Here is a 56476-nt window from a genome sequence, read left to right as displayed (position 1 = left end):
ATCCGCAGCCGCCTGCTGGCGGTGCAGGAGAAATCGGGTTTCATTCCGAACGTCTTTTTGACGTTCGCCTTTCGACCGGTCGAATTTCGCGCGTTCTTTGCCTATCACGATGCCCTGATGGAAAAAGACAGCGGCCTGACCAAGGCCGAGCGCGAAATGATCGTGGTGGCAACGTCCAGCGCCAATCAATGCCAATATTGCGTGATCGCGCATGGCGCGATTTTGCGAATTCGGGCCAAGAATCCGCACATCGCCGATCAGATTGCCGTCAACTATCGAAAGGCGGATATCACGCCGCGCCAACACGCCATGCTCGACTTCGCCATGATGGTGAGCCGGGACGCGCACCTGGTTTCAGAAGCCGATTTCACCGAACTGGCCGCCCACGGCTTCAGTCAGGACGATATCTGGGACATCGCTGCGATCTCGGCATTCTTCGCGCTGTCGAACCGGATGGCCAATGTCAGTGCGATGCGGCCCAACGACGACTTTTATCTGATGGGGCGACTACCGAAGGCATCGACCGGCAGCTAACCGTCGGAGGCCGGTCCGCACCAGCCAGGCAAATAGACCGCGTCCTGGCTTTTTGCCAGCACCAGGCTCTTTTCGATCGCCTTTTCAAAGTTTTCATCGACGGCCTTGCTCGACATTTTCCGGCGCAGGAAATCGGCCCATAAAAATTCGCTGAATGGCGTGGTGTCCTTGGCAAAACCGCCGACGCGCCGCAATTCGCCGGCAAGGCTGCGGAAGGGATCGTCTTTCAGTTCGGTGATCGACTTCGGCAAATCCTTGAAGAGCCGGCGCTCGCCCTTGGCATCGTAGGGATAGACCCACCGCTTGTTGTCCATCACGCCCCAGAAGGCGTCCTTCTCGACCATGCTGAGATCGCCAATTACGGTGACGAGGATATCCGTGATGCCTTCCTCATGGAGCGCACGCGCCAGATGGTGATGATCGACTACATAGAATCGCTTGTCTGGCCCTTTGACGACCGGGATCATGTGCTTGCCGAGCGCTTCCGCCTGCTTCTTCTTTTTTTGCTCGCGCCAGCGCTTGCGCTTTTCCTTTACCTCCCTCATTCCGACCGTCATCTGGGTCGGACGAAGCGAAAGAATCGGGATCGGCTTAATGAGCGGTTCACGCACGTTCGACATGACTGGACATCCCCCTGCCGGATTGTGAAATATGCCGTTTTGTTCACTCGATTATGGCATGGGGAGAGATGCTGGAAAAGCTGAAGGAGCGGCTGTCGAAGTCGCGCGTCGTCCGGTTTGGCGATCGCGAAATCATCACCGAAGGGCTCGATCTCAGTTTTTGGGCCGATATCAGTCATCGCTCGATGACGGCTTCGTGGCCGTCGTTCATCGCAGGCGCAGTGCTTGTCTTTGTCGTCTTCAACGCGGGCTTCGGTCTGCTTTACTGGATCGGCGATCAGCCGATCTCCAACGTAGCGCGCAATGATTACCTCGACTATCTCTACTTCAGCATCGAAACGCTTTCGACCGCCGGTTACGGCGACATGCATCCGCAAACCCACTACGGCCATTTCATCGCCACGGTCGAGCTGTTCACGGGGATCTTTTCGATGTCACTGATGACCGGGCTGATCTTTTCCCGGTTTTCCCGGCCCCGCGCCCGGCTTCTATTCGTCAACAATCCAGTGATTGCAATGCAGGACGGAGAGCAGACGCTGATGGTTCGCGTTGCCAACGAGCGCCACAACGTCATCGGCAATGCGACCGCGCGGCTGTGGGTCCTCAAGAATACGATCAGCAAGGAGGGCCAGCCCATCCGGCGCTTTAGCGAACTTTCGCTGCTGAAGAACGAGCACCCGGCGCTGGCATTGAGCTGGACGCTTTATCACACGCTCGACGAAACAAGCCTGCTCCACGATCTCGATGCCGACGGTATGAAGGCCGTCGGCATAGCGCTCGCGGTCGTGGTGTCCGGATATGACGTTGTTGCGGCGCAAACCATCCACGCCCGCAAAACTTACGATCATACCGACATCCGTTTTGGTCAGCGCTATGCCGATATTCTTGAAAACCTCGACGATGGCCGGATTCGAATCGACTATGGCAAGTTCCACGACACCGTGGCCGAGTGAATTTTTCCCCCCTACTTTGGTATTTTTATTTTTATTTCGGGACGCAACGCGGGCGTGCTAAAGGGGGTCAGTTGCCCCGGAGCTGGCATCCGTGAAACCCCAGCGACCCATCGCATCGGCCCCGCCAGAAGACGAGCACCGCGTGCTCCAATTCCGGCCGCGCGCGGGGTCGCCCCTTGCGCAGCGCGGCAATGACCCTCCGTTCGTCCATCGGCTCGAAGTCGCCAACGATCTGTCACGCTACGAGCGGGAACGCGAAGACGCCACCGACTATCGACAGCGAATGCTGGCGAATGTGGCCGCTTTCGCCTTTACGGTTGCGCTGCTCGCGATCGGCATTTGGCTGACCATGAGCATTGCCCAGCTTCGGCGAACCCAGGATTGTGTCCTGATGGGACGTCACGATTGCGTCCAGATCGTCGTGCCACATAATTAGCCCTGTCTGGACTGACGAAACGTCCGTCCAGTCAGCAATACGAGCAAAACGGTGTTTTGGCCTTGGGCTGGGCCTTGGCGCTGGCCACTCCAGGCCTGCCTCTCTCCATTGAACTCGGGGCGGCGCTCCGATATACGGGCTTTCGACGTCGGGTGGTGGATGGGCCCACCTTTGGCCCTGCGGCCATCACCATCATCTTCGTGTGATTTACCCTCAATATATCAAAGGCTTAGTGATGTCTTCTACATTCGATCAGGTGGCAACGATTATCGCTGAAACCTGCGACATACCGCGTGACACGATCACGCCGGAAAGCCACGCGATCGACGATCTGGGGATCGACAGTCTCGATTTCCTCGACATCGCCTTTGCAATCGACAAGGCGTTCGGAATCAAGCTACCGCTGGAAAAGTGGACCCAGGAAGTCAACGACGGCAAGGCGACCACCGAGCAGTACTTCGTCCTCAAGAATCTGAGCGCCCGAATCGACGAATTGGTCGCGGCCAAGAGCGCCAGCGCCTAGCGCGGCGCACGACGATGCAACTCGAATACTTTCAAATGATCGATCGCATCGTCGACCTCAAGGTCGACGACAAGAAGATTGTCGTCGAAGCGCAGGTTCCAAAGGAAAGCACGATCTTCGAGGGACACTTTCCCGGCTATCCGTTGATGCCGGGCGTGTTGCTGATCGAGACCATGGCGCAGGCGTCCGGCTGGCTTCTGCTCGGTCTGCTCAAATTCGAACGCATGCCGATTCTTGCCGCGGTGAAGGAAGCCAAGGTGCGCGGCTCGGTTTTTCCGGAAGATCTCATCAGCATCGAGGCCAGTCTCGCCCATGAAGGCTCGGGTTACGCCATGACCGAAGCAAAGATCCGGGTCGGCGGCAAACTACGCGCAAACTCGACGCTGACCTTCACGCTGATCCCCTTCCCCAATGCGGATATGCGTGGGCACATGGAAGCGATGGCCAAGCGCATCGGATTTCCGCATCAGGCCATCATCCCATGACTCAAACGAAGCCTTCGACTGAAGTCTGGATCACCGGCATAGGTCTTGCGACTTCGCTCGGCGAGGGTCTCGACGCCCATTGGGACGCGCTCAATGCGCAACGCATCAATGTCGACGAGAAGGGCTTTGCGCCCTGCATCGTGCACCCTTTGGCTCAGCTCAACCTCGACGCCCAGATTCCAAAGAAAGGCGATCAACGCCAGATGGAAGCCTGGCAGCGGATCGGCACTTACGCGGCGGGACTGGCGTTGGAGTCGGCCGGCGTCAAGGGCAACGCCGAAATCCTGGCGCGCATGGACATGGTTGTCGCCGCCGGCGGCGGCGAGCGCGATCTGGCGGTCGATTCGAATATCCTGAACCTGGAAGCGAAGGGCAATTCGGCCCCCGGCTTTCTCAACGAACGGCTGATGAGCGATCTGCGCCCGACGCTTTTCCTCGCGCAGCTCTCCAATCTTCTGGCCGGAAATATCGCGATCGTGCACGGCGTCACCGGCTCCTCCCGTACCTTCATGGGGGAGGAAGCGGCCGGCGTTGATGCCGCAAGGATTACGCTCGCCCGCATCGCCGCCGGCCAAAGCGACATCGCATTGATCGGCGGCTCCCAGAACGGCGAACGCAAGGATTTGCTGGTTCTCTACGAATTTGGCGACTTCAATCTCAAGGACAAGTTTGCGTCCGTTTGGGAGCGCGGCGAACAGGGCGGCTTCGCGCTGGGATCGGGCGGCGCGTTCCTGGTCATCGAGTCGAGAGCCCACGCAGAAGCGCGCGGCGCCAAGCCGTTTGCACGCCTTGCCAACGTCGTCGCTGACATGTCGCGCCGCAAACACCCGGGCGACGTGACGGCCACGCTGGAGAAGCTGTGGGCCAAGCTCGGCAAGGTCGGCGACAAGGCCGCGATCATCACCGGCGCGACCGGCGTGGAGCCGGTCACTTCCGAAGAACACGCCTTCCTGAAGTCGCATGGAGTTCCGGTGCGTGCGAGCGGAACGATGTTCGGCCACACGATGGAATCTCAGTTTCCACTGGGATTGGCGCTGGCAGCCTTATCATTGTCGCGCGGCGCCTTGTTTCCGCCCGGTGGCAATTCGCCTGTCGAGGTTGAAATGTCGGGAAGCCCGTCCCAGATTGTGGTGATAGGGACAGGTCACTGGCGCGGCGAAGGCATGGCGCTGGTCGAAGCGATCAAGTGAATTCACGAGGGAAACATGGCAGCCACGCACGATAAATTCGGCAGGCCGATCGTGGTCGTCACTGGCATGGGCGTTGTCACCTCGCTCGGCGCGGGGAAAACCGACAACTGGAAAAAGCTCACGGCGGGCGAGTCCGGCATTCGCACCATCACCCGTTTTCCGACCGACGGACTTAAGACGACGATGGCCGGAACGATCGATTTTATCCCGGTCGAGCCGTTTTCATCCACCGATCTCTCGGAACGGCTCGGCGAACTGGCCACCGAAGAAGCGATCGCCCAGTCCGGCATTGGCACCAAGGGCGATTTTCCCGGGCCGTTGTTCCTCGCGGTCGCACCTGTCGAGGTCGAGTGGCCGCAACGCCAGGAACTCGGACGGGCGATCGGCTCCGCGACCGAGATCGACTATGACGCCATGCTGCGGGTCAGCGGCGGCGGCCGTTACACCGACTATCACCGGCGATTTTTGTTCGGCTCGGTCGCCGACCATTTGGCCGAGGCATTCGGCACCAAGGGCTCACCGATCTCGCTGTCCACGGCTTGCGCTTCGGGCGCCACCGCCATCCAGCTCGGCGTCGAGGCGATCCGGCGTGGTGAGGCCGATGCCACGCTTTGTGTCGCGACCGACGGCTCGGTCAATCCGGAGGCCCTGGTACGCTTTTCCCTGCTCTCGGCGCTCTCGACCCACAACGATCCGCCGCATGCCGCCGTCCGGCCGTTTTCGAAGAACCGCGACGGCTTCGTGATGGCTGAAGGCGCCGGCGCCCTGGTCCTGGAGAGCCTTGAGGCCGCCATCGCACGCGGCGCGACCATCCTCGGCATCGTGGCCGGCTGCGGCGAATTGGCCGACTCCTTCCATCGCACCCGCTCAAGTCCCGACGGCAAGCCGATCATCGGATGCGTTCGCAACGCCTTGGCCGATGCTGGGATTGCTTCCGAGAAGATCGACTACATCAACGCGCACGGCACCGGAACGCCCGAGAACGACAAGATGGAATATCTCGGCATATCGACGGTGTTCGGCGAGCGCACCAAGCAAATCCCGGTGTCGTCGAACAAGTCGATGGTCGGGCATACGCTGTCGGCGGCCGGCGCGGTCGAAGCCGTGTTCTCGCTTCTGACGCTGGAGCATCAGAGAATTCCGCCGACCATCAACTACGACATTCCGGACCCCGCGATTCCCTTCGATGTCGTTCCCAACAAAGCCCGCGATGCGCGCGTCAGCACTGTGATGTCGAACTCTTTCGGCTTTGGTGGTCAGAACGCCTCGCTGATTCTGACACGTGAACCGGCTTAGCCCGAGCTTAGCCTGAACCGCTTTCGTCCAGCACTGGACGCTACGGCCGGCAGCTTCCGGTCTGATCATCGTTGACCCCAATGCACCCTCTGCTGCTTCGCGCCAAAGCTCGAATTCGCGACGCGATCAGGTTGATCGTCGATGGCATGGTCGGAGCCACGACCATCGTCCTGCTGCGTACCGCGCGCTATTTCGATCCGATCAAGACCGCCAACTTTCTCGGCCGCGTCACCCGCCTGATCGGCCCCTTCACCCGCGAGCAGCGGATCGGCCGCGCCAATCTGACGGCGGCCTTCCCGGAAAAATCGCCGGAAGAGATCGAGACCATTTTGACCGGCGTCTGGGACAATCTCGGGCGGTTGGGAGCCGAGTTTGCCCATCTCGATCATATCTGGGAGCACGACCCGGCTTTTCCGGAAAAGAGCCGAATCGAAATCGGGCCGCGTACACATGAGCTGTTCGCCCAGCTTCGCCTGTCAGGTAAACCCGCGCTGATTTTCGCAGCCCATCTTGGCAACTGGGAATTACCGGCGGTGGCCGCGGTCGCACATGGGCTGGACGCCGCGATCCTGTTTCGGCGGCCAAACAGCGCCTCCGCCAATCGCATCATCGAAGAATTGCGCGCGGTGAAAATGGGAACGCTTATTCCCGCCGGCCGCGACGCGCCGTTAAAAATGGCGGAAGCGCTGCGCAGAGGCCAGCATGTTGCGATGCTGGTGGACCAGTATTTCACCAATGGCGTGGAAGTAACGTTCTTCGGCCGAAAGACCAAGGCCAACCCGACGCTGGCGCGTCTGTTGCGCCAAATCGACTGTCCGATCCACGGCACGCGCATCATCCGCCTGCCCAATGATCGCTTCCGCGCCGAACTTTCGGAGGAGATTGCGCCGGTACGCGATGCGTCGGGGCAAATCGACGTACCGCAGACCATGCAGGCCATCACTTCGGTGATCGAGGGATGGATTCGCGAATATCCGGATCAATGGCTGTGGCTGCACCGCCGCTGGCGGTAGCACAAAGTAGGCATTCCGGGATGGTCCGCAGGACCAGACCCGGAATCTCGCGATTCTCCTTTCGTGCAATTGCACATCGTAGTTCAATGCTGCGCATTGCCTCGGAATGACAAGTCTAACGGCCCGTCTTCACCTTGGTCCAGAGACGGTTGATGATGCGCTGTGTCGCCGGATCGCGCGCGGTGATCACAAAGAGCTTCGCCAGCATCGCATCGTCCGGATAGATGTTCTTGTCGCCGAGAATTTTCGGATCGAGCAGTTTTTGGCTGGCGAGATTTCCGTTCGCGTAAGACAGAAAGTTCGAATTCCTTGCGGCAACGTCGGGTCGGTAGAGGAAGTTGATCAACTCGTAGGCTTCGTTGACGTTCTTGGCGTCGGCGGGAATCGAAAGATTATCGAAGAACATTTGCGCGCCCTCTTTCGGGATCGCATAACCGACCGAAACTCCGTTCTTGGCTTCCGCCGCCCGGCTTCGGGCTTGCAAGATGTCGCCCGACCAGCCGACCACCAGACAGATTTCGCCAGTCGCGAGCGCACTCAGATATTCCGACGAATGAAACTTGCGAACATAGGGACGGATTTTTCCGACGAGATCGGCGGCCTTGTCCAAATCGGCCTGCTTCGTCGAATTCGGATCGAGCCCGAGATAGCTGAGCGCGGCAGGGAAAATATCGTCCGGCGAGTCCAGCATGTGGACGCCGCAATCCTTGAACCTCGAAAGGTTCTCCGGCTTGAAGATGATGTCCCAGCTATCTATCACAGCGCCGGGGCCGAGGATGGTCTCGACCATTTTGACGTTATAGCCAATACCGGTGGTGCCCCACATGTAATTGGCGGCGTATTGGTTGTCCGGATCGTAAGTCGACAGCCGCGCGGTCACGACGCCCCACGCATTGGCAAGGTTCGGTAGTTTCGACTTGTCGAGCTTCTGAAAGACGCTGGCCTTGATCTGGCGTTGCAGGAAATAGGCCGTCGGCACCACCACGTCATAGCCGGACTTGCCGGCCAGAAGCCGCGTTTCCAGCGTCTCATTGGCATCGAAGGTGTCGTAGACGACCTTGATGCCGGTCTCGTGGGTGAAGTCCTCCAGCACGCCCGGCGCCATATAGCTTGACCAATTGTAGAAATTGACCGTGCGGTCCGCAGCTTTTGCGCATGCCGGTAAAACCAGGAGCGCAACCACCATCGTCAACCGGATTTGGGACACGACGCGCAAATGAGACGGCATCGCTGTCTCCGCTATCGCCGATGCACCGCGTCGGACAATCGCTCCAGCGCGGTATCGAGCGTTGCGTCCCGCTTGGCAAAACAGAAGCGCACCACCGTCGTCACGGGGTCTTGTTCGTAGAAGGCCGACACCGGAATCGCCGCAACCTTGTAGTCGGTGACGATGCGCTTGCAGAACGCCTCATCAGTTTCGTTCAAACCCAGCGGCGACAGATCCACGGTGAGGAAGTATGTTCCCTGCGAGGGCAGCACCGGAAAGCCGAGGCTTTCCAACCCGCTGGTCAGCCGGTCGCGGCTACGCGCGAGATCCTTGCGCATCTGGTGAAAATACTCGTCCGGCTTGCCGAGACCGTAAGCGACCGCGACCTGTAGGTTCGGCGCGGTGGTGAAGGTGAGGAACTGGTGCACCTTGGCGGCGACGCGCAGCAGCGGCGGCGCGGCGCAGACGAAGCCGATCTTCCAGCCCGTCAGCGAAAATATCTTGCCCGCGGAGCCGACCTTGATCGTGCGATCGCGCATACCGGGAATGGTGATCAGCGGGATATGCGCCCGCTCGTCGAAGATCACGTGCTCCCAGACCTCGTCGCAGATCGCGACCGTGTCGAATTCCTGACAGAAGCGCGCCAGCAATTCGAGGTCTTCGCGCGGATAGACGACCGCCGCCGGGTTGAGCGGATTATTGAACAGAACCGCCTTGGTCTTGTGGGTGAAGACGCCGCGCAGCGCCTCCTCGCTCAACCGCCAATGCGGCGGTTCAAGCCGAACCAGACGCGCAATGCCACCGGCCTGGCGAATGATCGGCAGATAGGAATCATAGACCGGCTGGAAGACGACCACCTCGTCGCCGGGCTCGACCACCGCCAGGATGGCCGAGGTCAACGCCTCGGTGCCGCCTGACGTCACCATCACCTCGGTCATCGGATCGAGCTCGAGGTCGTGCCAGCGCCGATAATGGGCCGAGATCGCCTGCCGCAACTCCGGAATACCCATCATCGAGGGGTATTGGTTGTTGCCGTTCATGACAGCGTCAGCCGCCGCTTTTCGGATGTCCTCCGGACCGGGATCGTCCGGAAAGCCCTGACCGAGATTGATGGCGTTGTTGTCGCGGGCAAGCTGCGACATCGCCTCGAAGACGGTGACCGGCAGATCGCCAAAAACCTTGTTCAGGGAAATCATGGGAACGATCAGCCGCCCGAATTAGTCGGCAAACCTGCGCCCTTCCAGGCCAGCATCCCGCCCGCGAGATGCTTGTCGTAAGGAAGCCCGGCAGCCTGTGCCGCCAGCGACGCGGTCACCGATCGTTTGCCGGACCTGCAGGCAAACACCACCTGTTTGCCCTTCGGGTCGGGAATGACTTGCGGATCGAAGCTCGACAGCGGCACCACGACCGCGCCGGGATAGGCATCGAACGCTACTTCATTGGGCTCACGCACGTCGACCAGGAGATAGCGCCCCTCGGCCATGCCGCGCGATACGTCTTCGGCCGCCAAATCGTGAACCTGATGCCCTTGCTCCGTCACCCACTTCCTCCACTCGAACGCCTGCTACTCGGTCGTCAAATCCACCACATTAGCAAAAGGAAAATCAAGCACCCGGCAACACAAATTGCCGACGCCCCCGGCTCAAATGGTGACCTGCGTTCCCACTTCGACCACGCGACCGCTCGGAATCTGGAAGTAATCGGTCGCATCGTTGGCGGTGCGGCTCAGCGCGATGAAGAGATGATCCTGCCAGCGCGGCATTCCGGAATGCGCGGCGGGTTTGAGCGCGCGGCGGGACAGGAAGAAGGACGTCGACATGATGTCGAATTGCCAGCCGAGTTTACGCGCAATCGCCAGCGCCTTCGGCACATTCGGCGACTCCATGAAGCCGAACCGCAGCGTGACCTTGGTAAAGGTATTGCTCACCTGCTCCAGTCTGACGCGTTCCGATGGATCGACGCGCGGGGTTGGCGCGGCCTCGATGGTGAGAATGACGTTCTTCTCGTGCAGCACTTTGTAGTGTTTTAAACTATGCATCAGCGCGGTCGGCGCGCTGACAGGGTCGCTGGTGAGGAAAACGGCGGTGCCGGGAACGCGCTGCGGCGGCCGTTTCTCCAGCATCGCCACCAGGTCGGCCAGCGGGAATTCAAGCTTGCGAGATTTCTCGAACAACAGCCTGCTGCCGCGACGCCACGTATACATCAGCAGCATGACGATCGAGCCGAGCGCCAGCGGAACCCAGCCGCCTTCCAGCACCTTGAGAAGATTTGCGGCAAGGAACGTCAAATCGAGAAACAGAAACGGTGCAATCAGCGCGGCGGCGGCGATCGGCGACCACTTCCATACCTTCCACACCACGACGAATCCCATCATGCCGGTGACCACCATGGTGCCGGTCACCGAGATGCCGTAGGCCGAAGCAAGCGCGCTCGACGAGCGGAACATGACGACCAGCAGCACCACCGCGATAAAAAGCAGCATGTTGATGCGCGGAATGTAGATCTGTCCAAACTGCGATTCAGACGTGTGCCTGATTTCAAATCTCGGCAACAGCCCGAGTTGGATCGCCTGTTGCGTCAACGAATAGGCGCCGGTGATCACCGCCTGGCTTGCGATTACGGTGGCAATGGTGGCGAGCGCGACCATCGGGATCAACGCCCAATCCGGGAACATCAGGAAGAACGGATTTTCGATCGCCTTGGGATCGGCGATGACCAGCGCGCCCTGTCCCAGATAATTCAGCGCCAGCGACGGCAATACGATGGAAAGCCATGCCGTCTGGATCGGCCGCTTGCCGAAATGACCGAGATCGGCGTAGAGCGCTTCCGCCCCGGTAACCGCCAGAAACACCGCGCCCAGCGTCACAAAACCAATCAGGCCGTGATGAAGCATGAAGGAGACCGCCAGCACGGGATTGAGCGCCAGAAACACTTCCGGATGCTTCATCACCGGAATGATCGCCCCGATCGCGATAACGGCGAACCAGACGCACATGATCGGTCCGAAAAAGGCCGCGACATGGGCAGTGCCGCGCGACTGCGCGGCAAACAGCACCAGGAGGATCAGGACGGTGAGCGGCACCACGTATGGATCGAACGCCGACGTCACGAGCTTGATGCCTTCGATCGCCGACAGCACCGACAATGCCGGGGTGATCACCGCGTCACCGTAAAATAGAGCACCACTGATAATGCCGAGCAGGACGATGGTGGACGCGCCACGGCTGACCGCGCGCTGCGCGAGCGCCATCAAGGCCAGCGTACCGCCTTCGCCGTGGTTGTCGGCGCGAAGCAGGATGACGACATATTTCATCGTCACGACGACGATCAGGGCCCACAGGATCAGGGACACAACGCCGAGCACCGCCGCAGGATCGACAGTGCCCGAGGGCCCGCTGGCGGCAACCACCGCTTCGCGCAATGCATAAAGCGGGCTGGTGCCGATATCCCCGTAAACGACGCCGATGCTGCCGATCAGCAGGGCCTTCAGGCCGGCCGTTGAATGGACCTCGCCACGCCCGTTGGCCGCCGTCGTTTCCGGGGCGGGAGCTACAACATCACTGGTCATTAGGGTGGGAGCCTCAAACTGCTTCACTGCAATTGCTTCACCGCGCAATCGCAAAGCGAGGCGGCTTATAGCCCTGCGCTCGAAGCAGAGCCTAGCCTGATTTTAGACCCACGGCATGCAAATTTTGCAGTTGCCGGATCGGCCCGTTTAAGCGCGGATTCCGGTATCATGGTAGTTAAGTTTAGGGCGTCATTCCGGGCGGCACCGGCGGATTTTCGCGCATCAGCGTAATCGTTACCCGGCGGTTCGCCGACAGCGAGGGGTCGTCCGGAAACAGCGGCAGGGTATCGGCCTTGCCCGAGACGGCGAAGACGTGGGCGGGCGGCAGCCCTTCCCGTTCGAGGATCTGGCGCACGGCGTTGGCCCGGTCGGCCGAGAGATCAAAGGCGTCATAATCGCTTCGGGTCGGAATATAACCGGCCGACGTGTGACCGGCGATCGCCACCCGCAGAGGCGTCGCCTTCAACGGGGCGGCAAGCTTCTGAATCAGCCGGCGCGTCCGCTCGTAAGGCACCTTCGACCCCTCAGCGAACATCGAGCGGCCGTCCTGATCGACGATCTCGAGGTTGAGGCCCTCTTTGGTTTCCTCGAACATGATGTGCTTGGAGATTTCGGTCATCTCCGGCATGTCCTGCAATGCCTGCCGCAGCGACGCCGAGGCGAGCGCGAATTCGCGATCGATTTTCAGCTGGGCGCCGGCAATCTGTTTTCGATCCTGCTGATCCGGGGTCGGCGTGTTGGAAGATTCCTCAGGCGAGATATGGTCGACGTTCTTCAGCTTGGGGCGCGTCGGCAGGCCATCGGATTCGATGATGCCGGAGTAGCGCGCTTCGGTCTGCACGCCGAAAGCATCGCGCATCGAACCGGCTACGATCTTGAGCTTGTTGTTGTCCATGGTGGAAAACGCCACGAGCATCACGAAGAAGCTCATCATCAGACCCATCAGGTCCGCGAAGGTCACGAACCAACCGTGTCCTCCGCCATGTGCGTCGCCGCGTTTTTTCTTGGCCATGTTTGATTTTCCGCCAGCCGATCCGCGAGCCTAAGCGTGCGCCTCTTCGCCCTCGGTGTGGCGGTGCTTTTCCGGCAGGTAAGCCAGAAGCATTTCGCGCACCAACGTCGGCGACTTGGAATCCCGGATCATCAGAATGCCGTCAATGATCAGGGTACGGTTGGTCTCCTCGTCGAGCAGCTTGCCGTGAAGCTTGTCGGCGATCGGCAGACAGAACAGGTTCGCGACCAGCGCGCCGTAAAGGGTCGCGAGCAGCGCGGTCGCCATGAAGGGACCGAGCTTGGAGGGGTCGGTCATGTTCGCAAACATCTGCACCATGCCGATCAGCGTACCGATCATGCCGAACGCCGGGGCGCAGTCGCCGATGGCGCGGTAGATCTTGCTGCCCTCATCGAGGTGCATCAGGAAGTTGTCGCGGTCGCGCTCAAGGTTGTCGCGAATGAATTCCATGTCGTAGCCGTCGGCGATGTAACGGATTCCCTTGGCGAGGAACGGTTCGTCGGTCTCGACCTTTTCCAGACCGACCGGTCCCTGTTTGCGGGCGATTTCGGCAATACGGGCCAGTTCGTCCACGAGGTCGCGCGCCGCGAGCCGGCTCATCGTGAACGCGAATTTGGCGCCGAGCGGCAGGCCGTGCAGCATCACACCGAGGGGGAATCGAATCATGGTGGCAGCGATCGAGCCGCCGAAGATGATGATGACGGCATGTTCAGAGACGAACATGTGCAGATCGCCGCCCATGAACACCATCGTGGCGATGACAATAATGCCGAACAACAGTCCGGCGCCTGTCATAATATCCATGGGAGACTCCAACCCCTACGCGAACGACCGGCCGTCCTGGACGGTCGCGCGACCCCCTCCGAGCCACGCAACTCAAACCCTAAGGGCCGGCCATTAAAGACGCGTAAAGGATAGTCGTTTTGAGATAGCTGCTGTCGCAAACCGTAGAGATACGGTGGTTGTCCGTCGTCAGACTTCGGCAAGGCCGATACAGCTACCCTGACACGGCATCAACGTTCTGCTAACCATAACTGGCCGTTCATTTTTCCGATGCCGCACACCATGGCTTGCCGTATCATCACCCTGCCCGTCATTGCCTGCGTTTCGTTGCTGGCGGGCTGTGGCGGCGATCGCATGACGCTCGGTGGATCGGACAACCCGCCTGCCACCAATGCCGCTGGAGCAGGTCCTGCGGCCAAGCCGCCGCCGGTAAACCTGGCGGGTCGATGGACGCTTTCGGCCACAGGCTCGACGTCGTGCGCGATGACGTTCGGCGCCAGCAATCCGGACGCCACCGAGGGCACGATTGCCCCCGGCGGCGGTTGTCCGTTCAATTTCTTCACCAGCAGAAAGTGGAGCTATAGCCAGGCCGGATTAACGCTGCGCGATCACAACGCGCAGTCGCTCGCACAGTTTTCGCCTGCCGGTCCCAATCGCTTTGAAGGCAAGACCGCCGCCGGCCAGGACGTGGCGTTGTCGCGCTAATGGAGTGGATTTGACATTCGACCCAGCCAGCCGTGGCCTGGGAATGTCAAATCCCAAACTCCAGCGGCTCGCCGGTCAGTGAATTTCGGCCGAGCGCTTCAGCGCCTCTTTCAACTTCTCGAGGCTGAAATCTTTGCTTCGCGCGATTTCAAGGATCGGTGTCTCGCGGCGAGCGCACAGTTCGGCCGCCTCGGGGATTTTCGGCGCGATATCGGGCGGGATCACAATCGCGCCGTGCTGGTCGGCATGAATGAGATCATCTGAGCGCACCGTCATTCCGGCGACGCGGACTTCGCCGCCAAAATTTTCCGCATGAACCCACGCATGCGACGGGCCGACGGAGCCGGCCAGCGCCTGGAATCCCGGCGCCCATTGCGGGATGTCGCGGATCGAGCCGTCGGTGATGACACCGAGACAGCCGAGCGCCTTGTGCACATTGCTCTGCACCTCGCCCCAGAAGGCACCGTAGCCGACGTCGGGACCATCGATGTCCTGGATTACCGTGATGCGCGGCCCCCAACCGGTGCCCATATATTCGTAATACGCGATGCGGCGTTTCGACTGCTCGTCGGCCGGCAGCTGGGACTTGAGCACCGAGCGGATCGTCACGGTTCGCGCGTATCCAACCATCGGCGGCAGATCTGGAAACGGACAGACCAGCGGCTTGGTCGTGTAGCCGATCAGGCGGCGCTCGGGCGCGACCACTTCCATCGCATTGCAGATCGTCGGCGTATCGTAGCGCGCCAGGGCTTCAAGCAGGGCGGCGGGCAATGGGGTGGAATTCGTCACGGCGTTCTCCAGCTTTTTTCGCGATGTGTGCGTCCAGTCGTCTTGCCATATAGCCGACCCCCGCGCGATCGGCAAAAGCGCAATCGTCCGCTCACGGCCAATTAGGCCCGGCAACTTCACCTAATGAAAATCAGTTCAGACGGGTGGGCCTGTTATCCTGTGTGTCGGCAACCGTTGAAACAAACGGTGAAGGCGGATCAGAAACAACGACAGTCGGTGCGGATGGCGCAGTCTGCGCTTCCGCCTTGCGCTCGTGGTTGCGGTAGGATTTCCACCCGATCGGCAGGCTAAGAAGATACAGCAACGTGCATGCTGAAAGGATATGCCAGGGATACCCGATCAGAAGCGCGATAAAGAGCACCACCGAGACAAAGACCGGCAGCACCATCTCCGGCGGCACCCGCATGCGCACCATCTTGCCCGAGAATACCGGCAGCCGCGAGACCATCAGGAAACCGATGACGAGCGTATAGGCCGCGGTCAAAATCGCCGGCCATGCCGGCAGCCCAAGGAAGGCCAGATAGATCGGCAGCAAGACCGCGATAGCTCCCGCCGGCGCTGGAACGCCGGTGAAATAATTCGCCGCATAGGCCGGCTTGTTCGGATCATCCATCGTGGCGTTGAAACGCGCCAACCTCAATCCGCCGCTGATGGCAAAGATCATCGCCGCGATCCAGCCGCCATCTTTCAGTTCGTGCAACTGCCAGAAATAAAGGATGAGGCCAGGCGCCACGCCGAAATTGACGAAGTCGGCAAGACTGTCGAGTTCGGCGCCGAACTTCGACTGCCCCTTGATCATGCGCGCAACGCGGCCGTCGATGCCGTCGAGCAAGGCGGCAAACACGATCGCCGCCACCGCCAGTTCCATTCGCCCCTCCGTCGACAGACGGATCGCGGTCAGCCCGGCGCAAATCGCCAGCAGCGTGATGAAATTGGGGACCAGCATCCGCACCGGAATCGGGCGAAACCGGCGGCGGCGCTGCTCGATATATTTGGGGTCAATCGCCATAGCGTCTCACATATAGCAAGCCACGGCCAACTTCACCATGCGGCGGGCCACCCGCAAGCTTCGCCCGCCAACCCTCACCACGCGTTGGTTAATCGCCGCGGTAGGTCCGCCCGGGATCGCCGAGCCTGAAATCGGCCAGAATGGTCTCGCCGGCGATGGCGGTTTGGCCTTCCGCGACCAGCGGGCCCGTTCCCTCCGGCAGATAAACGTCGAGGCGCGAGCCAAAACGGATCAGCCCGAAGCGCTCGCCCGCGCCGATCGTCTGCCCTTCCCGCACGAACGACACGATGCGCCGTGCCACGAGGCCGGCGATCTGGGTCACCCCGATGCGTCCATTCGCGGTCGAGATGACCAGCGAATTGCGCTCGTTGTCTTCGCTCGCCTTGTCGAGTTCGGCGTTGATGAACTTGCCCGGGCGATACGCGATGCGATCGATTCTTCCCGCGACCGGGCTGCGGTTCACGTGGCAGTTGAACACGCTCATGAAGATGGAGATGCGTTGCAGCGGCCGGTCGCCAAGTCCGAGTTCGGCCGGCGGCAGGACGCGCGTGATCATCGAGATCCGTCCGTCGGCCGGCGCCACCACAATGCCTTCGCGCACCGGCGTCACCCGCACCGGATCACGGAAGAACAGCGCGCACCAGACCGTCAGTGCGGTGCCGATCCAGCCCAGCGGTGCCCATAGCCAGAACAGGACCAGGCTTGCGAGCGCAAAGCCGCCGATGAAGGGATAGCCCTCGGGGTGAATAGGCGGAATCTGGGCGCGAATGGAATTGACAATCGACATCAATGTTCACTAGGGCTGCGCCGTCTCCCTGGCAAGGGAGAAAGCATGGAGATCATTCCGCCGCGGCCGGCGTCACCAGCGTATCGTCGACCGGCGGCGGCGCACGGTTCGGCGCTTCGTTCTCGTCGCCGATGCGCGCGAGCTTCTCGCGGGCCTCCTGGGCCTCGCGCTGCCGGTTCCACATACTGGCATAAAGGCCGCCGGTAGCCAAAAGCTGGCCGTGCGTGCCGCGCTCGGCGATGCGGCCCTGATCGAGCACGATGATTTCGTCGGCCGTGACAATCGTGGAAAGCCGGTGGGCGATCACGAGCGAGGTGCGGTTGCGCGACACCCGCTCCAGCGCATCCTGAATTTCCCGCTCGGTATGGCTGTCGAGCGCCGATGTCGCTTCGTCCAGCACAAGAATCGGCGGGGCTTTGAGAACGGTACGCGCGATAGCAACGCGCTGCTTCTCGCCGCCCGACAATTTCAGGCCGCGCTCGCCGACCTGCGTCTCGTAGCCCTTCGGCGACATCCGGATGAAGCCGTCGATCTGCGCGAGCTGCGCCGCCTCCTCCACTTCCGCGTCGCTCGCTTCCCAGCGGCCGTAGCGAATGTTGTAGCGAATGGTGTCGTTGAACAGCACCGTATCCTGCGGCACCATGCCGATCGAGGCGCGCAATGATGCCTGCGTGACATCGCGAATATCCTGACCGTCGATCAGGATCCGGCCGCTCGAAACGTCGTAAAGGCGGAACAGCAAACGTGAAATCGTCGACTTGCCGGCGCCCGACGGGCCGACGATGGCGACCGTCTTGCCGGCTGGCACCTCGAAACTGAGACCTTTGAGGATCGGCCGGTCGGGCTCGTAGGAAAATTGCACGTTGTCGAAGCGCACGTTGCCTGAGGTCACGATCAGCGGCACTGCGCCCGGGATGTCCTTGATCTCGGGATTGCGCGACAGCACAGTGAACATCTTCTCGATATCGATGATGGCCTGCTTGATCTCGCGATACACCATGCCCATGAAATTGAGCGGCTGGTAGAGCTGGATCATCATGGCATTGACCATCACGAAATCACCGACCGTGTTGCGTCCGCTGCGTACACCGATCGCGCACATCACCATGGTTGCGGTGAGACCGGCCGTGAAAATGATCGCTTGGCCGGTGTTGAGCACGGCAAGCGACGTATAGGCTTTCACGCTGGCCTGCTCGTAACGCTCCATGGAACGGTCATAACGCGCCGCCTCGCGCTCTTCCGAGTTGAAATATTTCACGGTCTCGTAGTTGAGGAGCGAGTCGATGGCCTTGGTGTTCGCCTCGGTATCTGAATCGTTCATCTTGCGACGAATTCCGATCCGCCACTCGGTCGCGATATAAGTGTAGTACATATAGATCACGACCGTGATCAGGGTCGCCAGCACGTAGCGCCAGTCGAACTTCCACAGCAGCACCGCCATCAGGAGCGTCACCTCGACGATGGTCGGAACCAGTTGCAGGATCACCATTCGCACGATGGTTTCGATGCCGTTGCGGCCGCGCTCGAGCACCCGCGTCAATCCGCCGGTCTTGCGTTCCAGATGGAAACGCAACGACAATTCGTGCATGTGAACGAAAGTAAGATAAGCGAGTTTCCGCACCGCGTGCATGGCGACGCGCGCGAAAATGCCGTCGCGCCACTGGGTGAATATCCCCATCAGCACGCGCAAGCCGCCGTAGCCCAGCGTCATGACGATCGGCGAGGCAACGACCCACAGCGCCCAGTTCGAGGCTTGCACCGGCGCTGTGTCAGACCCGGTCAGGGCATCGGTCGCCCATTTGAAGGTGAAGGGAACCGCGAGCGTGGCAAGCTTGGCGACCAGCAGCAACACCACCGACCAGACCACCCGCATCTTCAGATCGGCCCGGTCACCCGGCCAGATGTAGGGCCATAGATGCGCAAGCGTCCCGGCCAAAGTGGCCTGTCCCAAGGATGGATCAGGAGATGTCGGCGGATGAGCTTCCGCGGCGGGTTCAGGATGCGCCATCGGGCCCCGCCTGGCGCGGCACGGCGTACCGATTCGGCACGCGCTCTTTCAGATTTTCTCGCATTCGGCAGTCATATAGAGCGTTTATGCCTCACGTACACCCTCGCGGAAGTTAAATTCTTCCGTCATGTTAGGGCCTTGCCGGAATTTTATTCGGCAGCCGAATCCTTTATGGTTTGACTGATTTACGCTGCAATGCCACATGAATGATATGAGCACGATCAAAACTGTCTGCGTTTATTGCGGCTCCGGCCCCGGCACCAACCCCCGATTCATGGAATCCGCCAAGGCACTAGGCAAGGCGCTGGCCGACGGCGGCATTCGCCTCGTGTACGGCGGTGGCTCCGTCGGCATGATGGGCGCGGTCGCCACTTCGGTGCTCGACCATGGCGGCATGGTGACGGGGATCATCCCCGGCTTTCTGACGGCAAAGGAAAACGCGCTCAAGCGCGTGCAGGAAATGATCGTCACGCCTGACATGCACGAGCGCAAACGGCTGATGTTCGAACATTCGGACGCCTTCGTCGCCCTGCCCGGCGGCATCGGTACGCTCGAGGAACTCGTGGAACAACTCACCTGGCAGCAGCTGGGGCGCCATTCGAAACCAGTGCTGCTCGCCAATATCGACGGATTCTGGGAGCCTCTGCTGGCGCTGCTCGCCCACATGCGCGCCACTCAGTTCATTCGGCCGACGCTTTCGATCGACATCCTCAAGGCCGAACGGGTTGAAGATATCCTGCCGCGGCTGCAAGCCGCTGCCGCGAATGCTCCTGACGGCACCGCGGCGATGCCCGCTGAGATCGCCCGGCGTCTGTAACGACGACATTATTCGGCGAGAAACGTCACGGCTTCGATCCGGTTGCCATCGGGATCCCGGATGAACGCTGCATAATATCGCACGCGATCGTGCGGGCGCAGACCCGGTGCGCCATCGGATTGGCCTCCGGCGCCGAGCGCCGCCTGATGAAACGAATCGACTTCCTGAGGCGATTTCACCCGAAGGCAAATATGGCAGCCGGTGTCTGACGCGACGGGCGTCATGCGAGGGCGCCAATTGATCCAGAATTCCGCATAGGCTCTGCCGAAGCCGACCGTGGCGGGCCGTGTCACGACCCTCGCCAGGCCGAGCGGCGCCAATGTCGCTTCATAAAAACGCGCCGAGCGTTCGAGGTCGCTGACGCCGATGGAGATATGATCGATCATGGCAGCCCCACGCTGTCATCGCGAGCGAAGCGAAGCAATCAAATTGAGTTACGGACCCTCACGCCGCAGCGCCCGATTTCACCAGCTTGTAGATGACCGAATCCATCAGCGCCTGGAACGAGGCATCGATGATATTGGGCGATACCCCGACCGTGGTCCACTTCTCGCCCTTTTCGTCGGCGCTTTCGATCAATACCCGCGTCACGGCCTCGGTGCCGCCATTGAGGATACGCACCCGGTAATCGATCAGCCTCAGGCCTTCGATGAACTTCTGGAACTTGCCGAGGTCTTTGCGCAGCGCCACGTCGAGCGCGTTGACGGGGCCGTTGCCCTCCGCCGCTGAGATCAATTTCTCGCCGTCGACATCGACCTTCACCACGGCCATCGCCACCGTGATGCGCTGACCGTTGACGTTGTAGCGCTGCTCGACATTGACGTCGAATTGCTCGACGCGGAAATAATCAGGAACGTGGCCGAGCGTTCGCCGCGCCAATAGTTCGAACGAGGCATTGGCCGATTCATAGGCGTAGCCCGCGGCCTCACGCTCCTTCAATTCCTCGACCAGACGCGCCAACTTCGGATCGTTTTTGTTATAAGGAATTCCGGCGCGGTCGAGTTCGGCGATGACGTTCGAGCGGCCGGCCTGATCGGAGACCAAAACTTTGCGGTGGTTCCCGACCGCCTCGGGCAAAACATGCTCGTAGGTCTGCGGATCTTTCAGCACGGCGGAAGCGTGAATGCCGGTCTTGGTGACAAATGCGCTCTCGCCCACATATGGCGCGTGGCGATTGGGCGCGCGATTGAGCATGTCGTCGAGCGTGCGCGACACCGTCATCAAGGTCGCCATCTTGCCGTCGGTCACGCCGATCTCGAAACGATCGGAAAATTCGTTCTTCAGGCGCAACGTCGGGATCAGCGAGCACAGGTTGGCATTGCCGCAGCGTTCGCCGAGACCGTTGAGCGTGCCCTGAATCTGCCGCGCGCCGGCGCGCACGGCGGCAAGCGAATTGGCCACCGCCTGCTCGGTATCGTTATGGGCGTGGATCCCGACGTGATCGCCGGGAATATGCTTGATGACCTCGCCGACGATCGCTTCGACCTCATGCGGCATTGTCCCGCCGTTGGTGTCGCACAGAACCACCCAACGCGCGCCGGAATCGTAGGCCGTTTTCGCACAAGCGAGCGCGAACGCGGCATCTTCCTTATAGCCGTCGAAAAAATGCTCGCAATCGAGCATCACTTCCCGCCTGGCTTTTTTGGCAGCCTTCACGCTGTCGCCGATCGAGGCGAGATTTTCCTCGTTGGTGGTCTCGAGCGCCACCCGCACCTGATAGGCGGAGGACTTCGCGACAAAGCAGATCGCATCCGCCTTCGCTTCCAGAAGCGCCGCAAGACCGGGATCGTTGGACGCCGAACGACCGGGGCGGCGTGTCATGCCGAAGGCAGTAAAGCGCGCATGGGCAAGCTTGGGTTTCTTTGCGAAAAATTCGGTGTCGGTCGGGTTGGCGCCAGGATAGCCGCCCTCGACATAGTCGAGGCCGAGTTCGTCGAGCATCTTGGCGATCAACTGCTTGTCATGCAGCGTGAAGTCGACGCCATTGGTTTGCGCGCCGTCACGCAGCGTGGTGTCGAACAGATAAAGCCGTTCGCGGGTCATTTCGGCCCTCCGGCATCACCAAGCGGTTTCTGCATGGTGGTGTTGGCGAGCCATTCTCCGTTGAGCGAAACTGTGTTGCGCTGCAGGGCCTCGTAACCTCGTTTGGCGAAGAACTCGGCGGCATTGTCGCTGGCATCGACGGTGAGATTTTTAGCGCCGCGGGCAGCGGCCAGCTTTTCGAGCGCGTCGCACAGCATGGCGGCGACGCCCTGCCCGACCGCGCCGGGATGCACATAGAGCAAATCGACGTGGTCCTTGCCCTTCAATGCCGCAAAGCCCACTGGAGAGCTGTCCAGTGTTGCCACCAGCGTCAACCCGGAAGCGAGCCGTTTGCCGAATTCATCCTCGTCGTCGGCCACGGCAGCCCACGCTTCCTGCTGCGCCTCGCCATAGTCGTCACCGGTCAGGCCTTCGATGCTGGCAACGAAGATCGCCGCGAGAACTGGCGTGTCGGCAGGCAGGAACGGTCGCAGCGCCGGCGCACTCATCGCGCGATCTCCCACGTCGTGCCGTCCTTGGAGTCCTTGATCAGGACGCCCATCGCCGCGAGCTCATCGCGAATGCGGTCGGATTCCTTGAAATCCTTGCGCGCGCGAGCGGCGGTGCGATCGGCAATGAGCGCATCGACGACAGCCTTGTTCACCGTGACAGCTTTGGGGTTGCTTTCAAGGTATTCCCGTTTCGTCTTGCCCAGCAATCCGAGCAGCATCGCCGATACTTTGAGTGTCCGCTGGCTATCGATCAGGGCTGCTCCCGAAGCGCCCGCTCGGCCGGATGCGATCGCATGCAGACGCGTGATCACGCCGGAGGTGTTGAGGTCATCGCTCAGCAACGAAACGACTCCATCATCGGCTATACCCGATGCCTGCGTATCATCGCCAACGATATCGTACCAGGAATCGATAACTCTCTTGCTTTCCTCAAGACCCTTGAGCGTCCAATCAATCGGCGAGCGATAATGCGTCTTCAACATGTTAAGACGCAGTGCTTCGCCGGGCCAATCGTTCAGCAATTCGCTGATTGTAACGAAGTTGCCGAGCGACTTTGACATCTTCGCTCCCTCGACTTCGAGGAAGCCGTTGTGCATCCAGTAATTGGCCATCGTGGCCGTGCCGTGCGCGCAGCGCGATTGCGCGATTTCGTTTTCGTGGTGCGGAAAGATCAAATCGAGGCCGCCGCCGTGAATATCGAATACATTGCCGAGATAGGCCGCACTCATCGCCGAGCACTCGATGTGCCAGCCGGGGCGCCCCCTGCCCCATGGGCTGTCCCAACCCGGCTCGTCTTTCGAAGATTGTTTCCACAGCACGAAGTCGGCAGGATTTTTCTTGTGGGCGTCAACCGCTACGCGCGCACCGGCCAACTGCTCATCAAGCTTGCGGCCTGACAGCGCGCCATAATCCGGCATGGACTGCACATCGAACAGAACCTCGCCGCCGGCTTCATAGGCATGGCCGCGCGCGATCAATTGCTGGATCAGCGTTATCATATCGGCTTTGCCGTCGGTGCGTGGCAGCACGAAATCGGTGGCGCGCGGCTCGTGGGTTGGCGGCAGACTTCCGAGCCCGGCAACATCCGCATGGAATTGATTGGCGGTCTGCTCGGTGACTTTGCGGATCGCCTCGTTCAGCGGCAGACCGGGAAAATCCCGCGCGGCGCGGTCGTTGATCTTGTCGTCGACGTCGGTGATGTTGCGGACATAGGTGACGTGATCGGCGCCATAAAGATGCCGCAGCAGCCGAAACAAAATATCGAAAACGATAACCGGGCGCGCATTGCCGATATGAGCGAAGTCGTAGACGGTCGGGCCGCACACATACATGCGCACGTTATTGGGATCGAGCGGCGTGAAAACGCGCTTCTCTTTGGTCAAGGTATCGTAGAGACGCAGTTCCATTGGAATCCCGTACCTAGTGGTGGCGCTAATTTGAAGTTCCTTTGGAGCTCCGCGAATTCGATCAGGAACTTCAAATCGAAAAGCGGCACCAGAAGTCTAATTTCTTGCAAGTGTCCTTTCGGCCTCGCATCCGCCAATCGAGCCCGCCGCAACAGAACGCAGATACGAGAGCCGGGACACTTGCCGGCCGGGCGTCCAATGATCTCGTGTGAGAAAAGACGGCCTCAGCCAGCGATTTGCTAGCTCATAATCTCGCGGCAAATGCCACAAATGGCGAGAAGACCGTTCATGAAAAATACCTTGGGCCAACGATCGGAACCGGTCAAGGGGATGGCGCGGAAGGCCTCAGAAAAGCCGGTTTGGGCCACCAAGCCACCGCCGCCCGATGGTTAATCATTATTTACATTTCGTGACTATCATGGCCGGGCGATTCCCCTTCCATTTTCAGCGGTGCAGCGATGCGATCCCTTTCAGCGCTTTTGGCCTGCGCCTCTCTTTTTGCCACACAGGCCGCGTGGGCCGACAGCCGGGTTTTCATCATCGCCAACCAACCCGACGGCTACGGGGTCGACCAGTGCCTTGCAAGGAGCGAGAAGTGCGGCGCCCATGCCGCCCAGTCCTATTGCCAGTCGCGGAATTTCGCGCTGGCCTCGTCCTATCGCCGGGTCGATCCGGACGAAATCACCGGCTCGGTGCCGAAGGAACACGAAAATTGCGGCCGTTCAGGTTGCGGCGAATACATCGCCATCACCTGCCAGCGCTGAACACCTCGGTTCCAACCCCACCCGGCAAGATTGAGGCAAGCGCGCCAATCGACCGCACTATTGCCGCCGAAACGACGTGACGCCGCCCCGAGAAGCGGGTAAAGGACGCCGGAAATCTTCTCATCGCGGCCTTGGTCTCTTCGTGGACTTGGGCTGCAAGCCTCCCGCGTAGCCCTGTCAGAATGGGACACCAGGAGTTGCCCTGATGGCGGGACATGCCTGAAAAATTGATTGTTATCCGTTCGAGATCGGTTGCGGCTTGCGCGGTGCTTCTCACCGCCATGTTGTTTGGCGCCGACGCCGTTGCGCAGACCAGTCCGCCGCCCCTGCCGCAAGGCGCGGCGACCAATCCGATGTGCCCGCGGCTCGAAGCCCAATTGGCAACCATCGACCGCGGCGGCGGCAGCGGTGATCCGGCCAAGGATGAGCAGATTCGCCGCTACCAGGATTCCGCCGCCCGGCAACAGGCGGAGCTGGACCGCATCACGTTGCAGGCCAAGCGGATGGGCTGCGACAGCTCCGGCTTCTTTTCGCTGTTCAACGGTCAAAATGCGCAATGCGGTCCGGTGAACAATCAAATTCAACAGATGCGCGCAAACCTCGACCAGATCACGTCTAATCTCGAGCGCCTACGCACCGGCCTCGGCGGTGGCGAACGGGAAAACCAGCGCCGGTCGATTCTGATGGCGCTGGCCCAGAACAATTGCGGGCAGCAATATGCCAACGCGCTGCAACAGCAACAGAGTGGCCCCGGCAATTTCCTGAACAACCTGTTCGGCGGCAACAATAACTACAGCCCGGTCCCGCCCGACGCCGGCGCGCCGTCCGGCACCTATCGTACCGTCTGCGTCCGCGCCTGCGACGGCGGCTATTTCCCGATCTCGTTTGCCACTGTGCCGCAGCGTTTTGCCGATGACGAGAAGACCTGCAAGGCGCTCTGCCCGGCCACCGAGGCCAACCTTTACGCCTATCGCAATCCCGGCGAGGACATGAATCAGGCGGTGTCGGTCAGCGGACAGGCTTATACGTCCTCGCCGAATGCGTTCCGCTTCCGGCAGGAATTCAATCCGTCCTGCGCCTGCAAAGCCGCCGGTCAAACCTGGTCCGACGCGCTGAAGGCGGTCGACGACAAGGCCGCCGCTGAGCAACAGGGCGACATCATCGTCACCGAGGAAGGATCGAAGAAAATGTCGCGGCCGCAGGCGAAATCGGCGCCTGTGCCCGCCAAGAAGGGAGCCGTCGCCACCACCGGCGCCGACACCACACCGGCCCCGGCGTCGCCGAGCGCGCCGGCTGCAACTCCCGACGCTCCTTCCGACAACAAGACGATCCGCTCGGTCGGACCGACCTTCATCCCGCCGCGCCAAAACTAAGTCGACCATTCGTAGCCGCTAGCCCTCAAACGCCTCGCCCGATCTGCCGCGCCCTGCGCGCACCACAAGCGAGTCGTCAGCTACAGGCAATGGCCGGCCGTCATCGCGAAACCGGTTGGTGATGGGATAACGGCGATCGCGCCCGAAATTACGGCGCGTCACCTTAACCCCGGGGGCGGCCTGCCGCCGTTTGTATTCGGCAATATTGAGCAGCCGATCGATCCGCGCCACCACCGCGCGATCGAAACCTGCGCCAATGATGGTCGCCAAAGGCTCCTCGCGCTCGACCAGCCGCTCAAGGATAGCATCCAGCACCTCGTAAGGCGGCAGCGAGTCCTGGTCGGTCTGGTTTTCACGCAGCTCCGCCGTCGGCGGCCGGGTGATAATATTGGGCGGAATGACCTCGCCGGATGGACCGAGCGCGCCGTCCGGCTTCCAGTGGTTGCGAAGCGCCGACAGCCGAAAAACTTCCGTCTTGTAGATATCCTTGATCGGATTGAAGCCGCCGTTCATGTCGCCGTACAGCGTGGCGTAACCGACCGACATCTCGGACTTGTTGCCGGTGGTGACGACCATCGCGCCGGTCTTGTTGGAGATCGCCATCAACAGCGTGCCGCGGGTGCGGGCTTGTAGGTTCTCTTCCGTGATGTCGCGCGGCAGACCTTTAAAAGCGTCCGCCAATATCGCTTCAAAGCCGTGCACCGCTTGTGAGATCGGCAACACCTCGTAGCGAATGCCGAGGTGGCCGGCGAGTTTGGCGGCATCGTCGAGCGATACCTGCGCAGTAAAACGAAACGGCAGCATGACACCGCGAACGCGCTTGGCGCCCAACGCGTCGACCGCAATCGCCGCACACAGCGCCGAGTCGATGCCGCCGGAGACGCCCAAGAGCACGCCGGGAAATCCGGTTTTGTTGACGTAGTCGCGCAAGCCGAGCACACAGGCCGCATAATCGGCTTTGTCGGGCTCAAGCGCCGGTGCGACCGGACCGTGGCAGCGCCAGCCGCTTTGCTCGCGCTTCCAGCGCAACGTTGTGACGTTTTCTTCGAATGCCGGCAATTGCGCCGCCACCGACAGATCGGCATTGAGCGCGAACGACGCGCCATCGAACACGAGCTCGTCCTGCCCGCCGATCTGGTTGAGATAGACCAGCGGAAGCGCGCTCTCGGTGACCCGCGCCACGGAAACCGACAGGCGGATGTCGGCCTTGCCGCGCGCGTAAGGCGAGCCGTTCGGCACCACCAGGATTTCCGCGCCGGTCTCGGCCAGGCACTCGACGATGTTTTCGTATTCCGCGGACTCTTCGAGCCAGGTGTCCTCGCAGATCGGCACGCCGACCCGAACGCCGCGAATGGTCATGGGGCCCGAGACGGGACCGCGCGCGAACACGCGCTTTTCGTCAAACACGCCGTAATTCGGCAAATTGACCTTGAACCTGATCGCGGCAATCCGGCCCTCATCGAGCAGCGCGCAGGCATTGTAAAGTTTGCCGTCCTCGACCCAGGGCGTACCGACCAGCACGGCAGGTCCCCCGTCGGCGGTTTCGCGGGCGAGTTCTTCGACCACCGCGCGGCAGGCCGACTGAAAAGCGGGCTTCAAGACCAGATCTTCCGGCGGATAACCGGCGATGAACAATTCCGACAGCATCACGAGGTCGGCGCCGTCGGCCTTGGCGCGGGCGCGCGCGGCGCGCACCTTTGCGGCATTGCCGGCGACGTCGCCCACCGTCGGGTTCAACTGGGCTAAGGTGATTGAAAACTGGTCGGCGCGTTCGGTCATGAATTGATCGTGCCTCGCATGCGCGCAAACCGCAATTGATTACCCTAGATAACGCCTATGCGCTCGGCGATCGAGAACAGCCAGAACAGCCCCGCGGTGACCAGCGCCACGCCGACCGCGGCCGACCCCATATCCTTGACCCGCCCGATTTGCAGGTCGTGGTCGGTGGTCAGGCGGTCAGCGAGCTTTTCGATTGCCGTGTTGAGCAGCTCGACGATCAGCACCATGACGACGGCCGCGACCAGCTCGATGCGGCGCATCGCCGTCGTGCCGATCAGCCAGGCCAGCGGCAGAGCGATCACCAGCGCGACGAGTTCCTCGCGAACGGCCTGCTCTGACCGGATCGCGAAGACGAGGCCGTTACGCGTGTTGATTGTGGCGCGCCAAAGCCGCAGCAACGTTCAAAGCCCCGCTACGGCCGGTATCGGATGGGCCTTGCCGGCGCGTTCCTGCTTGAGCAGCTCCGCGATCAGGAAAGCCATGTCGATCGACTGCTCGGCGTTGAGCCGGGGATCGCAGACCGTGTGATAGCGGTCGTTGAGATCCTCGTCGGTGATGGCGCGGGCGCCGCCGACGCACTCAGTAACGTCCTGCCCGGTCATCTCCAGATGGACGCCACCGGCGTGGGTGCCCTCGGCGGCGTGAACCGCGAAGAACGATTTCACCTCCGACAGGATGCGGTCGAACGGGCGGGTCTTGTAGCCGGAGGTCGAGGTGATGGTGTTGCCGTGCATCGGATCGCAGGACCAGACCACCACGCGCCCCTCCCGCTGCACCGCGCGAATGAGACCGGGAAGACTCTCGCCGATCTTGTCGGCGCCGGAGCGGTTGATCAGCGTCAGGCGGCCGGGCTCGTTGTCGGGGTTGAGCACGTCGATCAGCTTCAACAGTTCGTCCGGCTTGAGCGACGGACCGCACTTCAGCCCGATCGGATTCTTGATGCCGCGGAAATATTCGACATGGCCGTGATCGAGCTGGCGCGTGCGATCGCCGATCCAGATCATGTGACCCGAGGTGGCGTACCAGTCGCCGGTGGTCGAATCCACGCGCGTGAAGGCCTGCTCATAGCCGAGCAGCAGCGCCTCGTGGCTTGTGTAGAAATCGGTGGCGCGAAGCTCCGGATGGCTCTCCAGATCGAGCCCGCAGGCGCGCATGAAGTTCAGCGCGTCTGAAATGCGGTCGGCCAATTCCTTGTAGCGCCGCGACTGCGGCGAATCCCGCAGGAAACCGAGCATCCATTGATGCACCGAACCGAGATTGGCGAAGCCGCCGGTGGCGAACGCACGCAACAGATTGAGCGTCGCCGCCGACTGGCGATAGGCCATCAACTGCCGCTGCGGATCGGGGATGCGCGCTGCGGACGTGAATGCAATGTCGTTGACGATGTCGCCGCGGTAGCTCGGCAGTTCGACGCCGTTGATTTTCTCGGTCGGCGATGAACGGGGCTTCGCAAACTGGCCCGCGATGCGGCCGACCTTCACCACCGGCAGCGCGCCGGCATAGGTCATGACCACCGCCATCTGCAGGAACACGCGGAAGAAGTCGCGGATGTTATTGGCGCCGTGCTCGGCAAAACTCTCGGCGCAATCGCCGCCCTGCAACAGGAAGGCTTCGCCCCTGGCGACGCGCGCCAGCGCCTTTTTCAGGTTGCGCGCCTCACCTGCAAAAACCAGCGGAGGAAACGTCGCAAGCTGGGCCTCGACATCCGCCAATGCCTTCGCATCGGGATATTGCGGCACTTGCAGCACCGGGCGGGCGCGCCAGCTATCGGGTGTCCAAGCGGATGTCCGAGTTTTGGACATGACGTTAACTCCTTGAGCGGAAACCGCTACTCGACCTGCGGCAGCGGAGGGCCGCTATATACACACGCCCGTGACCAACCGCCAGTCTGATGCCGGTGTGATGGGAGTGTCGCCCATCTGCACCGCTCTTCATCCTCCAGCCTTGGGCCCGTCGACAACCCTTTGCGGGACAAGCCGAATTCGCATTTTCTATTCCACGCTAGGACGGGGGAAAAATCGCGGTGGCTGAGGCCGAGCTCGACGTCACAGCCCACTCTTTCGTCATTGCGAGGACGACGCGACGAAGCAATCCAGAACCTTCGCGCCGTCACGACTCCCTCCGCTGTCATCACCGGGCTTGACCCGGGCATCCACGTCTTCCTTTCTTTAGAAACACAAAGGCGTGGATGCCCGGATCAAGTCCGGCATGACGAGCGAATTTATATCGACGCCTCAGACACACCCTCACCTCCCCGCGACGGCTTCAGCCCGGTCGCCGCGCTTATGCAGGAGTACGCCTGAAGGTCGAGGAACCAGATTTCAAGAGCGTGTTTAGTAAAGCGTTGGCTGGACAAGTAGAACGCAAACCTCGCGGGACGATTTATCATCGGATGTGGGAGGGCACAGCTGCGCGGAGCTTCGTCGCAGGACAGACGCTAGAGCTGCGAGTTTCTCGTGATCCCGATCAGGGCGACGAACTCCCTGACCTTGTTCAGTTTGGACTAGCAGCGACGGTGGAAGTGGAGGACGGTGACGTGCCGGTATATGAGGAAGTCCGCGCCCGGCTAACGGTGAAACCGCGCATACCGGTTCTCGTAGGCGCATAAATCGCAAGCGCCGCTTACGCTGCCTGCACGTCCGTCAGAAACTTTGATACTTCGCTCTTGAGGCGGCTTGAATCGGTCGACAGCGTTTTGGCCGCCGCCAGCACCTCCGACGAAGCAGCGCCTGTCTCAATTGCCGCGCTGCACGTCCGTGACGTTGGGCGACACCTGCTGCGTGCCGTGCGCGGCCCGCTGAACGTTGCGGAGATTTTCTGCGGCGCCGAGCGAGCCGTAGGCGCGGTTGACGAAGTTCGACAGATACCACGACAACAGCACTGATCCGATCAGCCACCGCACGGTGGCGAGAACGGGGCCGGCCGCGCGATCACGGCGGACTGTGCCCGCGATTGTGTGAATTAGAACACATCTTGCAGGAACGAATCGGCCTAAAGTTGGTGTCGCCGTATCTATACGGCTTTCTCCCTAGACTTGGCGCCCGTCGCGAATGACGGGCGTCTTTTGCAAGGCCGCTGAGGCGGCCTGCGCTGCCAGAGCCGAACCTTATTGATTCTGTTTCTGTCGAAGCCGGAGAAACTCTTCAAAGAGGCGCTTGCGCCGCTCTGATGGCGTCTCCTGTTGCGCCGCCGGCTTTGTCGGGAGCCGGAGATCGGCTGCCCGCGCGGATTCCGGGATCAGCGTCGCGCCTGTGAGCGCTGCGAACAGAACAGCGGCGCAACCAAGCGAGAGGGCGATCTTGAACGGCGTCGGAGTGTGTTTGAATCGTTGAACCATAGGTCCCGAGGGTCGGGCATTATGGTTAATTTGATACTAAGACGGTCTACTTTGGGGACCGATGGCGGCGCCGGCGTCGCTCATAAGCCGCGAGCAGCGCTTAGGCCGCCCTCACATCCGTCAGAAACTTCGATACTTCACTCTTGAGGCGGCTTGAATCGGTCGACAGCGTTTTGGCCGCCGCCAGCACCTCCGACGAAGCCGCGCCGGTCTCGGTTGCGCCGCGCTGCACGTCCGTGACGTTGGACGAGACCTGCTGCGTGCCTTGCGCGGCCTGCTGGACGTTGCGGGAGATTTCATGGGTCGCTGCGCCCTGCTCTTCCACCGCGGCCGCAATCGTCGAGGAGATTTCCGAGAGTTTTTCGATCGTGCCGGAGATATCCATGATCGCGTTGACGGAGTCCTGGGTCGCGGCCTGGATGCCGTTGATCTGCTGGCCGATCTCGCCGGTGGCCTTGGCGGTCTGCTCGGCCAGCGCCTTGACTTCGGAAGCAACCACCGCAAAGCCGCGGCCGGCTTCGCCCGCACGCGCCGCCTCGATGGTGGCGTTGAGCGCCAACAGGTTGGTCTGCCCTGCGATGGTGTTGATCAGTTCGACCACGTCGCCGATGCGGGTCGCGGCCTTCGACAGTTCGCCGACCCGCTCGGTGGTCGAGCGCGCCTGGTCGACCGCGTTGCCCGCCATCCTTGCCGATTCCTGCACCTGGCGGCTGATCTCGTTGACCGACGACGACAGTTCCTCGGTCGCGGACGCCACCGACTGGACGTTGGTCGAGGCTTCTTCGGAAGCCGACGCCACCGTCGTGGAAAGCTCCTGCGAACGGGCGGCCGTTGCCGACAACTGTCCGGCGGACGCCTCTAACTGGGACGACGCCGAGGAGACGTTGTTGACGATCTCGCCGATCATCTGCTCGAATGTACGGGTGATGCCGTCAACGCGGCGCCCGCGCTCGATCTTGGCTTCGGCGTCCTTGGCGGCCGCCTGATCGGCGGCGCGCTTGGCGATCAGCGCCTCTTTGAAGATCTGCAAGGCATCGGCCATCTGGCCGATCTCGGTCTTTTCGCCACGGTGCGGCACCTCGGCGTCGAGCTCGCCTTTGCCGAGCGCCTGCATCGGATCCACGATCGAGGCGATCCCTGAGGAGACGTCGCGGATGACGTAAAAGCCGACGGCAGCACCAGCGAGGATAGCAACGCCGACGATTAGCGCCAGCATCATGAGCACCGAGGAATAAGTCTCTTCCGCCGACCGCGTGTCCCTTTCCGCGCCGACATTGTTGAGCTCGATGTCCTTTTCCAAAATCACGTCGGCGTCGTTGCCGACCTTGATCATCTGCTTGTTCAGATCCAGCGTTTCGCGCGACAGGCCATTCTTCCTCGACAGCTCGACCATCTTCGCCGCGATCGTCCTGTATTCTTCCCAGCGTTGCGACCAATCCGTGTACAGCGCACGCTCTTCCGGCGAATTGATCATCGCCTCATAGGCCTTGCGGACCTTCTTGTTCTTCTGGACGAGATTGTCCAGCGCCTTTTCGACCCCTTCCTTGTCCTCTTTGGTCTCCGCGAGCATGTGCTGGCGTATGATGGCGCGAAAGGTGATGACGTCGGCGTGCAATTCGCCCAGCGCCTTGATGCTCGGCAGCCAGTTGGAGGCGATTTCCCGGGTGTTGGCGTTCAACGAGCGCATGCTGGTTGCGGAGAGCAGCCCCATGCCGGCCAGGGTCAGAAGCAGTAGTGATACGAGGGAGATGATCTTGGCGCGGATGGAAAGCTGGCTGAGCATGCGGGATCCAGGCAGTAGCAAATCAGGGACATGCTACTGGTGCGCTAAAAAGGTTACTGAAAACTATGCGCGCCCAACCTTGGGATCAGGCCCGCCAATTCTGCATACTTAAAACCACGAGTGTGGCCTCACGGCCGCGCCGCCGCCCGCACCGCCTGTCCCTCGATCTCCGAATTGAACTCGGCGCCCACCAAAACGATGATGGCTGAGAGCCACATCCACGTCATGAGACCAATGGCGGCGCCGAGCGAGCCGTAAGTCGCCGTGTAGTTGGCAAAGTCGGACAGATACCAGGACAACAGCACCGATCCGATCAGCCACAGCACGATGGCGAGAACGGCGCCCGTGACCAGCCAGCGCAACCCGGGCGTCGAGCGGCTTGGCCCAAATCCATAAAGCGCCAAAAGTGCTGCCAGCAACGCCAGGCCGAGCACCGGCCAGCGGCCGAGTTGAATGAGTTGCCGGGCGCTCTCGCCGAGGCCCAGATGCTCAAGAGCAAGCGGCACGCCGATGACGGCGCCGACCATGACCAGAATGGCCGCCAACCCTGCGACCGTGAAGAGAAGCGAAACCAGATTGAGGTGGATCAGCCCGCGCTTTTCCTCGACCTCATAGGCCACGTTCAGCGCGTCCAGAATGGCCTTCACACCCGCATTCGCGCTCCAAATGGCGAGGAGCAGCCCGAAGCCAAATGCCAGACTGAGCGAGGCGTTGGCCTTCGCCACCACGCGTCCAATTTCGTCCTGGATGATCGCAAAGGAGTCGCCCGGCAGCAACAAAGCGAGGCTGTGAAGGTTGTCGGAAATCGTCGACGGGTCGGCAAACAAGCCATAACTCGACACCAGCGCCGTAATCGCCGGAAAGATCGCGAGCAATCCGTAGAAGACGACGCCGGCCGCGTTGGCAAGAATGCGGTCCCGGTTGATCCTCGCATAGGTGCCGAGCAGAACTTCGTTCCAGCGCGAGGAGGCGATGGCAAAAGGATTTCCGGTGACGGGCAGCGAGGCAGGCAGCGGCGCGGCTGGATCGATGGAACGGACCGGCGTCTCTCTCCCGAAATGCCGTTGAACGGCCAGCGTCGCGAAAACCGCGCTCGCCACGAGCGCGAGGTCGCTTGCAAAAGGAGTACGCCTCGTCACCGCCGCGCCTTGCTTACCGGTCCCGACCCGAGATGGGTGGTGACGATCCAGCCCGCGGCCAGAACGGCCGCGGCGCCCAGCAGAACTTGCGTCATGGCGTCGGGCCTGGCGGCTTCGCGCGTGCGCAATGTCGCAACAGTGCGCGCAATCACGGGTCCGACCAGCATGTTCCTCGCGGCGCGGAATTGCCGATCGGGTCTCGGGAGCGGCGCGGCTTTCCGGCCCATCATGAGCCAGCCCGCGAGCAGCAGGATCGCGCCCAGCGCGAGCAAGCCGCCGCCAAGCGCTGCAAAAGCTGTATTGACGCCGTAGCGGAGCTCGATGAAGTGGAAGAGCGCGATGGCGGCGACAGTGATCGCGCCGAATACCGCCAAGATTCCGCCGACCAACAGCGCCGCGGCGATACCGTAGCCTGCGGCCAAACCTAAAGCCCACCCACGTAAATCCGCGGCGTAGGATCGCCAGAGAGCGGAGAGCCCGCGCGGCTTGCCTTTAGGCCATTTTTCGATGGCAGGAACGCTCATTCATCCTCCATCGTCAAAACAAACCCCGTCAGCGCCGCTCCAACTCCAAACATCAATACGACGGCGACCACGAACTCCGTCATGGTCGTCGCCGGATCGATGCTGAGGTTGATAAGAGGCAGAACGCCAAAGAAAGGCGTCCGCATGAGGATCAGCGCGAAGACCAGGCCGAGAGCGACGCCCATGGCAGCATGGCCGGCGACGGCAAGCGCGATGCCGGACATCAAATGGGTTGATCGTCTTTTGGCGCGCATCGGCTGCTCCTCGCGTGGCGAGAACGCCTGACATCGCCGCACAGTTCCTGAGGCTGAAGAATTCCTTCGAGCGGCCTTACTCGGCCGCGGCGCGGACGTGCCGCGCGCTCGGCGTGCGCATGGTCACGAGTTCTTCGGCTGCGGTCGGGTGCAGCGCCATGGTCGCATCGAAATCGGCCTTCGTGGCCTTCATTTTGACGGCGATGCCCAGCACCTGCGCCATTTCGGCGGCGCCATCACCCACGATATGACAGCCGACCACGCGGTCGCTGGTGCCGTCGACCACGAGCTTCATCAGCACGCGGGTGTCGCGGCCGGACATCGTCGCCTTCATCGGGCGGAAGGTCGTCTTGTAGATATCAACATGGCTGAACTGTTCGCAGGCCTGGTCTTCCGTTAGCCCAACGGTGCCGACCTCCGGCTGACAGAACACGGCGGTCGGAATATCGGCGTGATCGACCCTCACCTCGCGCTTGCCGAACACGGTGTCGGCAAAGGCGTGACCCTCGCGAATGGCCACCGGCGTTAGATTAATGCGATGGGTGACATCGCCGACGGCGTAGATATTCGGCACGGACGTCTTCGAAAACCCGTCGACCGCGATGCCGCCGTTGTTCGGATCGAGCGCGACGCCGGCCTTCTCGAGCCCGAGCCCCTCGATGTTCGGATGCCGTCCGATCGCAAACATCACCTGGTCCGACGCGATGCTCGAGCCGTTCGACAGATGCGTGGTGAAGTCGTGCGCATGCTTCTCAACCTTCGCCACCGTGCAGCCGGTAAGGACGGTGATGCTGGCCTTTTCCATTTCGCTGCGCACGTGGCTGCGCACATCCTCGTCGAAACCGCGCAGGATATTGTCGCCGCGATAGACGACGGTGACGTCAGAGCCGAAGCCGGCAAAGATGCCGGCGAATTCGAGCGCGATATAGCCGCCGCCCTGAATCAGGATGCGTCGCGGCAGCTTCGGCAGATGAAACGCCTCGTTGGAAGAAATCACGTGCTCGATGCCGGGAATGACGTCGCCATGGTTTGGCGCGCCGCCGGTCGCGATCAGCACATATTTGGCGCGCACCGCCTCGCCGGTCGCCAGCCGAACGGTGTGCGCATCTTCGAGCACGGCGCGGGTCTTCAGTACGCGCGCGCCGGATTTCTCGACATTGGTGGTGTAGGCCGCCTCAAGCCGCGCGATTTCCTTGTCCTTGTTGGCGATCAGCTTGGCCCAGTCGAAGGAAGGCTCCTGCACGGTCCAGCCGAAGCCTGCGGCATCCTCGAACTCCTGATGGAAATGCGAGGCATAGACCAGGAGCTTCTTCGGCACGCACCCGCGGATCACGCAGGTGCCGCCCATCCGATATTCTTCCGCAATCGTCACCCGCGCGCCGTGGCCTGCGGCGATGCGGGCGGCGCGAACGCCGCCCGACCCGCCTCCGATGACGAACAGATCGGTATCGAATTCGGCCATGGCGCACCCGTCGCTTCAGATTGGCGTGCAACAAGATGTAGGTGAACTATTGCTGCAACGAAAGTGGGGGACTCGTCATCGCCCGGGACATCGGTGCTTCTTCACCTCCCCCAAAAGGGGGAGGTCGGCGAGCTCAGAAGCGCTCTCGCGCTCTGAAGTGAGCCGGGAGGGGGTCACTTTTCAACGACACTTCGCACCGCCAAATCGTCTTCCACCCCAACCCTCCCCCTTCGGGGGGAGGGAGAAGAAAGTGCCTAACCCAGCGGCTTGCCGCGCTTCTTCATTTCGGCGCGGAATTCATTGACGATGGTCTCAGACAGCGCCTGCGCCCACTGATTCATGAAGAGCATGCTGGCCTGGATCGATTTCGGCTCCTGCTGCTGCAGCTTCTGACCGAGCGGCGACTTGTAGAACGCGGTCAGATCCTTCAGCTCCTGCTCGGTGAAATCGTTGGCGTAGATCTTGGCCATCTGCTCGCCGATTTCCTTGTCCTTGCCAGCTTCCGTCTGGGCCACCATGACCGCGACCTCGTTGAGGTCCTTCTGGTAGCTCAGGTTGTTCGCCAGGAATTGATCCTTGGCGCGCTGGACGATGTTGGGGATCGCATTCGCATACACCTGGTTGACACCCTTTACCGTCAGCAGGTCCCTCGCTGCCTGCATCGCCGATGGCGACACCGGCTTGAGCGGCGCCGCCGGCGGGGGCTGCTGCGCGCCGGCCGGCTGGGGCGAAAACGCCAGAGCCAGCGCGACACTGAAGCCGAGCAAAAATCCCGATAGACGCTTCATTTTGACATCTCCTTCGGCGTTATCGCCGTTCAACAACACGAATTCCCTGGGAGCCGGCCAGCATCGCGATGCTGGCAAGGCCGATGAATAGCCCATGCTCGACGACGCCCGGAATGGAGGCGAGCGATTGCGCCAGACGCGGCGCATCCGGGATGCGCCCGAGATGGGCATCCACGATCCAGTGGCCGCTATCGGTGACAAAAACGTGACCGTCGCGGCCGTTTCTGACGACTAATTGGCCGGAAACGCCGCAATCGGCAAACGCTTTTTCGATTTGCCGCCGCGTTGCGCCGAGCCCGAACGAAATCACCTCGATCGGCAACGGAAAACGGCCAAGCGTCTCGACCCATTTGGTCTCGTCGGCAATCACGATCATGCGGTCGGACGCCGCCGCCACGATCTTTTCCCGCAACAAGGCGCCGCCGCCGCCCTTGATGACGTTGAGCGAGGGGTCGATCTCGTCGGCGCCATCGACCGTCAAATCGAGCCGGTCGACCTCGTCGAGCGTAGTCAGACGAATGCCGCAACGGATGGCGTCGTCACGCGTGGTCTCGGACGTCGGCACGCCGATCACGTCGAGACCGTCGCGCACCCGCGCGCCCAGCAGCTCGACGAAATGCCTGGCGGTCGAGCCGGTGCCGAGACCAAGCTTCATCCCGCTCTGCACGTAATCAAGCGCGCGCGCCGCTGCCTGGCGTTTCAGTTCATCCAAGTTCACGGGGTAGACAATCCTTACCCAGACGCCGCTGATGCGGCGCCTTGTGGTTGCGGACTATCTAGCGTCGTTTTGCCGGGAGGAACAGCGCTAGTGTGGCGAAACTGGAGCATTTCCGGCTGGAAATGCTTGCCTGTTTCGTGATGGGAAGATAGCGCTTTCGCATGACCTCCTCCCGCATTATCGTCTTCGATCTCGATGGCACCCTGGTCGACACCGCGCCCGACCTGATCAACGCGCTCAATTTCATCCTCGCGCGCGAAGGCCTGCCGCCGGTCCCGCTACACGCCGCCCGCAACATGATCGGCGCCGGCGCGCGAAAACTGCTCGAGCGCGGCCTGGAGCTGGACGGCCGCCATGTCAGCCTGGCCGAGCTCGATCGCCTGACCGACGACTTCATCGCCTATTATGCCGAGCATATCGCGGATGCTTCCCGCCCCTTCGACGGGCTCGAGGCCACGCTGGATGATCTGACAAGTCACGACTACCGTTTCGCGGTCTGCACCAACAAGCTGGAATGGCTGTCCAGGCGCCTGTTGGACCGGCTGAATTTGAGCCCGCGGTTTTCCGCCATCTGCGGCGCAGACACTTTTGGGGTTTCCAAGCCGGATCCCGCGATTTTGCGCCAGACCGTTGCCCGCGCCGGCGCGGAGCTAAAGTCCGCGATCATGGTGGGGGATGCCGGCCCCGATGTCGGCGTCGCCCGGCGGGCCGGTGTCCCCGTGATCTGCGTCTCGTTCGGCTACACCGAAGTTCCCGTAGCCGACCTCAAACCGGACGTAGTGATCGATCACATGCGCGAGCTTCGCGGGGCCATCGAAGGCCTCACGCGTTAGCCCCGCTTCCTCTCCCAAGGCATTGAAAGTATTTTTCTTTTTGTTTCTATGGGTGCGCGTTAACCAACAATTAACCACGCCGGTTGCGCCGCCGTGCTGGGGCTCTTATGGTCGCTCCGGGGCATGTGGCAGTTGGCCGCAGCGGTGGAGTGATCTTGGCGATGCGACCGGTTTTCTTGCGCTATCCGCGGGGAAGTTCGCGTCAGCCAACAGGATCACATTAATCGGATGGGATCACGGACCGACTTCACCCAATCGGACCGTGACCTGGAGTAACGGGTCGATCATGCGTCGTGCTTTCGCGATGGCCGTAGCCTCAATCAGCCTGGCCGGTTGCTCATCCTTTTCAAGCAGCTCCTGGAATTACTTCAAATCGGATCCGCCGACGATTCAGGTTCAGCTGGAATCGACCCCACCTGGCGCCGATGCGCGCGTTTCGATCGGCGGCGGCTGCAAGACGCCCTGCTCGGTCAGCGTGACGCCGCCGGACGGCAGCACCAGCTTCCTGGTGAATTATTCGATGCCTGGCAAACAGCCGGCGGGCGTGCCGGTTCAGATTGTGAAGGTACCCGGAGGCGTGTTCTCGTCAGATACGGTCAAGCTGTCACCGAACCCGGTGGTCGCCGATTTGCAGCCGATCGGCCCGCCCCCGAAGCCGGCCAAGCCCATGCGCCCCAAACGGAAGAAACCCGCTGCCGATCCGGCGGACGCGGCCGACCCGTCCGCCGCGCCGCAGCGCTGATTACCGTGGGCATGATCTTTTCGGAACGACCGTTCCCGTTTTTCCCGATCATGCTGGTCGCGATGGCAGGTGCGGGACTTTGTCTCGCCGGCTGCTCGTCGCGGCCGGCGAGCCCGCCCCTCTTTGAAATCCAGCTTGAATCGACCCCGCCGGGCGCCGAAGCGCGTACCTCCTTCGGGCCGAGCTGCAAGACCCCCTGCTCGGTCAACGCGCCCTTGCCCGACGGCAATTTCGCGGTGACTTACGCCCTGGAAGGCTTCCTGCCGGTCACGGTTCCCGTGGCGGTCACCGGCAGCCCTGCCGGTTTCATGACGCCGGGGACATCGAGGATCGAGCCAAATCCGGTGGTCGCAGCGCTGCAGCCCATCGAACCGCCGAAGCCGGTCAAGCCGCAACGGCCCAAAAGGCCGAAGAACGCGACCGCGGCACCGGCCCCATCGCCCTCGACCGCGTCCACCCGCTGATTGCTTGCACTGCACAAGGCCTCCGGGAACGGAACATTGCCGGATTGTACGGGGTGTCCAACGTGCATAGATTGGGCTAACGCTTTTCTGCTCGTGGCCGTAAGCCCGACACCAAGCTTGTGGCTGTAAGCCCGAAGGCATTTGATGACTATAGGTTCGTCTTCATCCAAATCGCTATCGCACCCGATGACCGATCCGTTCGGCCGGACGATCAGCTATCTGCGCGTCTCGGTCACCGATCGCTGCGATCTGCGCTGCTTCTATTGCATGTCGGAAGACATGACCTTCCTGCCGAAGGCCGATCTCTTGACGCTGGAAGAACTCGACCGGCTGTGCTCGGCCTTCATCGCAAAGGGCGTGAAGAAACTTCGATTGACCGGCGGCGAACCGCTGGTCCGCCGCAACGTGATGTCGCTGGTGCGATCGCTCTCGCGCCATCTTGGCACCGGCGCGTTGTCCGAACTGACGCTTACGACCAACGGGTCGCAACTGGCGCGTTTCGCCGGAGAGCTTGCGGATTGCGGCGTTCGCCGCATCAACGTGTCGCTCGATACGCTCGATCCCGCCAAATTCCGCGCCATCACCCGCTGGGGCGATCTCGACAAGGTGTTGGCCGGCATCGAGGCGGCGCGCGCCGCGGGGCTTGCGGTGAAGATCAATGCGGTCGCGCTCAAGGGAATGAACGAGGATGAAATCCCCTCGCTGATCGAGTGGGCGCACGGCAAGCGCATGGGACTGACGCTGATCGAGGTGATGCCGATGGGCGACATCGGTGCAGGCCGGATCGATCAGTACGTGCCGCTGTCGCTGATGCGCGCCCGGCTTTCCAAGCGATTTACGATGACCGATCTTGACGAGACATCAGGCGGACCGGCGCGCTACGTTGGCGTCGCCGAGACCGGCGGCAAGCTCGGCTTCATCACGCCGATGACGCATAATTTCTGCGAGGCCTGCAACCGCGTGCGGATCACCTGCACCGGAACATTGCATACGTGCCTCGGACATGACGACGCCGCCGATCTGCGCAAGCCGCTGCGCGCCTCCCCTGACGACGCGCAACTCGCAGCCGCGATCGACCGCGCCATCGGGACAAAGCCGAAGGGCCACGATTTCATTATCGATCGCCGGCACAACCGGCCGAGCGTTGCCCGGCATATGAGCGTGACGGGCGGCTGAAGCCGCCAGCACGGGTTGCTCCGCAACCGCTTGATCTGTCGTCAATTTGCCCATTTTCCAATTGACGGCGCCTGAACGCGCTGAAATGGTGCGGCCGGTTTTCATGCCTTTCGCGCTTTTAAAAGCCGCTGCGCAGTCAAGACGGCCAGAGCGTCTTCGGGGGGAGTATCATCGTTGCGATCGCTGCCGGAATCGAGCCGTAAGGCCAAATTCGGAATCCACCTGAGCTCCGCAAAAGCGCCAGGCGAGATTTGATGTCCGCCGGGGAAAGCACGATGCGTCCGTTGCTGGCGCTGAGCACGGCGATCGACGTCATCAACGAGAAAATCGGATACGTCTGCAATTTCCTGGTGCTCGCGGCCTGCGTCGTCAGTGCGGTCAACGCCATGGTCCGCTACGCCTTCGGCTACTCGTCGAACGGCTGGCTGGAATTGCAATGGTACATGTTTGCGATCCTGGTGATGTTCGGCGCGTCCTACACCTTCAAACGCAACGAGCATGTCCGTGTCGAAATCTTCTATCTGTTTCTCTCCGAGCGCGGCCAGCTCTGGCTCGACCTGATCGGCACGCTGTTCTTCCTGATCCCGTCCTGCCTGCTTCTGGCCTATCTGTCCTGGCCGTTCTTCATGCAGGCCTATGCCGTCGGCGAAGTGTCGGGTAACGCCGGCGGACTCATTCGCTGGCCGATCAAATTCGTGATCCCGTCCGGCTTCGTGATGCTTGCGCTGCAAGGCGTCTCGGAGGTCATCAAGCGCATCGCCGCGCTGCGCGGCGAAGTGACGATTGACGCGAAATACGAGAGGCCGACACAATGATCACGCTGCAAACCATGCCGCCGCTGATGTTCGGCGGGCTGGTCGTGGCCATGCTGATCGGCTTTCCGGTCGCCTTCACGCTTGCCGCGGTCGGGCTGTCGTTCGGCTTTCTCGCCATCCATCTCGGCTTTTTTGACCTCAACTTCCTTCAGGCCATTCCCGGCCGCGTGTTCGGCAACGTGCTTTCCAACGAGCTGTTGCTCGCCATTCCCTTCTTCACCTTCATGGGCGCGATCCTGGAGCGATGCGGGCTTGCCGAAGACATGCTGGATTCGATGGGGCAACTGTTCGGACCGATCCGCGGCGGCCTCGGCTACTCCGTCATCATCGTCGGCTTCATTCTCGGTGCGATCACCGGCACGGTGGCGGCGCAGGTCATCGCCATGGCGCTGATCTCGATGCCGATAATGATCCGCTACGGCTACAACATTCGCTATATCACTGGCGTGCTGGCGGCGTCGGGAACCATCACCCAGCTCGTGCCGCCGTCACTGGTCCTGATCGTGCTCGCCGACCAGCTCGGCAAATCGGTCGGCGACATGTATCTCGGCGCATGGGGCCCCTCGGTATTCCAGATCCTGCTGTTCGCCGGCTATACTTTCGTGCTTGGCATCTTCAAGCCCGACTACCTGCCGCCGGTGCCGAAGGACGCGCGCACGCTGACCGGCTGGGCGCTGTGGAAGAAATGCCTCATGGGTATCATTCCCTCCGCGGTGCTGATTTTTGTCGTGCTCGGCACCATGATGATGGGTCTTGCGACGCCGACCGAAGCCGGCGCCATGGGCGCGGTCGGCGCCATCGTGCTGGCGGCGATCCACAGCAAGGATTTTTCGACCACCGGGCGCAAGGTTCTCATCATCGGCGTGATTGCCGGCGGCATCGGCACGATCATCGGGATGTTTGCCACCGAGGGGCTGATCTTCAAGCTCGCCTTCGCCGTGACTTATCTTGCAGTGGTGTGGATCTGCCTCGAGGCGGTCCGCATTCCCGAGCTGCGCGACCTGATCAAGCAGGGTTATGAGACCACCATGCGCATCACCTGCATGGTGGTGTTCATCCTGATCGGCTCGACCTGCTTCTCGGTGGTCTTCCTCGGCGTCTCCGGCGGTGTCTGGCTGGAGCACCTGCTGACCTCGCTGCCCGGCGGCGTCTGGGGCTTTTTGATCTTCATCAACCTGTTCATCTTCTTCGTCGCCTTCTTCCTCGATTTCTTTGAAATCGCCTTCATCATCCTGCCGATGATTGCACCGATCGCGCAGAAGATCCTGGGGCCGGTGGTTGGGGATGGGCCGGCCCTGATCTGGTTCGGCGTCATGCTGTGCGTGAACATGCAGACCTCATTCATGCATCCGCCGTTCGGCTTCGCGCTGTTCTATCTGCGCGGCGTGGCGCCCAAGGAGGTCAAGAGCTCCGACATCTATTGGGGGGCGCTACCCTGGGTCGGCTTGCAGGCGATCATGGTCGCGCTTGTGATCGCGTTCCCGATCACGGTGACGGCGCTGCTCGACAAGCCAGCCAACGTCGACCTGAACCAGATCAAGATCGACGTTCCGCAGATGGATTTGCCACCACTCGACTTCGGTCCTCCGGCGAAGTAATGGCGAACAACGCCTAGACGAATCGAAAAAACCCCGAAGCCTGTGCTTCGGGGTTTTGTCTTCGATTCCGGTTCAGGCGAGATTAGCTCTGGGCATGCCTCGCCATGAAATTATCGAAGCCGACTTCGGCGACCTGGAACCACTGATAACCGGTGCTGGTATAGGCCGTGACCGAGTCATAGATTTTCTTGAAGTTCGCATTGGTCGAGGCGACCTCGGCGTTGAGCTCCTTGGTCGCCTTGTAACTAGCTTCCATGATGGCGGGCGAAAACCCGTGCAGCTTGGTGCCGCCGGCCAATAGCTTCTTCAAAGCGAGCGGATTGACGGTATCGTATTTGGCCATCATCCAGTTGTTGGCGTAGTGGCCGGCCTGTTCGAGGATGTTCTGGTAGTACTTCGGCAACGCATTCCATTTGTCGAGATTGATCATCGCCAGCAGCATCGGGCCGCCTTCCCACCAGCCAGGATAATAATAGTGCGGCGCGACCTTGTAGAGGCCGAGCTTCTCGTCGTCATAGGGACCGACCCACTCGGCGGCGTCGATGGTGCCTTTTTCAAGCGCGGGATAGATGTCGCCGCCGGCGAGCTGCTGCGGCACGCAGCCGAGCTTCTGCATTACACGGCCGGCATAACCGCCGATGCGGAATTTCAATCCCTGCAAATCGTCGACGGTATTGATCTCCTTGCGGAACCAGCCACCCATCTGACAGGTGGTGTTGCCGGCGAGCAGCGAGGTGACGTTATAGTTCTTGTAGAACTCGTTCAGCAGCTCCTTGCCGCCGCCCATCATGTACCAGGCTTGGCTGAGCCGCGCGTTGGGACCGAACGGGATGCAGGAGCCGAAGGTGAAGGTTGGATCCTTGCCGAAATAATAATACGACGCGGTGTGCCCCATCTCGACGGTGCCGTTCTGCACGGCATCGAGTACCTGCAAGCCCGGCACGATTTCGCCCGCCGCGAATGTTTGAATCTGAAACTTGTTGTCGGTGGCCTCACCGACGACCTTGGCCATCACCTCGGCAGCGCCATGCAGCGTGTCGAGCGATTTCGGCCAGCTCGTCGTCATGCGCCATTTGAGTTCAGGCATCGATTGCGCGATCGCCGGAGCTGCGATGCTCGCCGCCCCCGCGACGCCTATTCCAGTGACTTTAATAAAGTCGCGACGCTTCATCGAATATCCTTCCCTGATGATATGTGTCAGCCTTCGTTTCGAGGCTTTAACCGGCGAAGCATGAAACATCCCGTCCTGGATTTCCACGCCGATCTCATGTCGCAATGCAAAAAGCCCGGCGCCATTCAGCGCCGGGCTCCCTTGGGACAGTCGAAAGTGACGATTAGCCGCGGGTGCGCGAGCGGATCATGAAGCTGTCGAACGTATATTCGGCCACCTGCCACCACAGATATTGATCGGAGCGATAGGCTTGCATCGCGTCGATCGACTTCTTGAAGTCGGGGTTCTTGGCGGAAATTTCCGCCCACAATTCGTTCGTCGCCTTCAGGCAGGCTTCCAGCACTTCGTTGGTGAAGGGCCGAAGCTGCGTGCCACCGGCCACCAGCCGCTTCAGCGCTGACGGGTTCTGCATGTCATAACGCGCAGCCATCCAGGTGTTGGCGTTGGCCGCCGCATTGGTGATGATAGCCTGATAATTCTTCGGCAGCGAATTCCACTTCTCGAGATTGCAGAAGGCATGCACGGTTGGGCCGCCTTCCCAGAAGCCCGGGTAGTAGTAGTACTTCGCGACCTTCTGGAAACCGAGCTTCTCGTCGTCATAGGGACCGACCCACTCGGCCGCGTCGATGGTGCCTTTTTCCAGCGCAGGATAGATATCGCCACCTGCCAATTGCTGCGGCACCACGCCGACCTTCTGCAGCACCTGACCGGCGATGCCGCCGATGCGGAATTTCAGTCCGGAAAGATCGGCAACGGTCTTGATCTCCTTGCGAAACCAGCCACCCATCTGCGTGCCGGTGTTGCCGCAGGGAAATCCGATCAGGTTAAATTTCTTGAAGAACTCGTTGCCGAGCTCCTGACCACCGCCCTGATACCACCAGGAATTCTGCTGACGGGCATTCAGGCCAAACGGCACGGAAGCATAGATCGCGAAGGTCGGATCCTTGCCGACGTAATAATAAGAGACGGTGTGGCTCATCTCGACGGTGGCGTTCGAGGTCGCGTCGAGCGCCTGCAGGCCCGGAACGATTTCGCCGGCCGAAAAAATCTGGATCTGAAATTTATTGTCGGTCATCTCGGCGACGTATTTGGCAAACTCCGTGGAGGCGCCAAAAAGCGTGTCGAGCGATTTCGGAAAACTTGACGTCATACGCCATTTGATTTCGGGCGAGGACTGCGCAATCGCCGGTGAGGCCACCGCGCTCGCCGCCGCTCCCACGGCCGAAACCTTCAAAAAATCACGACGCTTCATCTAGGACATCTCCTTGGTAGGCATTTCCCGAAATTCATCGGAGCTCTTCGTTTGGCTCTAACGCGGCTTTAACATGGCGGTCGAGCCAAAACCACAATCACATCAAAGGACTGATTAAACCAAAGTCTGATATTGCGCTTTCGCCCGGGGGTTCAGGCTGCCGCAATAGCGCCCTTCAGCTGATCGCGGACCTTGGCCCCGATCGCCCGGTAGATCGCCGCATGCGGCCCATCCGGCTCGCTCTCGACGACCGGGGTCCCGGCATCCGAGGTGGTGCGGATCGACATATGCAGCGGTATTTCGCCGAGGAACGGCACGGCCAGTCGTTCGGCTTCGTGGCGCGCGCCGCCATGGCCGAAGATATCGGATTGGGTGCCGCAATGCGGGCACTGGAAATAGCTCATATTCTCGATGATGCCGAGCACGGGCACGTTGACCTTCTTGAACATCGCCAGTCCGCGCCGCGCATCGATCAGCGACAAATCCTGCGGCGTCGAAATGATGATCGCTCCCTTGAGCGGCACATTCTGCGCCAGCGTGAGTTGCGCATCGCCGGTGCCGGGCGGCATATCGACCACCAGGACATCGAGCGTGCCCCAGGCGACGTCTCGTAACATCTGGGTGATGGCCGACATCACCATCGGTCCGCGCCAAATCATGGCGGTCTCTTCTTCCACCAGAAAGCCGATCGACATGATCGAAAGACCGAAGCGCGAAAGCGGGATCATCTTCCGCTCGTCGTTCAGCTGCGGTTTTTCGTGGATGCCGGTTAAGCGTGGCACCGACGGGCCATAAATGTCGGCATCGAGCAGGCCGACCCGCAAGCCCAGGTCCCGCAAGCCGAGCGCCAAGTTGATCGCGGTGGTGGACTTTCCGACGCCGCCCTTTCCGGATGCAACCGCGATGATCGCGGCAACGCCGGGAATTTCGGCCTGCTTCGACATCGGCGAAGGCGCACCTTGTGGCGGCCGGTGCGCGGCGACGTTTTGCACACCGTGCGCATGCCGGTGCGGCGGCGGCGCGGCGGCAGCGGCCGGACCCGCCTTGCGTTCGGCGGTCAGCGCAACCATGGCAACTTCAACACCGGGAATGGCGCGCACCGCCGCTTCCGCAGCGGCCCGCACACTTTCCCAGGCGCGGGCTTCGGCGGCCTCGACATTGATCGAAAAGAACACCTTGCCGTCACCGGCGGTGATCGCCGACAGCACGTTGGCATTGGTCAAGGCCACGCCACGCGGCGTGGCCACCTTGGCGAGAGCATCCTGAACCTGTTGTTGCGTCACGCCCACGGGGCATCTCCTGCGAATTCCAAGATGCCTCTGTTAGAGCGATCCGGCCTTAAAAGCTATCGCCTGCCAGGATCGTCTGCCCGTTCGAGGGGGCGCTCGCCCTGCTCCTTGGCGGCCTCATAATTCAGCTCGATCATCACCCCGTTGGGGTCGTTGACGAAGATCTGCCAGAGGTCGCCGCCCGGAACCTGCCGTGCGTCGAAAGGCGTGTTCTTCGACGCAAGCCGTGTTTTCATGGCGTCAAAGCCGCGGCTGACGAACGCCACGTGATGGACCACGCCGGAATCGGGTTTCTGCGCCTCGTCGCTCGGTGAAATATCGACCAGGTGCACCACCGCCTTGCCCTCGCTGTACATCCAGGCGCCCGGAAAGGCGAAATTCGGCCGGTCGCCTTTTTCGAGGCCCAAAACGTCTTCGTAGAACCGAACGGTATCGGCGAGCTTTCGGGTCCGGATGTTGAAATGGTCAAGCACGCCAACAGTCATTCCCATATGATCTCACTCCCTTTTTGTTTTGAAACTCGACTAACGGCCCATGCTATCATAAAACCACGCCCGCCCGCCAAATGGCGCGTTGCCGACCCCTTTGGCACGCACCCAGGCCGCGGATCTTAAGGCGGAGCCTGTTTCGCAGTCTACCGTCCCCCTTCACGATTATGCCCGGCTGACCAATGCGCCGGCAGAACCCCAGGATTGCACCAATGGCTAAAGTCGCTTTTCTCGGTCTCGGCGTCATGGGTTTCCCCATGGCAGGACATCTCGTCGCCAAAGGCGGTCATGAGGTGACGGTGTACAACCGGACCCCGGCCAAGGCCAAACAATGGGCCGAGAAATTCAAGGGCAAGACCGCAGCGACGCCAAAGGCCGCCGCCGAGGGTCAGGATTTTGTGATGGCCTGCGTCGGCAACGACCATGACCTCCGCGCCATCACGATCGGCGCCGACGGCGCTTTTGCAGGCATGAAGAAGGGCGCAACCTTCGTCGACCACACCACGGCTTCGGCCGAGGTCGCCCGCGAGCTCGATGCGGCCGCCACCAAGGCCGGCTTCAAATTCGTCGATGCGCCGGTGTCGGGCGGACAAGCGGGTGCGGAAAACGGCGTGCTGACGGTGATGTGCGGTGGAACTGAAGACGCCTATGCCGGCGCCGAGCCGGTGATTGCCGCCTATGCGCGCATGTGCAAGCGGCTCGGACCCGCAGGAAGCGGTCAGCTGACTAAGATGGTCAACCAGATCTGCATCGCCGGCCTCGTCCAGGGCCTCTCGGAGGGCATTCATTTTGCCAAGAAGTCCGGGCTTGATGTCGCTGCCGTGATCGACACCATTTCCAAGGGCGCGGCGCAATCCTGGCAGATGGAAAACCGCTACAAGACCATGAATGACGGCAAATACGACTTCGGCTTTGCGGTGGAATGGATGCGCAAGGATCTGTCGATCTGCCTCGCCGAAGCCCGCCGCAATGGCGCCAACCTGCCGGCCACCGCGCTGGTCGATCAGTTCTATTCCGAAGTCGAAAAGATGGGCGGCAAGCGCTGGGATACGTCGAGCCTGCTGGCGCGGCTGGAACGGTAACTCTCGATCGAATGTCATTGCCTATGACAAACGCGAAGCGTTTGCGCAAGGGAGCGACAGCTCCGAAGCAATCCGGTCTCTCCCTTCGTCATGGCCGGGCTTGACCCGGCCATCCACATCTTTGTCTCCCGACAAAGAAAGCAAGACGTTGATCACCGGGACCTAGGCGAGCGGAAGCGACGCCGTTCTTCGAACGGCTATGCCCGGCGATGACGGCTCACTGGATCGCCCCTCGCAATGACGGCGTACCCATCGCGAAAAGCTAATTTAATTTCTCATTAACGAGAATTCTTAGCTTCTTAAGGCACCTCTTAAGAATTTGGCGGCACAGATAGATGATGCAAAAGCTCGCCCCGTCGGCGGGCAGGATTTGTGTTGTTTGATGAGTGATTCCGCTGAAAAGCCAGAAGTCGTGCAGCTTCCGGCTGACTCGCCTGCCGGAGCGCCTGTCGCTAGCCGGCGCGCCGCGGCACAGCGGGTGCGTGAGGCACGCGACCGGTTAACGTCGACCAGCGGAACCCGGCCCGCCTTCGACAGCGAGTTACTCCGCCAATACGCACAAACGCGGCTGTCGGCTTCCTATGTCGTCATGCTGCTGGTGGTGACGACCGGCGTTTTGTTCGGCTTCTGGATGCCGCCGGTATCGGCCGCGGCATGGACCTGCGGCCTGCTTTGCATCCACACCGCGATCATCCGCAGTTGCGGCCAATTCATCGCTACCCAACCTTCGCTGACCGCGACGCGCCAATGGCGGACGCGCTTCATCGTCCTCGATTTGTTGTATGGCCTCGGCTGGACCGCAGTGTTGATCCACCCCTCAGGCTTCGACGCGGTCTCCAATACGCTGGTCATGTTCCTGATGCTGCTGGTGGTTGCGGTGTCGAGCATGCTGGCGGCAAGCCTGCCGATCGCAGCATTAGCAGCCACCGCACCGGTAACGGCGGCGATTGCGGTCAACTTCGTGCTCAGCGGCACCTTCGACAATTACGTGCTGGCGCTGCTCGCCGTCGCCGCCGAAGGATATTTCGCGCTGCTGGCCCACCGTCTGCATTCGGCAACGCTGGCGACCCTGGAAGCGCGCGCCGAAAAGGACGCGCTGATCGGCGAACTCGAACAGGCCAAGGCGATCTCGGACGAAGCGCGGCATCGTGCCGAGGCCGCCAACGTCGCGAAATCGCGCTTCCTTGCGCAAATGAGCCACGAGTTGCGGACGCCGCTGAACGCGATCCTCGGATTTTCCGAGGTCATGAAGAGCGAAATCTTCGGGACGCATACCGTTCCCGTCTATCAGGAGTATTCCTCCGACATCCACAATTCCGGCGTTCACCTGCTCAACCTCATCAACGAAATTCTCGACCTGTCGCGGATCGAAGCCGGCCGTTACGAACTCAACGAAGAAGCGGTTTCGCTGGTGCATGTCGTCGCCGACTGCCATCATCTGCTCAAGCTGCGCGCCTCGAACCGCGGCATCACCATCCACGAAGTGTTCGAGCAGAACATGCCGCGCATCTGGGGCGATGAGCGCGCGGTACGGCAAATCGTCCTCAACCTGCTGTCGAATTCGATCAAGTTCACGCCGCAGGGCGGCGAGGTCTGGCTGAAGGTCGGCTGGACCGCTTCCGGCGGTCAGTATCTCAGCGTCAAGGACACCGGATCCGGCATTGCCGAGAGCGAAATCCCGATCGTGCTGGCATCCTTCGGTCAAGGCTCCAACTCGATCAAGTCGGCCGAACAGGGCGCAGGCCTTGGGTTGCCGATCGCCAAGAGCCTGATCGACATGCATGGCGGCACCTTCACGCTGAAATCGAAATTGCGTATCGGCACCGAAGTGGTCGTCACCTTCCCGCCCGAGCGGGTGATGTCGGCGCTCGGCCCGCTGACGGAGGAAGCGCCACCCTTGCAACCGGAAACCACGAATACCGAGGCGGCACGCATCGGACGCAAGCCAATCCTGAGCGCCGGAACCGGGTTGTGAGCGTGTGCTTGGCAAACAACCCTTTTCGTTTCACACTCGAAAGATGAGCATAGAGACGCCGTGTATTGCAGTCTGCATGATGGACCCCAGAACCAACCTTTGCTTCGGCTGCGGGCGCACGCTCGGCGAGATCGCGCGCTGGCATCGCATGGAGAGTGCGGAACGGCTGAGCGTGATGGCGGAATTGCCGGCGCGAATGGAGCAGGCCGGTTTGCCGCGGATCGAGCCGGCCAGCCGTTCGAAGACGGGCTGAGAAAGCTGCGAGGTTTGCTGTGAGCCGCATCCTGCTCGTTCTTGCCGTATTGCTGGCGACCGCCGGCGCCGTCGTTGCCTACGGCGATCCGACCCAGATCGCGCGCGCCAAAAGCACGGTCTCGGATTTGCTGCGCCCGCGCGTGGCGACCCGCGCGGTGCAGGTCTCTCGCGGGCAATCCGGCGAATTCGCACTGCAAGCCAGGATCAACGGCGTGACTACCCCGATGGTGATCGACACCGGCGCCACCTCCGTCGTGCTCACCTATGAGACGGCGAAGGCGGTCGGCCTTCCGCTCGAATTGCTCGAATACGACGTCGACCTCGAGACCGCGAGCGGTCACACCAAGGCGGCGCGGCTGACGCTCGACCGGCTCGCCATCGGCAAGCTTGTCGAACGCTCGGTGCCGGCGCTGGTGGTGCCGCACGGGCAGATGAAAACCAACCTGTTGGGGATGAGTTTCCTCGATCGGCTCGAAAGCTGGGAAGTGAAACCCGACAGCCTGAAGCTGCGCGGCTACCCTTGAGCTGCATCATCCGGAAAAGTCTTTAGGCGGCGACCGCCACCGAAGCGCGGTCTTCAACCAATGCGACCGCGGCCCTCAGCACCTCAGGTCCAGCGCTCGCCTTCACCCCGTGTTCGGCGAGATGCCGGCGGAATGCCCGCGCGCCGGGCACGCCGTGAAACGCGCCGACGAAATGCCGCGTGATCGAATGCAGCCGCGTGCCAAGGCCAAGCTCGCGTTCAATATACGGCATCATGGCCTCAAGTGCGTCCTTCATCGTGGCAAACGGCGTCGCCTCGCCAAACAGTTCGGAATCCACATTGAGCAAACGCCACGGCTCCTGATAAGCGGCGCGGCCGAGCATGACGCCATCGACATGGGTGAGATGCGCCTTCGCCTCTGCAAGACCGCCGATGCCGCCATTGATGATGACGGGCACATCTGGCATCGACGCCTTCAACCGATAGACCCTGTCGTAGTCGAGCGGCGGGATGTCGCGGTTTTCCTTCGGCGACAAGCCATTGAGCCAGGCCTTGCGGGCATGAACGATCAGCGCATCGCTGCCCGCCGCGACCACAGCGTTTGCGAGTGCATCGAGGGCTGTTTCCGGATCCTGGTCGTCGATGCCGATCCGGCATTTGACGGTGACCGGAACGCTCACTGCTTTCTTCATCGCCGCGACGCAGGCGGCGACCAATGCGGGCTCGGCCATCAGGCAGGCGCCGAAACGGCCGTCCTTTACCCGGTCCGAGGGGCAACCGACATTGAGGTTGATCTCGTCGTAGCCGAAATCCTCGCCGATCTTTGCCGCCGCCGCGAGGTCGCGCGGATCGGAGCCGCCGAGTTGAAGCGCCACGGGATGTTCGCATCGATCGAAGCCAAGCAAGCGCTGCCGGTCACCATGAAGGATGGCGCCCGTGGTCAGCATCTCCGTATACAGGCGGCCACGCCGGGTCATCAGGCGGTGGAACATCCGGCAATGCCGGTCGGTCCAGTCCATCATCGGGGCGACGGAAAATGCTATCTCTTTGTTTTCCTTAGTTTTATGAAGAATATCAGTCACTTCCAAGGCTTTCCAAGCATTCTCATTTAAGCGGGTTTTGTTCGATTTAGGCCCATTTTTCGCTCCAAAGTACAGCAATGCTGTACCGAGAAGACCAATGCTGTACCACGGACGGGTTAGCAAATGGGAACAATCCTTCCACGCAAGCGCAAAGATGGTTCCACCGGCTACCATGCGCAAGTCACCATCAAGCGTGGCGGCAAAGTCGTGCATCGCGAAACAAAAACGTTCGACCGCAGACAGGCTGCTTCAGCATGGATGGAAAAGCGAGAGACTGAGCTTGCTAAACCAGGCGCGCTCGAGCGTCAGAACATACCGGACCCGAAGTTAGCCGACGTGATCGACCTATACATCGAGGAATCGATCAAAGAAATCGGCCGAACCAAAGCTCAGGTGCTCGCGACCATCAAAAGCCACGACATAGCAGATTTTAAGTGCAGCGAGATAACCAGCGAGCACTTGGTTTCCTTCGCCAAACAACTGCCGGTGCAACCGCAAACGGTTGGAAACTACTTCAGCCATCTCAGTTCAATTTTCACCATTGCACGGCCGGCCTGGGGCTATCCCTTAGATCCAAAGGCGATGGATGATGCATTGGTAGTAACTAGAAATCTGGGGCTTACTTCTAAAAGCAAGGAGCGTGATCGACGACCTACGTTGGCCGAACTCGACCTTCTCATGCATCATTTTGGCAAGGTCAAAACTCACCGGCCCCGATCCTCCCCGATGCAGCAGATCATCGTGTTTGCTATCTTTAGTACGCGGCGGCAGGAAGAGATCACGCGCATCGCATGGACAGATTTTGAAGCGGCCGCGCCCCCAACCCATCCGGATGCTCGCGTTCTCATTCGCGATATGAAACATCCGGGCGACAAGCAGGGGAATGACGTTTTTTGCGACCTGCCCCCTGAAGCGATTGCAGTTATCGAAAGCATGCCGCGTGTAGCGAAAGAAATATTCCCCTACTCAGTAGACGCAATTGGCGCTGCGTTCACCCGTGCGTGCAAATTGCTAGGCATTGATGATCTACACTTCCACGATCTTAGACACGATGGGATTTCGCGCTTATTCGAAATGGGCAAAACGATACCGCAAGCGGCAAGCGTTTCGGGTCACAGGAGCTGGAGTAGCCTGAAGCGATATAGTCACCTACGTCAGACTGGCGACAAATATGCTGATTGGAAGTGGCTCCAGCGCGTGACAAGCACGAAAGGCTGAAACTCAAGGCGAGTTTCAGCGCGCGAAACCCAACACAATCCCCACTCAATTGTTTTTAGCCTAGCTGGGCCCGCAGGCATTGAGCGCGTGCCCAGTGCCGAGCAGATAGAGATATTTTCGCTTCTCGGTCGGATGCTCCGCGAGCAACAGATAGTCCTTGAAGCCGCCCACAGTTGACGAGCGATGCTCACGCCGCGCTTGGATACTTGTCGATATTTGGAAATAGCGGCAGCGGCTCCATCTCCGTCGACATCCGGTCGCCGACGAAGTTCTCCTGCGTCCGGTCGCTAGCCCACACAAACCGGCGCGCGCGCCCGACGACAAAGCCGTTGACGCGCGCCACAAGATCGACCGGTTTTTGCGCGCGAACCATCGCAAAGGACGACTCGTCGTTGGCGGCGAGGAAGAGCTTGACCGGGCTGATCGGAATAAAAATGACGCCGTCCGTCAGGCTAAGCCGCGGCCAGCGTAGAAAAACGACGAAGAGTGTGCGCCAGTGCGGAATTCGACCTTCGCCGGTGGATCGACCTTGTAGCCGGGTCTGAACCAGACATCCAGCCAAGCCGGATAGCTAGTACCAACGTAGACGAGTATCTCGACGAACAGAAGCGTGATGGCCCCGACCACGACAACGCTCACAATTCTTCCAAAGTTGCTCCAAAAGCCCCTGGTCGCGCGAGTTATTCTGTCGAGTGCGAAGAGTGCGATGAAGAAGCCAAACATCACCACAAGCGTGATGATGAGCGAGCCGGTATTGCCCTTGAAAAGGCTGGCCGCCGTTGCCGCGACGGACAATAGGATGAGTGCCGCGTACCCCCAACCAGAGATCGTCTTGGGCGCATGGACCCAAGGGTTAGGCGGATTGGATAACGGTCCTAAGTTCGTCACGATAGCCCCATTCCGGCATTGAGCATTCCGCGCGTGGATCGTTGTCCCTCAACATCGTCCACTGAACGCCGGCAATTATCCCGCGAACGAACGGCGACAGCGGAACCCACAATAACGGACTTTCCATTATAAGTTTAGCAAATTTTGGCTCGCACCCGACACTTCATCCGGTGGCGCTTCTGGCTCAACAAGCTGGTCATTTTGGGGCTACGCCTAGTCCGCACGCCGTTGATTCGCTCAAACGCGAAGGCGAACGCGAAGTGGTAGGTGGATGTTGATCTGCGCCTCGTGCTCTAACTCAACGGCGACGGCAAAACGTTGATGCGTAATTTCCTCCCCGGCCCATCGGCGTTCCGCGAATACAGCGAGATAGTAGTCGCCGCCATAACGATCGACGTTGCGTTGCATCGTCATCATTGACCTTTGCAGCGTGCTTGTTCCGCGGAGGTCACGAGACGGATCGAGCGGACATTTTGCGGAATCTGGCAACTTCTCAAATGGCCCCTCTTCCTTTGTCCGATGTCTGAAATGTTCGAATATTATGTCAGGCTGCATTCCTCGGATCAGATGATAGTTGAGACGCAGGCCCAGGTATTCGAGGCGGGTATGTCGAACTGGGGGATCGAATGCTAGGCTCACGCGGATATACCGCTTGCCCTTCGTCTTCTGAAATTCACTGGGCAACGGAACACGATAGAGCGCAAACTGGTCGGTCGCGAGTTCTTGCCGATCGGCGATGAAGATCACGCGCCGCTCTTCCGAATCCAGGGCGCGAGCAACATCGGGAATGCCGTATCCCAAGCAAGCGCGCTGGCCGTCCGGGCCGAACCTTTGAAGAGATTCCAAAGCTTCGGCAGGCGAACTTGCTGAAACCGCAAGCAAAGCTCGAATCATATTGGCAGATGCCGTCGGCATTGCGCGCACGAGCAACGCGGCTTTGTAAGCTATACGTGGCGCGGCCATTGAAGTACCGGTCGAAGACGTCAGCAATCCCCCCAAATAGTCAGGGCGCAACGTCAACATCCCGGCGCTGGCGTATTGATCGCCCGACACGATTCTTTGCGTCATGCCATCAAAAAGCACGGTGCCGCCAAAATCGACCAGATCAGGCTTGATCGAGTCGTTGACGCCCGGACCCGAGCGCGTGACGGGTGTCGGCAAATTGAGCGACGCAATGGCTCGCAGCTCCGCTCCCCCCCATCCGTCTGTTGGCAATCCGTTGGCATGTGCCAAGCTTCCAACTGTCAGTGCGATGGCGGCGGTCGCGGGCTCTACGATCCGATTCTCTGGAGACACAAGGTAGTCCGGATAGGTCCGCGTGATCTGCTCCGCATCCTCTCCCCAGGGAGCACGCACGCCTGCGCTGGAGTTTCCAGCCGAGACAATGATGACGATATCGAGCTCTCGGGCCAGAGTATCGAGCGTCGCCGCCCATGGTGACACACGCCCGCCGTCGTAGGGAATGCGATGGGCATCGCCCAGCGCAACATTGACGATCCGACATCCACGCTCCTGAAGAACGCGGATGGCTTTCTCCATCTGGTCCGGTATTGTTGCCGCATCATCGAAACGACCTTCGTCGTTAACGACTTTGACTGATATGATCCGTACGGGGCTTTCGAAGATCTTCCTGTCGACGCACTCGCGGATATCACCAAAGGCGGCAATGCCGGCGACCTTGGTTCCGTGTCCCCAGATATCGGCCGTGCCCAGTGCATCAGGCACTCCCAGCGAGCTGGCAAGAGAGGGGGATAGAAGCGGATGATCCGTGCTACCGCTGTCGACAATGCCGATTAAAGGGGCCTCCGCGGGAGGTGACGGCGCCACAACGCCCTCGATCGTGACGACAGGCGGATCACGTTCGCCGAGATCGGGTATCGGCGGGACGTCAATCTGGGAAATTACTGGCAATTCGAGCAGATCGCGTAGCACAGATCCGCGCATCCGGGCGCGGAGCACAATCAGGCCGACAGTGCCTACGTAGCGAGACAGGATCTCGCCTCCAGCAGCCTCGACATACTCGACGATCTTTTGCACGCGGACTTGGCGATCAAGTTGCGTGGGCGCA

Annotated in this window: 56 protein-coding genes and 1 pseudogene (1 of these 57 cut by a window edge); 23 read left to right on the top strand and 34 right to left on the bottom strand. The window is 61.0% G+C overall.

The annotated features are described in order from the left end of the window. Positions 1 to 534, top strand: the 3' portion of a protein-coding gene (locus ABSE61_RS16020; protein WP_423872103.1) for a peroxidase-related enzyme. It extends 60 nt beyond the left edge of the window; only the last 534 of its 594 coding nucleotides appear in the window; its start codon lies off the left edge, out of view; the stop codon is at positions 532 to 534. Here ABSE61_RS16020 and ABSE61_RS16015 read toward each other — a convergent pair. Beyond that, positions 531 to 1154 carry a ParB-like protein gene (locus ABSE61_RS16015; protein ID WP_423872102.1) on the bottom strand — a complete coding sequence of 208 codons (624 nt, stop codon included), beginning with the start codon at positions 1152 to 1154 and terminating at the stop codon, positions 531 to 533. The two genes, ABSE61_RS16020 and ABSE61_RS16015, sit on opposite strands and share 4 nt — an antisense overlap. A 68-nt stretch (positions 1155 to 1222) precedes the next feature. Between ABSE61_RS16015 and ABSE61_RS16010 the strand changes: the two genes are divergently transcribed. The 7 genes from ABSE61_RS16010 (at position 1223) to ABSE61_RS15980 (ending at position 7050) form a co-directional block, all read left to right on the top strand. Further along, a complete protein-coding gene (locus ABSE61_RS16010) occupies positions 1223 to 2107 on the top strand; it encodes an ion channel (RefSeq protein ID WP_423872101.1) in 885 nt (294 codons plus the stop codon). Between the two features lie 91 nt (positions 2108 to 2198). After that, positions 2199 to 2543 carry a hypothetical protein gene (locus ABSE61_RS16005; RefSeq protein WP_423872100.1) on the top strand — a complete coding sequence of 115 codons (345 nt, stop codon included), beginning with the start codon at positions 2199 to 2201 and terminating at the stop codon, positions 2541 to 2543. A 235-nt stretch (positions 2544 to 2778) separates the two neighbouring features. Next, complete coding sequence (locus ABSE61_RS16000; RefSeq protein WP_298113629.1) at positions 2779 to 3066, top strand: acyl carrier protein; 288 nt, start codon at positions 2779 to 2781, stop codon at positions 3064 to 3066. A gap of 14 nt (positions 3067 to 3080) precedes the next feature. Beyond that, positions 3081 to 3551, top strand: a complete 471-nt coding sequence (locus ABSE61_RS15995) for a 3-hydroxyacyl-ACP dehydratase FabZ family protein (protein ID WP_423872099.1) — start codon at positions 3081 to 3083, stop codon at positions 3549 to 3551. Then, a complete protein-coding gene (locus ABSE61_RS15990; protein WP_423872098.1) occupies positions 3548 to 4741 on the top strand; it encodes a beta-ketoacyl-ACP synthase in 1194 nt (397 codons plus the stop codon). The genes ABSE61_RS15995 and ABSE61_RS15990 overlap by 4 nt, the downstream gene beginning before the upstream one ends. A gap of 15 nt (positions 4742 to 4756) precedes the next feature. Then, positions 4757 to 6037, top strand: coding sequence for a beta-ketoacyl-ACP synthase (locus ABSE61_RS15985; protein ID WP_423872097.1), 1281 nt, complete (start codon positions 4757 to 4759; stop codon positions 6035 to 6037). Positions 6038 to 6117: 80 nt separating this feature from the next. Beyond that, positions 6118 to 7050, top strand: coding sequence for a lipid A biosynthesis lauroyl acyltransferase (locus tag ABSE61_RS15980; RefSeq protein WP_423872096.1), 933 nt, complete (start codon positions 6118 to 6120; stop codon positions 7048 to 7050). Positions 7051 to 7165: 115 nt separating this feature from the next. On the opposite strand, the gene ABSE61_RS15975 is transcribed toward ABSE61_RS15980, so the two are convergent. The 6 genes from ABSE61_RS15975 to ABSE61_RS15950 form a co-directional block, all read right to left on the bottom strand. Further along, entirely contained in the window at positions 7166 to 8278 is a 1113-nt protein-coding gene (locus ABSE61_RS15975) for a polyamine ABC transporter substrate-binding protein (protein ID WP_423872095.1), read from the bottom strand. 11 nt (positions 8279 to 8289) lie between these two features. Further along, positions 8290 to 9453 carry an aminotransferase gene (locus ABSE61_RS15970; protein ID WP_423872094.1) on the bottom strand — a complete coding sequence of 388 codons (1164 nt, stop codon included), beginning with the start codon at positions 9451 to 9453 and terminating at the stop codon, positions 8290 to 8292. An 8-nt stretch (positions 9454 to 9461) separates the two neighbouring features. Further along, complete coding sequence (locus tag ABSE61_RS15965) at positions 9462 to 9797, bottom strand: rhodanese-like domain-containing protein (RefSeq protein WP_423872093.1); 336 nt, start codon at positions 9795 to 9797, stop codon at positions 9462 to 9464. Positions 9798 to 9899: 102 nt separating this feature from the next. Next, a complete protein-coding gene (locus ABSE61_RS15960) occupies positions 9900 to 11825 on the bottom strand; it encodes a potassium transporter Kup (RefSeq protein WP_423872092.1) in 1926 nt (641 codons plus the stop codon). A 181-nt stretch (positions 11826 to 12006) separates the two neighbouring features. Then, positions 12007 to 12837 (bottom strand): flagellar motor protein MotB, encoded by an 831-nt coding sequence (locus ABSE61_RS15955; RefSeq protein ID WP_423872091.1) that lies wholly within the window; start codon positions 12835 to 12837, stop codon positions 12007 to 12009. A 30-nt stretch (positions 12838 to 12867) separates the two neighbouring features. Beyond that, positions 12868 to 13641 carry a motility protein A gene (locus ABSE61_RS15950; protein ID WP_423872090.1) on the bottom strand — a complete coding sequence of 258 codons (774 nt, stop codon included), beginning with the start codon at positions 13639 to 13641 and terminating at the stop codon, positions 12868 to 12870. A gap of 261 nt (positions 13642 to 13902) precedes the next feature. On the opposite strand from ABSE61_RS15950, the gene ABSE61_RS15945 reads away from it, so the two are divergent. Further along, positions 13903 to 14325 carry an AprI/Inh family metalloprotease inhibitor gene (locus tag ABSE61_RS15945; RefSeq protein ID WP_423872089.1) on the top strand — a complete coding sequence of 141 codons (423 nt, stop codon included), beginning with the start codon at positions 13903 to 13905 and terminating at the stop codon, positions 14323 to 14325. 75 nt (positions 14326 to 14400) lie between these two features. Here ABSE61_RS15945 and ABSE61_RS15940 read toward each other — a convergent pair whose 3' ends face one another. The 4 genes from ABSE61_RS15940 to ABSE61_RS15925 all read right to left on the bottom strand — a co-directional run bounded on the left by ABSE61_RS15940 (position 14401) and on the right by ABSE61_RS15925 (position 18918). Then, a complete protein-coding gene (locus ABSE61_RS15940) occupies positions 14401 to 15114 on the bottom strand; it encodes an RraA family protein (RefSeq protein ID WP_423872088.1) in 714 nt (237 codons plus the stop codon). 130 nt (positions 15115 to 15244) lie between these two features. After that, entirely contained in the window at positions 15245 to 16123 is an 879-nt protein-coding gene (pssA, locus tag ABSE61_RS15935) for a CDP-diacylglycerol--serine O-phosphatidyltransferase (protein ID WP_423872087.1), read from the bottom strand. An 88-nt stretch (positions 16124 to 16211) separates the two neighbouring features. Next, positions 16212 to 16910, bottom strand: a complete 699-nt coding sequence (locus ABSE61_RS15930) for a phosphatidylserine decarboxylase (protein WP_423872086.1) — start codon at positions 16908 to 16910, stop codon at positions 16212 to 16214. Between the two features lie 52 nt (positions 16911 to 16962). Continuing rightward, the gene (locus ABSE61_RS15925; RefSeq protein WP_423872085.1) at positions 16963 to 18918 is read right to left on the bottom strand and encodes an ABCB family ABC transporter ATP-binding protein/permease; all 1956 of its coding nucleotides are present in this window, start codon (positions 18916 to 18918) and stop codon (positions 16963 to 16965) included. Between the two features lie 211 nt (positions 18919 to 19129). Here ABSE61_RS15925 and ABSE61_RS15920 point away from each other — a divergent pair, with 211 nt between their 5' ends. Further along, positions 19130 to 19735 carry an LOG family protein gene (locus ABSE61_RS15920; RefSeq protein ID WP_423872140.1) on the top strand — a complete coding sequence of 202 codons (606 nt, stop codon included), beginning with the start codon at positions 19130 to 19132 and terminating at the stop codon, positions 19733 to 19735. Positions 19736 to 19743: 8 nt separating this feature from the next. Here the strand turns inward: ABSE61_RS15920 and ABSE61_RS15915 are convergent, their stop codons facing one another. From ABSE61_RS15915 to cysS, 4 genes are read right to left on the bottom strand one after another with little or no spacing between them, the layout of a single operon-like run. Continuing rightward, a complete protein-coding gene (locus ABSE61_RS15915) occupies positions 19744 to 20121 on the bottom strand; it encodes a VOC family protein (RefSeq protein WP_423872084.1) in 378 nt (125 codons plus the stop codon). A 58-nt stretch (positions 20122 to 20179) separates the two neighbouring features. Further along, on the bottom strand, positions 20180 to 21778 hold the full coding sequence (cimA, locus tag ABSE61_RS15910) for a citramalate synthase (RefSeq protein WP_423872083.1): 1599 nt from the start codon (positions 21776 to 21778) through the stop codon (positions 20180 to 20182). Continuing rightward, positions 21775 to 22266, bottom strand: coding sequence for a GNAT family N-acetyltransferase (locus ABSE61_RS15905; RefSeq protein ID WP_423872082.1), 492 nt, complete (start codon positions 22264 to 22266; stop codon positions 21775 to 21777). Before ABSE61_RS15905 ends, cimA begins: the two co-directional genes overlap by 4 nt. Continuing rightward, positions 22263 to 23675: a cysteine--tRNA ligase gene (cysS, locus tag ABSE61_RS15900; protein WP_423872081.1), complete on the bottom strand. Its 1413-nt coding sequence runs from the start codon at positions 23673 to 23675 to the stop codon at positions 22263 to 22265. The genes ABSE61_RS15905 and cysS overlap by 4 nt, the downstream gene beginning before the upstream one ends. A 458-nt stretch (positions 23676 to 24133) precedes the next feature. Here cysS and ABSE61_RS15895 point away from each other — a divergent pair, with 458 nt between their 5' ends. Together ABSE61_RS15895 and ABSE61_RS15890 are read left to right on the top strand one after the other, a co-directional pair. Next, positions 24134 to 24439 (top strand): hypothetical protein, encoded by a 306-nt coding sequence (locus ABSE61_RS15895; protein WP_423872080.1) that lies wholly within the window; start codon positions 24134 to 24136, stop codon positions 24437 to 24439. A 215-nt stretch (positions 24440 to 24654) separates the two neighbouring features. After that, positions 24655 to 25812 (top strand): DUF2865 domain-containing protein, encoded by a 1158-nt coding sequence (locus ABSE61_RS15890; protein WP_423872079.1) that lies wholly within the window; start codon positions 24655 to 24657, stop codon positions 25810 to 25812. An 18-nt stretch (positions 25813 to 25830) separates the two neighbouring features. On the opposite strand, the gene ABSE61_RS15885 is transcribed toward ABSE61_RS15890, so the two are convergent. From ABSE61_RS15885 to rpiA, 11 genes and pseudogenes are all read right to left on the bottom strand, one after another. Continuing rightward, the gene (locus tag ABSE61_RS15885) at positions 25831 to 27591 is read right to left on the bottom strand and encodes an NAD+ synthase (protein WP_423872078.1); all 1761 of its coding nucleotides are present in this window, start codon (positions 27589 to 27591) and stop codon (positions 25831 to 25833) included. Positions 27592 to 27635: 44 nt separating this feature from the next. Then, entirely contained in the window at positions 27636 to 27989 is a 354-nt protein-coding gene (locus tag ABSE61_RS15880) for a diacylglycerol kinase (protein WP_423872077.1), read from the bottom strand. Between the two features lie 3 nt (positions 27990 to 27992). Beyond that, on the bottom strand, positions 27993 to 29393 hold the full coding sequence (locus ABSE61_RS15875; protein WP_423872076.1) for a class II 3-deoxy-7-phosphoheptulonate synthase: 1401 nt from the start codon (positions 29391 to 29393) through the stop codon (positions 27993 to 27995). Between the two features lie 820 nt (positions 29394 to 30213). After that, positions 30214 to 30424: pseudogene (locus ABSE61_RS15870) on the bottom strand (methyl-accepting chemotaxis protein); the annotation flags it as partial. A gap of 604 nt (positions 30425 to 31028) precedes the next feature. After that, entirely contained in the window at positions 31029 to 32711 is a 1683-nt protein-coding gene (locus ABSE61_RS15865; protein WP_423872075.1) for a methyl-accepting chemotaxis protein, read from the bottom strand. Between the two features lie 128 nt (positions 32712 to 32839). After that, the gene (locus ABSE61_RS15860; RefSeq protein WP_423872074.1) at positions 32840 to 33850 is read right to left on the bottom strand and encodes a YihY/virulence factor BrkB family protein; all 1011 of its coding nucleotides are present in this window, start codon (positions 33848 to 33850) and stop codon (positions 32840 to 32842) included. Further along, entirely contained in the window at positions 33847 to 34374 is a 528-nt protein-coding gene (locus ABSE61_RS15855) for a hypothetical protein (RefSeq protein ID WP_423872073.1), read from the bottom strand. Before ABSE61_RS15855 ends, ABSE61_RS15860 begins: the two co-directional genes overlap by 4 nt. Continuing rightward, positions 34371 to 34628, bottom strand: a complete 258-nt coding sequence (locus tag ABSE61_RS15850) for a hypothetical protein (RefSeq protein WP_423872072.1) — start codon at positions 34626 to 34628, stop codon at positions 34371 to 34373. Before ABSE61_RS15850 ends, ABSE61_RS15855 begins: the two co-directional genes overlap by 4 nt. 76 nt (positions 34629 to 34704) lie before the next feature. Next, entirely contained in the window at positions 34705 to 36090 is a 1386-nt protein-coding gene (gor, locus tag ABSE61_RS15845) for a glutathione-disulfide reductase (protein ID WP_423872071.1), read from the bottom strand. A gap of 254 nt (positions 36091 to 36344) precedes the next feature. Beyond that, positions 36345 to 36878 carry a DUF2059 domain-containing protein gene (locus tag ABSE61_RS15840; protein WP_423872070.1) on the bottom strand — a complete coding sequence of 178 codons (534 nt, stop codon included), beginning with the start codon at positions 36876 to 36878 and terminating at the stop codon, positions 36345 to 36347. 19 nt (positions 36879 to 36897) lie between these two features. Further along, positions 36898 to 37596, bottom strand: a complete 699-nt coding sequence (rpiA, locus tag ABSE61_RS15835; protein ID WP_423872069.1) for a ribose-5-phosphate isomerase RpiA — start codon at positions 37594 to 37596, stop codon at positions 36898 to 36900. Positions 37597 to 37757: 161 nt separating this feature from the next. On the opposite strand from rpiA, the gene ABSE61_RS15830 reads away from it, so the two are divergent. The 6 genes from ABSE61_RS15830 to ABSE61_RS15805 all read left to right on the top strand — a co-directional run bounded on the left by ABSE61_RS15830 (position 37758) and on the right by ABSE61_RS15805 (position 43224). After that, on the top strand, positions 37758 to 38429 hold the full coding sequence (locus tag ABSE61_RS15830) for an HAD-IA family hydrolase (protein WP_423872068.1): 672 nt from the start codon (positions 37758 to 37760) through the stop codon (positions 38427 to 38429). A gap of 22 nt (positions 38430 to 38451) precedes the next feature. Next, the gene (locus ABSE61_RS15825) at positions 38452 to 39171 is read left to right on the top strand and encodes a hypothetical protein (RefSeq protein WP_423872067.1); all 720 of its coding nucleotides are present in this window, start codon (positions 38452 to 38454) and stop codon (positions 39169 to 39171) included. An 11-nt stretch (positions 39172 to 39182) separates the two neighbouring features. Continuing rightward, on the top strand, positions 39183 to 39635 hold the full coding sequence (locus ABSE61_RS15820; protein WP_423872066.1) for a hypothetical protein: 453 nt from the start codon (positions 39183 to 39185) through the stop codon (positions 39633 to 39635). 144 nt (positions 39636 to 39779) lie between these two features. Then, complete coding sequence (moaA, locus tag ABSE61_RS15815; RefSeq protein WP_423872065.1) at positions 39780 to 40811, top strand: GTP 3',8-cyclase MoaA; 1032 nt, start codon at positions 39780 to 39782, stop codon at positions 40809 to 40811. A 275-nt stretch (positions 40812 to 41086) separates the two neighbouring features. Further along, positions 41087 to 41626 (top strand): TRAP transporter small permease subunit, encoded by a 540-nt coding sequence (locus ABSE61_RS15810; protein ID WP_423872064.1) that lies wholly within the window; start codon positions 41087 to 41089, stop codon positions 41624 to 41626. Next, positions 41623 to 43224: a TRAP transporter large permease gene (locus ABSE61_RS15805; RefSeq protein ID WP_423872063.1), complete on the top strand. Its 1602-nt coding sequence runs from the start codon at positions 41623 to 41625 to the stop codon at positions 43222 to 43224. The genes ABSE61_RS15810 and ABSE61_RS15805 overlap by 4 nt, the downstream gene beginning before the upstream one ends. Before the next feature lie 82 nt (positions 43225 to 43306). Here ABSE61_RS15805 and ABSE61_RS15800 read toward each other — a convergent pair whose 3' ends face one another. The 4 genes from ABSE61_RS15800 to ABSE61_RS15785 all read right to left on the bottom strand — a co-directional run bounded on the left by ABSE61_RS15800 (position 43307) and on the right by ABSE61_RS15785 (position 47427). Further along, the gene (locus tag ABSE61_RS15800; RefSeq protein WP_423872062.1) at positions 43307 to 44395 is read right to left on the bottom strand and encodes a TRAP transporter substrate-binding protein; all 1089 of its coding nucleotides are present in this window, start codon (positions 44393 to 44395) and stop codon (positions 43307 to 43309) included. Positions 44396 to 44558: 163 nt separating this feature from the next. After that, positions 44559 to 45647: a TRAP transporter substrate-binding protein gene (locus tag ABSE61_RS15795; protein WP_423872061.1), complete on the bottom strand. Its 1089-nt coding sequence runs from the start codon at positions 45645 to 45647 to the stop codon at positions 44559 to 44561. A gap of 152 nt (positions 45648 to 45799) precedes the next feature. Continuing rightward, a complete protein-coding gene (locus tag ABSE61_RS15790) occupies positions 45800 to 46936 on the bottom strand; it encodes an Mrp/NBP35 family ATP-binding protein (RefSeq protein WP_423872060.1) in 1137 nt (378 codons plus the stop codon). A gap of 56 nt (positions 46937 to 46992) precedes the next feature. Further along, on the bottom strand, positions 46993 to 47427 hold the full coding sequence (locus tag ABSE61_RS15785; protein ID WP_423872059.1) for a VOC family protein: 435 nt from the start codon (positions 47425 to 47427) through the stop codon (positions 46993 to 46995). 209 nt (positions 47428 to 47636) lie between these two features. On the opposite strand from ABSE61_RS15785, the gene ABSE61_RS15780 reads away from it, so the two are divergent. From ABSE61_RS15780 to ABSE61_RS15765, 4 genes are all read left to right on the top strand, one after another. Then, positions 47637 to 48506: an NAD(P)-dependent oxidoreductase gene (locus ABSE61_RS15780; RefSeq protein WP_423872058.1), complete on the top strand. Its 870-nt coding sequence runs from the start codon at positions 47637 to 47639 to the stop codon at positions 48504 to 48506. Between the two features lie 382 nt (positions 48507 to 48888). After that, positions 48889 to 50481 carry a sensor histidine kinase gene (locus tag ABSE61_RS15775; protein WP_423872057.1) on the top strand — a complete coding sequence of 531 codons (1593 nt, stop codon included), beginning with the start codon at positions 48889 to 48891 and terminating at the stop codon, positions 50479 to 50481. Between the two features lie 43 nt (positions 50482 to 50524). Continuing rightward, positions 50525 to 50734, top strand: a complete 210-nt coding sequence (locus ABSE61_RS15770; RefSeq protein WP_423872056.1) for a DUF1289 domain-containing protein — start codon at positions 50525 to 50527, stop codon at positions 50732 to 50734. A gap of 19 nt (positions 50735 to 50753) precedes the next feature. After that, a complete protein-coding gene (locus ABSE61_RS15765) occupies positions 50754 to 51260 on the top strand; it encodes a TIGR02281 family clan AA aspartic protease (RefSeq protein ID WP_423872055.1) in 507 nt (168 codons plus the stop codon). A 22-nt stretch (positions 51261 to 51282) separates the two neighbouring features. Here ABSE61_RS15765 and dusA read toward each other — a convergent pair whose 3' ends face one another. Beyond that, positions 51283 to 52302: a tRNA dihydrouridine(20/20a) synthase DusA gene (dusA, locus tag ABSE61_RS15760; RefSeq protein ID WP_423872054.1), complete on the bottom strand. Its 1020-nt coding sequence runs from the start codon at positions 52300 to 52302 to the stop codon at positions 51283 to 51285. A 123-nt stretch (positions 52303 to 52425) separates the two neighbouring features. Between dusA and ABSE61_RS15755 the strand changes: the two genes are divergently transcribed. Then, positions 52426 to 53520: a tyrosine-type recombinase/integrase gene (locus ABSE61_RS15755; RefSeq protein WP_423872053.1), complete on the top strand. Its 1095-nt coding sequence runs from the start codon at positions 52426 to 52428 to the stop codon at positions 53518 to 53520. 187 nt (positions 53521 to 53707) lie between these two features. Here the strand turns inward: ABSE61_RS15755 and ABSE61_RS15750 are convergent, their stop codons facing one another. The 3 genes from ABSE61_RS15750 to ABSE61_RS15740 form a co-directional block, all read right to left on the bottom strand. Next, entirely contained in the window at positions 53708 to 53893 is a 186-nt protein-coding gene (locus ABSE61_RS15750) for a hypothetical protein (protein ID WP_423872052.1), read from the bottom strand. A 74-nt stretch (positions 53894 to 53967) separates the two neighbouring features. Next, positions 53968 to 54408: a hypothetical protein gene (locus ABSE61_RS15745; RefSeq protein ID WP_423872051.1), complete on the bottom strand. Its 441-nt coding sequence runs from the start codon at positions 54406 to 54408 to the stop codon at positions 53968 to 53970. 237 nt (positions 54409 to 54645) lie between these two features. Next, a partial coding sequence (locus tag ABSE61_RS15740) for a S8 family peptidase (protein WP_423872050.1) occupies positions 54646 to 56476 on the bottom strand: 1831 nt, incomplete at its 5' end.

This window comes from Bradyrhizobium sp. (assembly GCF_049519115.1).
Lineage (GTDB): Bacteria > Pseudomonadota > Alphaproteobacteria > Rhizobiales > Xanthobacteraceae > Bradyrhizobium.
The sequence above is the reverse complement of the archived record's forward strand: the minus strand, read 5'-3'. Positions and strand labels throughout refer to the sequence as shown.

Coding starts and splice junctions, on each gene's coding strand:
- ABSE61_RS15855 (WP_423872073.1), bottom strand. CDS start 34,374: ATGAGCGTTCCTGCCATCGAAAAATGGCCTAAAGGCAAGCCGCGCGGG.
- ABSE61_RS15925 (WP_423872085.1), bottom strand. CDS start 18,918: ATGGCGCATCCTGAACCCGCCGCGGAAGCTCATCCGCCGACATCTCCT.
- ABSE61_RS15875 (WP_423872076.1), bottom strand. CDS start 29,393: ATGTCCAAAACTCGGACATCCGCTTGGACACCCGATAGCTGGCGCGCC.
- ABSE61_RS15810 (WP_423872064.1), top strand. CDS start 41,087: ATGCGTCCGTTGCTGGCGCTGAGCACGGCGATCGACGTCATCAACGAG.
- pssA (WP_423872087.1), bottom strand. CDS start 16,123: ATGGCGATTGACCCCAAATATATCGAGCAGCGCCGCCGCCGGTTTCGC.
- ABSE61_RS15960 (WP_423872092.1), bottom strand. CDS start 11,825: ATGACCAGTGATGTTGTAGCTCCCGCCCCGGAAACGACGGCGGCCAAC.
- ABSE61_RS15930 (WP_423872086.1), bottom strand. CDS start 16,910: ATGTCGATTGTCAATTCCATTCGCGCCCAGATTCCGCCTATTCACCCC.
- cysS (WP_423872081.1), bottom strand. CDS start 23,675: ATGGAACTGCGTCTCTACGATACCTTGACCAAAGAGAAGCGCGTTTTC.
- ABSE61_RS15950 (WP_423872090.1), bottom strand. CDS start 13,641: ATGGATATTATGACAGGCGCCGGACTGTTGTTCGGCATTATTGTCATC.
- ABSE61_RS15755 (WP_423872053.1), top strand. CDS start 52,426: ATGGGAACAATCCTTCCACGCAAGCGCAAAGATGGTTCCACCGGCTAC.
- ABSE61_RS15890 (WP_423872079.1), top strand. CDS start 24,655: ATGCCTGAAAAATTGATTGTTATCCGTTCGAGATCGGTTGCGGCTTGC.
- ABSE61_RS15895 (WP_423872080.1), top strand. CDS start 24,134: ATGCGATCCCTTTCAGCGCTTTTGGCCTGCGCCTCTCTTTTTGCCACA.
- ABSE61_RS15770 (WP_423872056.1), top strand. CDS start 50,525: ATGAGCATAGAGACGCCGTGTATTGCAGTCTGCATGATGGACCCCAGA.
- ABSE61_RS15800 (WP_423872062.1), bottom strand. CDS start 44,395: ATGAAGCGTCGCGACTTTATTAAAGTCACTGGAATAGGCGTCGCGGGG.
- ABSE61_RS15915 (WP_423872084.1), bottom strand. CDS start 20,121: ATGATCGATCATATCTCCATCGGCGTCAGCGACCTCGAACGCTCGGCG.
- ABSE61_RS15920 (WP_423872140.1), top strand. CDS start 19,130: ATGAGCACGATCAAAACTGTCTGCGTTTATTGCGGCTCCGGCCCCGGC.
- ABSE61_RS16015 (WP_423872102.1), bottom strand. CDS start 1,154: ATGTCGAACGTGCGTGAACCGCTCATTAAGCCGATCCCGATTCTTTCG.
- ABSE61_RS15750 (WP_423872052.1), bottom strand. CDS start 53,893: ATGGTTCGCGCGCAAAAACCGGTCGATCTTGTGGCGCGCGTCAACGGC.
- ABSE61_RS16010 (WP_423872101.1), top strand. CDS start 1,223: ATGCTGGAAAAGCTGAAGGAGCGGCTGTCGAAGTCGCGCGTCGTCCGG.
- ABSE61_RS15980 (WP_423872096.1), top strand. CDS start 6,118: ATGCACCCTCTGCTGCTTCGCGCCAAAGCTCGAATTCGCGACGCGATC.
- ABSE61_RS15775 (WP_423872057.1), top strand. CDS start 48,889: ATGAGTGATTCCGCTGAAAAGCCAGAAGTCGTGCAGCTTCCGGCTGAC.
- ABSE61_RS15830 (WP_423872068.1), top strand. CDS start 37,758: ATGACCTCCTCCCGCATTATCGTCTTCGATCTCGATGGCACCCTGGTC.
- ABSE61_RS16000 (WP_298113629.1), top strand. CDS start 2,779: ATGTCTTCTACATTCGATCAGGTGGCAACGATTATCGCTGAAACCTGC.
- moaA (WP_423872065.1), top strand. CDS start 39,780: ATGACTATAGGTTCGTCTTCATCCAAATCGCTATCGCACCCGATGACC.
- ABSE61_RS15995 (WP_423872099.1), top strand. CDS start 3,081: ATGCAACTCGAATACTTTCAAATGATCGATCGCATCGTCGACCTCAAG.
- ABSE61_RS15805 (WP_423872063.1), top strand. CDS start 41,623: ATGATCACGCTGCAAACCATGCCGCCGCTGATGTTCGGCGGGCTGGTC.
- ABSE61_RS15840 (WP_423872070.1), bottom strand. CDS start 36,878: ATGAAGCGTCTATCGGGATTTTTGCTCGGCTTCAGTGTCGCGCTGGCT.
- ABSE61_RS15975 (WP_423872095.1), bottom strand. CDS start 8,278: ATGCCGTCTCATTTGCGCGTCGTGTCCCAAATCCGGTTGACGATGGTG.
- ABSE61_RS15945 (WP_423872089.1), top strand. CDS start 13,903: ATGGCTTGCCGTATCATCACCCTGCCCGTCATTGCCTGCGTTTCGTTG.
- ABSE61_RS15865 (WP_423872075.1), bottom strand. CDS start 32,711: ATGCTCAGCCAGCTTTCCATCCGCGCCAAGATCATCTCCCTCGTATCA.
- gor (WP_423872071.1), bottom strand. CDS start 36,090: ATGGCCGAATTCGATACCGATCTGTTCGTCATCGGAGGCGGGTCGGGC.
- ABSE61_RS15795 (WP_423872061.1), bottom strand. CDS start 45,647: ATGAAGCGTCGTGATTTTTTGAAGGTTTCGGCCGTGGGAGCGGCGGCG.
- ABSE61_RS15985 (WP_423872097.1), top strand. CDS start 4,757: ATGGCAGCCACGCACGATAAATTCGGCAGGCCGATCGTGGTCGTCACT.
- ABSE61_RS15970 (WP_423872094.1), bottom strand. CDS start 9,453: ATGATTTCCCTGAACAAGGTTTTTGGCGATCTGCCGGTCACCGTCTTC.
- ABSE61_RS15850 (WP_423872072.1), bottom strand. CDS start 34,628: ATGCGCGCCAAAAGACGATCAACCCATTTGATGTCCGGCATCGCGCTT.
- ABSE61_RS15820 (WP_423872066.1), top strand. CDS start 39,183: ATGATCTTTTCGGAACGACCGTTCCCGTTTTTCCCGATCATGCTGGTC.
- ABSE61_RS15905 (WP_423872082.1), bottom strand. CDS start 22,266: ATGAGTGCGCCGGCGCTGCGACCGTTCCTGCCTGCCGACACGCCAGTT.
- ABSE61_RS15780 (WP_423872058.1), top strand. CDS start 47,637: ATGGCTAAAGTCGCTTTTCTCGGTCTCGGCGTCATGGGTTTCCCCATG.
- ABSE61_RS15885 (WP_423872078.1), bottom strand. CDS start 27,591: ATGACCGAACGCGCCGACCAGTTTTCAATCACCTTAGCCCAGTTGAAC.
- cimA (WP_423872083.1), bottom strand. CDS start 21,778: ATGACCCGCGAACGGCTTTATCTGTTCGACACCACGCTGCGTGACGGC.
- ABSE61_RS15785 (WP_423872059.1), bottom strand. CDS start 47,427: ATGGGAATGACTGTTGGCGTGCTTGACCATTTCAACATCCGGACCCGA.
- ABSE61_RS15990 (WP_423872098.1), top strand. CDS start 3,548: ATGACTCAAACGAAGCCTTCGACTGAAGTCTGGATCACCGGCATAGGT.
- ABSE61_RS15955 (WP_423872091.1), bottom strand. CDS start 12,837: ATGGCCAAGAAAAAACGCGGCGACGCACATGGCGGAGGACACGGTTGG.